26 protein-coding genes are annotated in these 50,290 nt (G+C 69.8%); 10 read left to right on the top strand and 16 right to left on the bottom strand.

All coding sequences use genetic code 11. The features are described from left to right. The first annotated feature begins 108 nt into the window (after positions 1–108). Both AB0I53_RS10640 and AB0I53_RS10635 read left to right on the top strand, forming a co-directional pair. Complete coding sequence (locus AB0I53_RS10640) at positions 109–24,339, top strand: type I polyketide synthase (protein WP_358599716.1); 24,231 nt, start codon at positions 109–111, stop codon at positions 24,337–24,339. A gap of 16 nt (positions 24,340–24,355) precedes the next feature. Continuing rightward, a complete protein-coding gene (locus AB0I53_RS10635) occupies positions 24,356–25,693 on the top strand; it encodes an aminotransferase class III-fold pyridoxal phosphate-dependent enzyme (RefSeq protein WP_358599713.1) in 1,338 nt (445 codons plus the stop codon). Positions 25,694–25,741: 48 nt separating this feature from the next. On the opposite strand, the gene AB0I53_RS10630 is transcribed toward AB0I53_RS10635, so the two are convergent. Continuing rightward, positions 25,742–26,977, bottom strand: coding sequence for a cytochrome P450 (locus AB0I53_RS10630; protein WP_358599710.1), 1,236 nt, complete (start codon positions 26,975–26,977; stop codon positions 25,742–25,744). 349 nt (positions 26,978–27,326) lie between these two features. Here AB0I53_RS10630 and AB0I53_RS10625 point away from each other — a divergent pair, with 349 nt between their 5' ends. Continuing rightward, positions 27,327–28,160 carry a methyltransferase domain-containing protein gene (locus AB0I53_RS10625; RefSeq protein ID WP_358599707.1) on the top strand — a complete coding sequence of 278 codons (834 nt, stop codon included), beginning with the start codon at positions 27,327–27,329 and terminating at the stop codon, positions 28,158–28,160. Here AB0I53_RS10625 and AB0I53_RS10620 read toward each other — a convergent pair. The 3 genes from AB0I53_RS10620 to pabB all read right to left on the bottom strand — a co-directional run bounded on the left by AB0I53_RS10620 (position 28,124) and on the right by pabB (position 31,845). Next, a complete protein-coding gene (locus AB0I53_RS10620; RefSeq protein WP_358599704.1) occupies positions 28,124–28,525 on the bottom strand; it encodes a hypothetical protein in 402 nt (133 codons plus the stop codon). The two genes, AB0I53_RS10625 and AB0I53_RS10620, sit on opposite strands and share 37 nt — an antisense overlap. 37 nt (positions 28,526–28,562) lie before the next feature. Then, on the bottom strand, positions 28,563–29,588 hold the full coding sequence (locus AB0I53_RS10615) for a methyltransferase (protein WP_358599702.1): 1,026 nt from the start codon (positions 29,586–29,588) through the stop codon (positions 28,563–28,565). Between the two features lie 157 nt (positions 29,589–29,745). Next, the gene (gene pabB / locus AB0I53_RS10610) at positions 29,746–31,845 is read right to left on the bottom strand and encodes an aminodeoxychorismate synthase component I (RefSeq protein WP_358599699.1); all 2,100 of its coding nucleotides are present in this window, start codon (positions 31,843–31,845) and stop codon (positions 29,746–29,748) included. 790 nt (positions 31,846–32,635) lie between these two features. Between pabB and AB0I53_RS10605 the strand changes: the two genes are divergently transcribed. Next, the gene (locus AB0I53_RS10605; RefSeq protein ID WP_358599696.1) at positions 32,636–33,358 is read left to right on the top strand and encodes an SDR family NAD(P)-dependent oxidoreductase; all 723 of its coding nucleotides are present in this window, start codon (positions 32,636–32,638) and stop codon (positions 33,356–33,358) included. A 203-nt stretch (positions 33,359–33,561) separates the two neighbouring features. Here AB0I53_RS10605 and AB0I53_RS10600 read toward each other — a convergent pair whose 3' ends face one another. Together AB0I53_RS10600 and AB0I53_RS10595 are read right to left on the bottom strand one after the other, a co-directional pair. Then, positions 33,562–34,017, bottom strand: coding sequence for an anthrone oxygenase family protein (locus AB0I53_RS10600; protein ID WP_358599693.1), 456 nt, complete (start codon positions 34,015–34,017; stop codon positions 33,562–33,564). 182 nt (positions 34,018–34,199) lie between these two features. Further along, positions 34,200–35,150: an aldo/keto reductase gene (locus AB0I53_RS10595; RefSeq protein WP_358599690.1), complete on the bottom strand. Its 951-nt coding sequence runs from the start codon at positions 35,148–35,150 to the stop codon at positions 34,200–34,202. A 145-nt stretch (positions 35,151–35,295) separates the two neighbouring features. Here AB0I53_RS10595 and AB0I53_RS10590 point away from each other — a divergent pair, with 145 nt between their 5' ends. Together AB0I53_RS10590 and AB0I53_RS10585 are read left to right on the top strand one after the other, a co-directional pair. Further along, positions 35,296–35,691: a hypothetical protein gene (locus AB0I53_RS10590; protein ID WP_358599687.1), complete on the top strand. Its 396-nt coding sequence runs from the start codon at positions 35,296–35,298 to the stop codon at positions 35,689–35,691. A 97-nt stretch (positions 35,692–35,788) separates the two neighbouring features. After that, the gene (locus tag AB0I53_RS10585; RefSeq protein WP_358599685.1) at positions 35,789–36,847 is read left to right on the top strand and encodes a 2,3-butanediol dehydrogenase; all 1,059 of its coding nucleotides are present in this window, start codon (positions 35,789–35,791) and stop codon (positions 36,845–36,847) included. Positions 36,848–36,975: 128 nt separating this feature from the next. Here AB0I53_RS10585 and AB0I53_RS10580 read toward each other — a convergent pair whose 3' ends face one another. After that, complete coding sequence (locus tag AB0I53_RS10580; protein WP_358599684.1) at positions 36,976–37,656, bottom strand: DUF899 family protein; 681 nt, start codon at positions 37,654–37,656, stop codon at positions 36,976–36,978. A 403-nt stretch (positions 37,657–38,059) separates the two neighbouring features. Here AB0I53_RS10580 and AB0I53_RS10575 point away from each other — a divergent pair, with 403 nt between their 5' ends. Further along, on the top strand, positions 38,060–38,539 hold the full coding sequence (locus AB0I53_RS10575) for a GtrA family protein (RefSeq protein ID WP_358599682.1): 480 nt from the start codon (positions 38,060–38,062) through the stop codon (positions 38,537–38,539). Between the two features lie 27 nt (positions 38,540–38,566). Then, entirely contained in the window at positions 38,567–38,962 is a 396-nt protein-coding gene (locus tag AB0I53_RS10570; RefSeq protein ID WP_358599679.1) for a hypothetical protein, read from the top strand. Here AB0I53_RS10570 and AB0I53_RS10565 read toward each other — a convergent pair. The 9 genes from AB0I53_RS10565 to AB0I53_RS10525 all read right to left on the bottom strand — a co-directional run bounded on the left by AB0I53_RS10565 (position 38,959) and on the right by AB0I53_RS10525 (position 48,583). Then, on the bottom strand, positions 38,959–40,155 hold the full coding sequence (locus AB0I53_RS10565; RefSeq protein WP_358599676.1) for an MFS transporter: 1,197 nt from the start codon (positions 40,153–40,155) through the stop codon (positions 38,959–38,961). The two genes, AB0I53_RS10570 and AB0I53_RS10565, sit on opposite strands and share 4 nt — an antisense overlap. Positions 40,156–40,329: 174 nt before the next feature. Next, positions 40,330–41,463, bottom strand: coding sequence for an acyl-CoA dehydrogenase family protein (locus AB0I53_RS10560; protein ID WP_358599673.1), 1,134 nt, complete (start codon positions 41,461–41,463; stop codon positions 40,330–40,332). Further along, the gene (locus AB0I53_RS10555; RefSeq protein ID WP_358599670.1) at positions 41,450–42,622 is read right to left on the bottom strand and encodes an MFS transporter; all 1,173 of its coding nucleotides are present in this window, start codon (positions 42,620–42,622) and stop codon (positions 41,450–41,452) included. Before AB0I53_RS10555 ends, AB0I53_RS10560 begins: the two co-directional genes overlap by 14 nt. Position 42,623: 1 nt before the next feature. Further along, positions 42,624–43,841, bottom strand: coding sequence for an ATP-grasp domain-containing protein (locus AB0I53_RS10550; protein ID WP_358599667.1), 1,218 nt, complete (start codon positions 43,839–43,841; stop codon positions 42,624–42,626). Then, positions 43,838–44,860, bottom strand: a complete 1,023-nt coding sequence (locus AB0I53_RS10545) for a pyridoxal-phosphate dependent enzyme (protein ID WP_358599731.1) — start codon at positions 44,858–44,860, stop codon at positions 43,838–43,840. Before AB0I53_RS10545 ends, AB0I53_RS10550 begins: the two co-directional genes overlap by 4 nt. Before the next feature lie 37 nt (positions 44,861–44,897). Beyond that, a complete protein-coding gene (locus AB0I53_RS10540) occupies positions 44,898–45,896 on the bottom strand; it encodes an ABC transporter substrate-binding protein (protein WP_358599664.1) in 999 nt (332 codons plus the stop codon). After that, on the bottom strand, positions 45,893–46,681 hold the full coding sequence (locus tag AB0I53_RS10535) for an ABC transporter ATP-binding protein (RefSeq protein ID WP_358599661.1): 789 nt from the start codon (positions 46,679–46,681) through the stop codon (positions 45,893–45,895). Before AB0I53_RS10535 ends, AB0I53_RS10540 begins: the two co-directional genes overlap by 4 nt. Further along, positions 46,682–47,773 carry an iron ABC transporter permease gene (locus tag AB0I53_RS10530; protein WP_358599658.1) on the bottom strand — a complete coding sequence of 364 codons (1,092 nt, stop codon included), beginning with the start codon at positions 47,771–47,773 and terminating at the stop codon, positions 46,682–46,684. Positions 47,774–47,842: 69 nt separating this feature from the next. Beyond that, entirely contained in the window at positions 47,843–48,583 is a 741-nt protein-coding gene (locus AB0I53_RS10525; protein ID WP_358599655.1) for a methyltransferase domain-containing protein, read from the bottom strand. A gap of 188 nt (positions 48,584–48,771) precedes the next feature. Here AB0I53_RS10525 and AB0I53_RS10520 point away from each other — a divergent pair, with 188 nt between their 5' ends. Together AB0I53_RS10520 and AB0I53_RS10515 are read left to right on the top strand one after the other, a co-directional pair. Next, complete coding sequence (locus AB0I53_RS10520; protein ID WP_358599652.1) at positions 48,772–49,335, top strand: sigma-70 family RNA polymerase sigma factor; 564 nt, start codon at positions 48,772–48,774, stop codon at positions 49,333–49,335. Positions 49,336–49,385: 50 nt separating this feature from the next. Then, positions 49,386–50,117 carry a zf-HC2 domain-containing protein gene (locus AB0I53_RS10515; RefSeq protein WP_358599649.1) on the top strand — a complete coding sequence of 244 codons (732 nt, stop codon included), beginning with the start codon at positions 49,386–49,388 and terminating at the stop codon, positions 50,115–50,117. The last annotated feature ends 173 nt before the right edge of the window (positions 50,118–50,290 follow it).

The raw sequence follows: 50,290 nt of genomic DNA, 5'->3' as shown, positions 1-50,290 counted from the left end.
ACGCTGAATCCCGACAACGACGACACCACCAGCTACGTCACCGCCCTCACCCGCGCGCACACCACCGGACTCAGCCCCAACTGGGCCACGCTCCTGCCACCGGCGCGAATGCTCGACCTGCCGACCTATGCCTTCCAGCGCCAGCGCTTCTGGCTCAACCCGCCGACGACCGAACGACCTGAGCAACTCGGCATGGCCACCACCGGGCACCCCTTCCTCATCGCCCGGATCACCACGCCCCACACCGGCGAAACCGTCCTCACCGGGCGGATTTCGCTCGACGCCCATCCCTGGCTCGCCGATCACACCGTCCAGAACACCGTCCTGCTCCCCGGCACCGCCTTCCTCGACATGGCGCTCCACGCCGCCGCTCAGGTCGGATGCCGGCTCGCCGACCTGAGCATCCACTCGCCGCTCGCGCTGCCCGACCACGGACACGTCGCGCTGCACATGGCCATCACCGCCGACGGCGACACCGGCCAGCGGACGTTCACCCTCTACTGCCGGTCGCAGGACGTCTCGGCGGACGAGGTTCATCCCGAGGAGTTCTGGACGCGCCACGCCACCGGCACCCTCGTGCCGAATGACGTTCCGCATGCCGTCGTGGACGACGTGTTCGCGGTGTGGCCGCCGGAAGGCGCGATTCCCGTTGCGACAGCGGATCTCTACGACCGGCTGACCGACCTCGGCTTCGACTACGGCCCGGCCTTCCGCGGGCTCCACGCCGCCTGGGAACGCGACGGCGAGGTCTTCGCCGAGATCGACCTTCCGGAGCAGCACGCCGCCCCGGAATGGGCAGTGCACCCGGCGCTGTTCGACGGGGTCCTGCACACCACGTTCCTGCTCGACTGGAGCGGCGACGAGGACGACCGGATCCGGCTGCCGTTCTCGTGGGCGGACGTCCGGCTGCGCGGACGGTGCCCGTCGCGGCTGCGCGTGCGGACATCGCGCACCGGCGCCGATACGGTGCGGATCATCGCCTCGGACGATTCCGGGAATCCCGTGGTGGAGGTCGAGTCGCTGACCCTGCGGCCGCTGGCCGGCGCTCCGCGACGTTCCGATTCCGGGCGCCTGTTCGAGCTCGACTGGCTGCCGATCACCGACGACCGGGCGGCCGATCTCGACACCGATGTCGTGCTGCTCGACTACCGGACCGCCGGGGCCGACGCGAACGAGGACATCCCGGCGCTGGTCGGGCGGCTGGCCGACGAGTTGCTGACCTGCGTGCAGAACTGGCTGCGCGAGGACGAAACGTCCGGCGAGCTGCTGGTATTGCTCACCGATCAGGCGGTCGCCGTCGGCGCCGAGGAGACCCCGGATCTGGCGACCGCGCCGTTGTGGGGGCTGCTGCGGTCCGCCCAGTCCGAGCATCCGGGCCGGATCCTGCTGGTGGACGTCGATTCCGAGGCCGACGCCGACACCGTCGAGCGGCTGATCGCCACGGCCGTGAGCCACGACGAGCCGCAGCTCGCCGCGCGAGGCGACGCGGTGTTCGTGCCGCGGTTGACGGCCTCGGCACCGGCGACCGGCGCGGTGCAGCTCTCCGGCGGGACCGTGCTCATCACCGGCGGCACCGGCGTCCTCGGCAGCGCCCTGGCCCGGCACCTCGCCGCGCAACACCCCGACTGCCACCTCCTCCTGGCCAGCCGTCATGGACCGGCCGCGCCCAACGCCGAGAACCTCCGCGACGAGCTCGGCGCTGCTGTCACCATCACCGCCTGCGACACCACCGACCCGCACCAGCTCTCCGAGCTGATCGGGAGCATCCCGGCCGAGCGCCCGTTGACCGGCGTCGTCCACACCGCAGGCGTGCTCGATGACAGCCCCATCCACGCACTCACCCCCGAACAGCTCGCCACCGTCCTCAAATCCAAAGTGGACTCCGCCTGGAACCTCCACCGCGCCACGCAGCACCACGACCTGGCCTTCTTCGTCCTCTACTCCTCGATCGCAGGTATCTTCGGCAACGCAGGGCAAGCCAACTACGCCGCCGCCAACACCTTCCTCGACGCACTCGCCCGGCATCGCCATGCCAACGGTCAACCCGCCCAGGCCCTCGCCTGGGGCCCCTGGAGCACCGACAGCGGCATGACGAGCGGCTTGGACCGGGGCGAGGTCGAGCGCCTCACTCGCGCCGGGGTCATGCCGTTGGCGGAGGCCGATGGTCTCGCGCTGTTCGACAGCGCTCTGCGCTCTGCCCGGCCGAATCCGGTGCCGCTGGATCTGGACCGCGCGGCGCTCAGGCGCTACTCGCGCTCGGCTTCCCTCCCGCCGCTGCTGAGCGAGCTGGTGCCCCGGCGCGATCGCGCCGCGTCCGGGCAATCCGGTGCTCTCGTCCAGCAGCTCGCGGACATGACGGATCGGCAGCGGCACAAGGCCCTGCTGGATCTCGTCCGGGCTCAGGCGGCGGCGGTGCTCGGTCATGCCGGTGCGGCGGCAATTCCCGCCGCCGGCCCGTTCCTGGACCTCGGCTTCGACTCCCTCACCTCGGTCGAACTCCGCAACCGGATCGCCACCGCCGCCGGCCTGCAACTCCCCACCACCCTCGCCTTCGACCACCCCACACCCGAAGCACTCGCCAACTACCTCGACGACCAGCTCCTACCTCGGACACACCAGGTCACCACCGCGCCGGCTCGCACGTCGACCACGGACGAACCCATCGCCATCGTCGGCATGGCGTGCCGCCTGCCCGGTGACGTGCACTCACCGGACGAGCTGTGGAAGCTGGTCGCATCCGGCACCGACGCCATCACCGGCTTCCCCACCAACCGCGGCTGGAACCTCACCACCCTCTTCGACCCCGACCCCGACAACCCCGGTACCAGCTACACCGACCACGGCGGATTCCTCCACGAGGCCGACCAATTCGACCCCGCTCCCTTCAACATCAGCCCCCGCGAGGCCGCGACGATCGACCCGCAACAACGACTGCTGCTCGAAACGTCGTGGGAAGCACTCGAACACGCGGGCATCAATCCGCAGGCCCTCCGCACCACCAGCACCGGCGTGTTCACCGGGATCATGTACCAGGACTACGGGGCCCGGCTGGTCCACCACATCCCGCCGGAGTTCGAGGGCTACGTGGGCAACGGCAGCGCGGGCAGCATCGCCTCCGGCCGCATCGCCTACACCTTCGGGCTGCAGGGCCCCGCCATCACCGTCGACACCGCCTGCTCGTCGTCCCTCGTCACCATCCACCTGGCCTGCCAGTCCCTCCGCTCCGGCGAATCGACGCTCGCCCTGGCCGGCGGGGCCACGGTCATGTCCACGCCAACGGTTTTCGTGGAGTTCAGCCGCCAGCGCGGGCTTGCGCAGGACGGCCGCTGCAAGTCGTTCGCCGCGGCGGCGGACGGCACCAGCTGGGCCGAAGGCGCCGGTGTGGTGGTGCTGGAGCGGCTTTCCGACGCCCGGCGAAACGGTCACCGCGTGCTGGCGGTGGTGCGCGGTAGTGCGGTGAACCAGGACGGCGCCAGCAACGGCTTGACCGCTCCCAACGGGCCATCGCAGGAGCGCGTGATCCGGCAGGCGTTGGCCAACGCCGGGCTCCGCCCGGCCGATGTCGACGTGGTCGAAGCACACGGCACCGGGACGTCGTTGGGCGATCCCGTCGAGGCGCAGGCGTTGCTGGCCACCTACGGCCGGCACCACACCGCCGAGAAGCCCTTGTGGCTGGGATCGTTGAAGTCCAACATCGGCCACAGCCAAGCCGCCGCGGGCGTCGCGGGCGTCATCAAGATGATTCAGGCCCTCCACCACGAAGAACTGCCCGCCACGCTGCACGCCGAGGAACCGTCACCGCACGTCGACTGGAGCAGCGGCAGCGTCGCACTGCTGACCGAGGCACAGCCGTGGCCCGAAGGCGACAGGCCGCGTCGCGCCGCCGTGTCCTCCTTCGGCGTCTCCGGCACCAACGCCCACCTCATCATCGAGCAACCACCCCAGGGCACCAAGTCCACAAAGGACGAGGCATCGCTTCCTGTCCCGTGGATGGTCGCCGCGCAGAGCCCCGAGGCCCTCCAGGAACATGCGGCTCGGCTGCTCACCCACCTTCGGAACGACTCCGACTGGACACCGCTGGAGGTCGGCTCGTCGCTGAGCTCGCGGGCGAACTTCGACTGCCGGGCCGCGGTCCTGGGAAGCGACCGCGAGGAACTGCTGGCCGGGCTGGAAACCATCGCCCGCGCCGGGGAAGGCCCCGGTGTGGTGCGCGGTATCGCGGTGGGCGATCCGAGTGCCGCGATGTTGTTGTCGGGCCAGGGAAGTCAGCGGCCCGGCATGGGCCGGGGGCTGTACGCGGCGTTCCCGGTGTTCGCGCAGGCCTGGGACGAGGCGTGCGCGCACCTGGACCCGCTGCTGGGGCTGGACCGGTCGCTGTCCGAGATCGTGTTCCACGGCCGGGCCGAAGAGGTCGAGCAGACGCTCGTCGCGCAGCCCGCGTTGTTCGTGCTGCAAGTAGCGCTGTTCCGGCTGCTGGCACACCACGGCATCGCCCCGGACCACCTCATCGGCCATTCCGTCGGTGAGCTGACCGCCGCCCACCTGGCCGGAGTGTTCTCCCTGCCGGATGCCGCCGTGCTGCTGGCCGGGCGGGCCCGGCTGATGCACACCCTGCCCGACACCGGTGTGATGGCCGGAATCCAAGCCGGCGAGGACGAGCTCACCGAGGCTCATCCCGAACTCCTCGACCCGCGCAGCGGTGTCTCCGTCGCCGCGATCAACGCACCTCGGTCCACCGTCATCTCCGGCGACCCCGACCCGGTGCGGGCCATCGCCGACCACTGGCGGGGCCAGGGCCGCACTGTCCGGGAACTGCACACCAGTCGGGCGTTCCACTCCGCTCACTGCGATCCGCTGGTCGACGAGTTGGAGCAGATCGCCGACCGGCTGACCTACCACCAGCCGAAGATCCCGATCATCTCCACCGTTACCGGAACCCCCACCGGCGACATCACCACCCCGGCCTACTGGGCCCGGCAGATCCGCCAGCCGGTCCGATTCCACCCCGCGCTCACCTGGCTGCACGAAAACCACACCGTCACCCACCACCTCGAACTCGGGCCCGACACCACGCTCACCACCCTCGCCCGATCCACTCACGACACGCCCGCACACCCCACGCTGAAGGCCGGCACCGACGACACCACCGCCTACCTCTCCGCCCTCACCCACGCCCACACCACTGGACTCAGCCCGCACTGGGCGGAGCTCCTGCCACGAGGTCGTGTTCTCGACCTGCCCACCTACGCCTTCCAGCGCCAGCGCTTCTGGCTGGAAGCGCCGCCTGGTGCCGTGCCGGAGCACCTGGGCATGACCACCGGCGCGCACCCGCTGCTCCCGGCCCGGGTCGAGTCACCGGACACCGACGAGACCGTCTTCACCGGGCGGATCTCGCTCGACACCCATCCCTGGCTCGCCGACCACGCCGTTCAAGACACCGTCCTGCTGCCCGGCACGGCCTTCCTCGACATGGCCGTCCACGCCGCCGCGGAACTGGACCTGGAGCTCGAAGACCTCACCGTCCACAATGCACTACCGCTCCCCCGGCACGACCACGTCACGCTGCGCCTGACCGTCAAACCGGATGGCGACACCGGTCGTTGCGCGCTGAACGTGTTCTCGCGCCGCGACGACGGGCCGTGGGCCAATCACGCGACCGGAACCCTCGGGTCGATCGGCCCGGCAAGCCCGGAACCGGATCTCACGAGCTGGCCGCCGGCGGAGGCGGAGCCGATCGACGTCGGCGACCTCTACGACCGCCTCGCCGACCTCGGCTTCGACTACGGCCCCGCATTCCAGGGCCTCCACGCCGCTTGGCGGCAAGGTGACGACCTCTACTCCGAAGTCGCACTCCCGGAAGATCACGGCACGGGCGCGTGGGGAATCCACCCGGCGCTGCTGGACGCGGCCCTGCACACCGCGTTCCTCGCCGCGGAAGGCGGACGCGCGCTGCCCTTCTCCTGGAGCGGCGTCCGCTTCCACCGCGCAAGCGCCCCGCGGCTGCGCGTGCACCTGCGTCGCACCGGTTCCGAAAGCCTGCGCGTCGACCTCGCCGACGAAACCGGGCAGCCTGTCGCCTCTATCGAATCGCTGACCCTGCGGCAGTTGACGACGCCGGTCGATCCCGACCGGCAGGGCAGCCTGTTCCAGCTCGCCTGGTCCGCCCGCACGTGGAACATCACCGGCGCGGCCCAGCGATGCACGTTCCACCGTCCTGGCGACGCGCTGGCCGTGGACTCTGAGGTCGTCGTCCTGGACTTCCGGTCGGCCGACGACGATCTGCCCGACGCGGCAACGCGATTGACCCGGGAGGCGCTCGCCCAGGTGCAATCCTGGCTCGACCGGGACTCCTCCACCCGCCTCGCGCTGCTCACCGCGGGTGCCGTGGCCGTGCGCCCGGGCGACGTCCCCGATCCGGCCACGGCGGCCGTGTGGGGCCTCTTGCGCCCGGCGCAGAACGAACATCCCGGCCGCATCCTCCTGATCGACGTGGATGCCGCGACGGAGAACGAGGCCGTCGAGCAGGCGATCGCCGACGCGCTGCACCACGACGAGCCGCAGATCGCGGTCCGCGACGGTGCGACGTTCGTTCCGCGTTTGCGGCCCGCGCCGGAGCCCGGCGAGGCGGCCTCGCCGGACCCGAACGGCACGATCCTCATCACCGGCGGCACGGGCGCCCTCGGCAGCGCCGTGGCCCGGCACCTGGCCGCCCGGCACACCGGCCGCCTGCTCCTCGTCAGCAGGCAGGGGCCTGCCGCCCCGGGAGCCGAGGCGCTGGGCCGCGAGCTGGGCGCGTCGGTCGACATCGTGGCCTGCGATGTCACCGATCCCGAGGCCGTGGACCGGCTCCTGGACGGCATTCCCGCCGATGAGCCGCTGACCGGTGTCATCCACACCGCGGGCATGCTCAATGACGCGCCCGTCCACGCCCTGCGCGACGAGCAGTTGACCGCGGTGCTGCGGCCCAAGGTCGACGCCGCGTGGAACCTGCACCGGGCCACGCTCGACCACGACCTCGCTCTCTTCGTGCTGTTCTCCTCGGCTGGCGCCGTGCTCGGCAACCCGGGGCAGGCGAACTACGCCGCCGCCAACACTTTCCTCGACGCGCTCGCCGAGTACCGGCGGGCCCACGGCCTGCCGGCGCAGTCCCTCGCGTGGGGCGCGTGGGCCACGGCGGACGGCATGACGGGTCAGCTCGACCAAGCCGCAGCAGATCGCGCGTCCCGGGCAGGCCTGCGAGCGTTCGACCCCGCTGAGGGCCTTCGCCTGTTCGACGACGCGTGCCGCACGCCGCTGCCCTACCTCGTGCCGCTCGGGCTGGACATGACGAGCCTGCGCGCCCACGCCCGCTCCCACGGCGTTCCACCGCTGCTGCAGGAGCTGGTTCCGCAGCGGCGCCGGAAGCCGGATGCGCGCATCCACCGGCTGGCGAACCTGCCGGAGCAGGAACGGGCACGGGCGGTGCTGGATCTCGTGCGCGGCCAGGCCGCCGCCGTGCTCGGCCACGGCGGGAGCCAGGACATCCCCGGCGACAAGCAGTTCCTGGAGTTGGGCTTCGACTCGCTCACCGCCGTCGAACTGCGCAGCCGGCTCATGGCCGCCACCGGGCTGAGCCTGCCGACCACCGTCGTCTTCGACCATCCGACTCCCGCCCGGCTGGCCGAGCACATCCGGGGATTCCTGACGAACGCCGGCACCCGGCGCAGCGTCGTCGCGTCCCGGAGCTCCGATGCCGAACCGGTGGCGATCGTCGGCATGGCGTGCCGGCTCCCCGGCAACGTGCACTCGCCGGACGAGCTGTGGGAGTTGGTGAGCTCCGGCACCGACGCCATCACCGGATTCCCCGCCGACCGCGGCTGGAACCTGGACGACCTCTTCGACCCGGACCCGGGCGCAACCGGCAAGTCGTACGCCCGGCACGGCGGGTTCCTGGACAACCCGGCGGCTTTCGACGCCGCGTTCTTCGGAATCAGCCCACGAGAAGCGCTGGCCATGGACCCGCAGCAGCGCCTGCTGCTGGAAACCACCTGGGAAGCGCTCGAACACGCCGGCATCGACCCCGAGACGCTGCGAGGCAGCAGCGCCGGCGTGTTCATGGGCATGATGTACCAGGACTACGCCACCCGGCTGGCCGGTAGTTCGCTCGGGGAGCTGGAAGGTTTCCTCGGCAACGGCAGTGCGGGCAGCGTCGCGTCCGGCCGCCTTTCTTACACCTTCGGGCTGGAAGGCCCGGCGGTCACCGTGGACACCGCGTGCTCGTCGTCGCTGGTAGCGATGCACCTGGCGTGCCAGTCGTTGCGGTTCGGGGAATCCACACTCGCCCTAGCAGGCGGCGTGACCGTCATGGCATCACCCGGCATCTTCATCGAATTCAGCCGCCAACGCGGACTCGCACAAGACGGCCGCTGCAAAGCATTCTCCGCCAACGCAGACGGCACCGGCTGGGCCGAAGGCGTCGGCATCATCGTGCTGGAACGCCTCTCCGACGCCGAACGCAACGGACATCACGTCCTAGCCGTCATCCGCGGCAGCGCGGTCAACCAGGACGGCGCCAGCAATGGACTCACCGCACCCAACGGGCCCTCACAGGAGCGCGTGATCCACCAGGCACTCGCGAATGCGGGGCTCACGCCATCCGATGTCGACGTCGTCGAAGCACACGGCACCGGAACCTCGCTCGGCGACCCGATCGAAGCCCAAGCACTCCTGGCCACCTACGGCCGGCACCACACCACCGAACGTCCCCTGTGGCTCGGATCGCTGAAATCCAACATCGGCCACACCCAAGCCGCCGCAGGCGTCGCCGGCGTCATCAAAATGGTCCAGGCCCTCCACCACGACGAACTGCCCGCAACGCTGCACGCCGACGAGCCCTCGCCCCACATCGACTGGACCAGCGGCAGACTCGCGCTGCTCACCGAACCCCAGCCGTGGCCGGAAACCGGCCGCACGCGTCGCGCGGCCGTGTCCGCCTTCGGCGTCTCCGGCACCAACGCGCACCTCATCCTCGAACAGCAAGAGTCCATACAGGACACTTCGGGATCCAGCGCGCCCACGGAGATCACCGTGGCGGATCGTGCGGACGCCGGTGCCGACGTCGTTCCATGGGTGATCTCCGCCAAGACACCGAAAGCCCTTGCAGCGCAAGCAGAACGACTGCACAGCCACTTGGTGCAGGGATCCGGCTGGACACCATTGAAGGTGGCTTGGTCACTGGCCACCACACGAGCCGCGCTCGAACACCGAGCAGTAATCCTCGGGCGCAGCCGAGACGAGCTGCTGGCCGAACTGCACACCCTGGCCCGCGGTAGCGACTCGCCCCGGATCATCCAGCGCAGCGGGCCCACGACACCAGACCCGGACCGCGTGGTGATGGTCTTCCCCGGCCAAGGCGGCCAATGGCCCGGCATGGGACGCCGGCTGCTCGACACCAACGCTGTGTTCGCCGCAGCCCTGAACGAGTGCGATCAGGCGCTTTCGCGGTACCAGGACTGGTCGGTCACCGACCTGCTCCGCAACGGAGGCGCACTGGAACGGGTGGACGTAATCCAGCCCGCCTTGTTCGCCGTCATGGTGTCCCTGGCCCGGGTGTGGCAGTCCTACGGGGTGCAGCCCGCAGCCGTCGTCGGGCATTCGCAAGGCGAGATCGCCGCCGCGCACATCGCCGGTGCACTCGACCTCGACCAGGCCGCCCGCGTCATCGCGCTGCGATCCCAGCTGATCCACACCCACCTCGCCGGGCACGGCAGCATGCTCTCCGCCGCGCTGTCCGTCGACGATCTCAAGCCGTACCTCGACTCGGAGCAGGTGTCGGTCGCGGCGATCAACAGCCCGACCGCCACCGTGCTCTCCGGCGACACCGACGCCATCCGCGCCGTTCACGCCGCGCTGACCGACCAGGGCATCCGATCGCGCCTGCTACCCGTGGACTACGCCTCGCACAGCCATCACGTGCATGCTCTCCAGCAACCGCTGCTGGAGCGGCTGGCCGGACTCACACCGCAAGCGGCCGAGATCCCGTTCTATTCCACCGTTACCGCCCAGGCGCTGGACACCACGACGCTCAACGCCGAGTACTGGTACACCAACCTCGCCACCACGGTGAACTTCCACGACACCACCACCCGACTCCACACCGACGGACACCGGGTCTACCTGGAGCCCAGCCCGCACCCAACGCTCACCCACCACATCGACCACCCCGACACGATCAGCGCGAACACCCTGCAGCGCGACCAGCCCGACACCGACACGCTCCTGGCCAACGCCGCCCGCCTCTGGGCCCACGGCACGCCCATCAGCTGGGCCGAGGTCCTGCCCTCCGAGCAGCACATCGCCCTCCCCACCTACCCGTTCCAGCGCGAGGACTTCTGGCTGACCGCGCCGAGCGCCGCGGGCGATCCGGCGCAGCTGGGGCTGACGGGCACGGGCCATCCGCTCCTCGCGGCGCGGACGGAGGTGCCGGACACCGGGGAGACCGTGTTCACCGGGAGCGTCTCGCTCGACACGCACCCATGGCTGGCCGACCACGCGGTGGGCGGAACGGTCCTGCTTCCCGGCACGGCGTTCCTCGACATGGCGCTGCATGCCGCCACGCAGGTCGGATACGACGGCGTTGACGAGCTCACCCTCCACGCACCGCTCGTGGTGCCGATGGACGGCCGGCTCACCGTGCATCTGACCATCGCCTCCGGCGAGCCCTCCTTGAGCCTGCATTCGCGAGACGAAAGCGACGGTTCCTGGACACGCCACGCCACAGGCGTGCTGCGCGAAGACGACGCGCTCGACGACGGTGACGACGCGTTCGCCGCGTGGCCGCCGCAGGGTGCCACGCAGATCGACATCGGCGATCTCTACGACGCGGTGTCCGAGCACGGCTTCGACTACGGCCCGGCCTTCCAAGGGCTCCACACCGCCTGGCAGCTCGGCGATGGCATCTACGCCGAGATCGGAGTCGCCGACACCGTCCGGGGCGTCGGCGAGTGGGCGATCCATCCGGCCCTGTTCGATGCCGCCCTCCACACCGCCTTCGTCGGCCAGGCCGAGCCCGCCGAGCCCCGAGTGCCCTACTCGTGGTCCGGCGTGCGCCTGCACCAGCGCGGCGCGGCACCCGCTCGCGTCCACATGAGCCGCACCGGCGCCGACACCATCCGGATCAGCACCACGGACGACACCGGCCGCCTGGTGGCGACCGTCGAGTCGTTGACGCTGCGCCCGCTGCCCGCCGTGCGCACCGAAGCACGCGGCGGCCTGTTCCAGGTCGCCTGGACGCCCGTGGCCGAAACGGCCGACGACACCGAACTCCCGGAGCTCGTCCTGCTCGACCACCGGGCATCCGGCGGCGAAGCCCTGCCGGAGCTGGTGGAACGACTGACCCTTCAGGCCCTCGAAGCGGTGCAGGACTTCCTGAGCCGCGCGGAGGCCTCCGCCGCCCGGATGGTGCTGCTCACCCGTGGCGCCGTCGCGGTCGACGAGTCGGAAGCACCTGATCCGGCGACCGCCGCGTTGTGGGGACTGCTGCGTTCGGCGCAGAACGAGCACCCGGACCGCTTCCTACTCGTCGACACCGATCCTCTCGATGACAGCGACGACGCCGCGCACCGGGCGATCGCAGCCGCGCTGCGGCACGGTGAACCACAGATCGCCTTGCGCGGCAACACAATCGTCGCGCCGCGCTTGACGACCGTCGATCCGCAGGACGGCGTCGCCCTGCCCGGCAACGGCACCATCTTGATCACTGGCGGCACCGGAGGTCTCGGTAGCGCCCTCGCCCGTCACCTCGCCACACGGCACACCGGGCACCTGCTCCTGGCCAGCCGGAAGGGCGCAGCCGCACCGGGAGCGGCGCAACTCCACGACGAGCTGCGGGCCCTAGGAGCAAACGTCAGCATCACGGCCTGCGACTTCACCGACGCCGATGCCGTTCAGCAGCTTCTCGACGGCATCCCGGCCGAGCACCCTCTCACCGGAGTCATCCACACCGCCGGCGTCCTCGATGACGCGCCGGTGCACGCCCTGCGCCCCGAGCAGCTGGCGGCCGTCCTTGCCCCGAAGGTCACCGCCGCCTGGCACTTGCACCAGGCCACCCGCGACCACGACCTGGCGATGTTCGTGCTGTTCTCCTCCGCCGCCGGGATCTTCGGCGCGCCGGGCCAGGCCAACTACGCGGCGGCCAACGCCTTCCTCGACGCCCTCGCCCAGCACCGGATCGCCCACGGCGCGCCGGCCCACTCCCTGGCGTGGGGCATGTGGAACACCAGCCAGAGCATGACCGAGCACCTGTCCGCCGTGGACCGGGACCGCATGGCCCGCGCGGGCGTCCTCGCGCTCGACCCCGACGAAGGCATGCGGCTGTTCGATGCGGCCTGCGGCACCGCGCGGCCGGTTCTGGTGCCGCTGCGGCTGGATACCGGAGTGCTGCGCGCCCATGCGCGGTCGTCCACCCTTCCACCGCTGCTGAGCGACTTGGTTCCGCACCGGCGTCGCGGCACCAACTCCCGCTCGCTCGCCGGCCGATTGGCCGGAATGTCCGAAAAGGACGCCATGCGCGTCCTCGTGACCCTGGTGCGCGACAACGTCGCGATCGTGCTCGGGCACGACAGCCCGGACGGGATTCCCGCCGCCCGCGCTTTCGCCGAGCTCGGCTTCGACTCGCTCACCGCGGTGGAGCTGCGCAACCGGCTCGGGGCGGCCACCGGCCTGCGGCTGCCCACCACCCTCGTCTTCGACCATCCCACGCCCGGTGCGCTCGCCGCGTTCCTGCACGGCGAGCTGCTCACCCGCCGTTCCCGCGCGGTGGTCACGCGCGCGGCCGCCGACGAACCGATCGCCGTGGTCGGCATGGCATGCCGCCTGCCGGGCGGCGTGGATTCGCCGGAGCGGTTGTGGGAGCTGGTGGCTTCGGGAACCGACGCGATCTCCGGGTTTCCCACCGGTCGCGGCTGGGATCTGGACGCGATCTTCGACCCGGATCCCGACGCGACGGGGAAGTCGTACGTCCGGCACGGCGGATTCCTGCACGACGCCGACCAGTTCGACCCGGCGTTCTTCGGCATCAGCCCGCGAGAGGCGCTGGCCATGGACCCGCAGCAACGCCTCCTGCTGGAAACCACCTGGGAGGCGCTGGAGCGCGCGGGCATCGACCCGACCGGACTGCGCACCAGCGCCACCGGCGTCTTCACCGGGCTGATGTACCAGGACTACGGGATCCGGCTCGCCGGCCAGGCGCCGCCGGAGGTCGAGGGATACCTCGGCAACGCGGGCAGCGTCGCGTCCGGCCGGATCTCCTACCTGCTGGGACTGGAAGGCCCGGCGGTCACCGTGGACACCGCCTGCTCGTCGTCGCTGGTGGCGATGCACCTCGCATGCCAATCGCTGCGGTCGGGCGAATCGACGCTCGCGCTGGCCGGCGGTGCCACTATCATGGCCACACCCGGGATGTTCATCGAGTTCAGCCGCCAGCGCGGACTCGCGGTAGACGGGCGCTGCAAGGCGTTCTCCGCCGACGCCGACGGCACCGGCTGGGCTGAAGGCGCGGGCGTGGTGGTGCTGGAACGGCTCTCCGACGCCGAGCGAAACGGCCACCACGTCCTGGCCGTGATCCGCGGTAGCGCGGTCAACCAGGACGGCACCAGTAACGGGCTCAGCGCGCCCAACGGCCCGTCGCAGGAACGCGTCATCCAGCAGGCGCTGGCCAACGCGGGACTCACGGCCGCCGATGTCGACGCCGTGGAGGCCCACGGCACGGGAACGTCGCTGGGCGACCCGATCGAAGCTCAAGCGCTGCTGGCGACCTACGGCCAGCACCACACCGCCGAACACCCCTTGTGGTTGGGGTCGTTGAAATCCAACATCGGCCACGCCCAAGCAGCCGCAGGCGTCGCGGGCGTCATCAAGATGGTCCAAGCCCTCCACCACGACGAGCTGCCTGCCACGCTGCACGCCGAGACGCCCTCGACGCATATCGACTGGAGCAGCGGCGCGCTCGCGCTGCTCACCGAACCCCAGCCGTGGCCGGAAGGCGACCGGCCGCGCCGTGCCGCCGTCTCCTCCTTCGGTGTTTCCGGTACCAATGCCCACCTCATCCTCGAACAACCATCGCGGACCGAGAAGTCCACACAGGACAGCGGTGCTAGCGAGATCTTGGTCGTGGACACCGCCGAAGGCGGCGACGTGGTGGCGCCGTTGGTGATTTCCGCCAAGACACCGGAAGCCCTGCGCGACCAGGCGGCGCGCCTGCACACCTACCTCCGCGATCGGGGCGACTGGAATCCGTCGGATGTGGCGTGGTCGCTCGCCACCACCCGGGCCGCGTTCGAGTACCGCGCCGTGGTGCTCGGCGGGAACGCCAACGAGTTCCTCACCCGCCTGCACGCACTCGCCAGCGGCGAAGCATCGCCGGGTCTGGTGCGCAATGCGGCCCCCGTGACAGCGGATGCCGACCGTCTGGTGATGGTCTTCCCCGGCCAAGGCGGCCAGTGGCCGGGCATGGGCCGGGAACTGCTCGACACCAGCCCGGTGTTCGCCACAGCCCTGACCGAGTGCGATCAGGCGCTGTCGCGATACCAGGACTGGTCAGTCACCGAGCTGCTCCGCGAGGGAAGCGCACTGGAACGCGTCGACGTCATCCAGCCCGCCCTATTCGCCGTCATGGTGTCCCTCGCACGGGCATGGCAGGCATTCGGGATCCAGCCCGCCGCAGTCGTCGGCCACTCCCAAGGCGAAATCGCCGCCGCACACATCGCCGGCGCACTCGACCTCGACCAAGCCGCCCGCGTCATCGCACTGCGCTCACAACTGATCCACACCCACCTCGCCGGACACGGCAGCATGCTCTCCGCACCGTTGTCAGTCGACGACCTGAAGCCACACCTCGACTCGGAGCGAGTGTCGGTGGCCGCGATCAACAGCCCCACCGCCACCGTGCTCTCCGGCGACACCGAAGCCCTCCACCGCCTCCACGCCACGCTGACCGACAAGGGCATCCGATCGCGCCTGCTGCCCGTGGACTACGCCTCCCACAGCCACCATGTGGGAACACTCAAGCAACCGCTGCTGGAGCAACTGGCCGGACTCACACCGCAAGCCAGCGAAATCCCGTTCCACTCCACCGTCACCACCCAGGCGCTCGACACCACCACGCTCGACGCCGGCTACTGGTACACCAACCTCGCCACCACGGTCGATCTCCACCGCACGATCAGCGAACTCCACGCCACCGGGCACCGCACGTACCTGGAGCCCAGCCCGCAGCCGACGCTCACGCACCACATCAACACCACCGCAGCCGACGCGATAACCGCGACCACCCTCCACCGCGATCACCCCGGCACCGACACGCTGCTGACCAACGCCGCTCACCTGTGGGCCCATGGCACGCCCATCGACTGGGAAGCCGTCCTGCCCAACCGCGAGCGCATCGCGCTGCCCACGTATCCCTTCCAGCGTGAGCGTTTCTGGCTCGAACCGGCCACCAACCACGCCACCGCAGAGGTCTCTCAGGACGACACCGGATTCTGGGAAACCGTCGAGTGCGGCGACGCAACGGCACTCGCCGCCGCACTCGACATCGACGAAACCACCCCGCTACGCGACGTGCTCCCCGCACTCGCCACCTGGCGAGACCAACAACGCCACGACACCGTCGCCCACGCCTGGCGCTACGACATCACCTGGGAAACACTCCCCGAACCAGCCGCCGCCACCCTCACCGGCACCTGGCTCATCATCACGCCGCCCACCGTGGCGCGAACCCCGGCCGCGCACACCGTGACCCAAGCGATCAACGCCCACGGCGCGCAAGCACACGAAATGGTCCTCGACACCGCGGAACCGATCGGCCGAGACGCCTTCGCGGAACTCATCCGCGGCGAACTCGACGACATCGCACCACCGGCCGGGATCATCTCACTCCTCGCCATCCCCGACGAAGAATCCTCCACAGAGGACACGAGCGCGGAAACCGCCGTGCGCGTGGTCACGTCCACGGTGGCTCTGATCCAGGCCCTAGGTGACCTCGACATCACCGCACCGCTCTGGTGCCTCACCCGAGGCGCCATCACCACCAGCCAACACGACCCGCTCACCCACCCCGCACACGCCACCATCTGGGGACTCGGCCGCGTCACCGCCCTCGAACACCCCCACCGCTGGGGCGGACTCATCGACCTCCCGCACACGCCCGACCACCACACCACCACCCGGCTCGCCGCACTCCTCGCGCACAAAACCGAAGACCAAACCGCCATCCGCCCCACCGGCACCCACACCGCACGACTCACCCGCACACCCAAGCCCACGGCCAACCCCACGCCCTGGAAACCGACCGGCACCGTCCTGGTGACCGGCGGCACGGGCGGAATCGGAAGCCAGGTGGCGCGCTGGCTGGCCCAACAGGGCGCCCCGAACATCGTGCTCGCCAGCCGTCGCGGCGAAAACGCGCCCGGCGCAAGCGAACTTCAGGCGGAACTCGTCGAGCTGGGCAGCCGCGTCACCATCACCGGCTGCGATGTCACCGATCGCGATGCCGTGGCGGAGCTACTCGACTCCGTGCCGGAGGAGTTTCCGCTGTCGGCGGTGTTCCACACCGCGGGCACCCTCGACGACGCCACCATCAACACCATCCGACCCGATCAGATCGCGCACATCCTGCGCCACCGCGTCGACAGCACCACCCACCTCCACGAACTCACCTCACACCAGAACCCGCTGATCGTCCTGTTCTCCTCCATCGCCGCCACCTTCGGCGCACCAGGCCAAGGCAACTACGCACCCGCGCACGCCTACCTCACCGCATACGCCCAACACCACCGACGCAACACGATCAGCATCAACTGGGGCCTGTGGCACGACCAAGGCATGGGCGAGATCCACAACACCGGCATGCGTCACGGCATCCAGCCCATGGACCCCAAGACCTCGCTGCATGCCCTGCACACCACTCTCACCCACCACCACACCGCGCCGATCATCACCGACATCAACTGGGACCGGTTCCACGACGCCTACACCGCCACCCGCCCCAGCCCATTCCTCACCCACCACCAACCCGTCACCGCTTCGGCCGCCGAGAGCACGACAACGCTCCACCAAGAACTCGTCGCGCTGCCCGCGCACCAGCGACACACCCACCTCCTCGACCACATCACCCACCACACCGCCAACATCCTCAACCACCCCAATCCCAGCACCATCCCCACCCACCACACCTTCCACCAGCTCGGATACGACTCCGTCACCGCCATCCAGCTCCGCAACCAACTCGCCACGACCACCCAGATCCCACTCCCCAGCACCCTCATCTACGACCACCCGACACCCACCCAACTCGCCACTCACCTGCTTTCCCAACTGGTTTCCAGTGGTCCACATTCGACAGTGGTGACGGCTGCTCGCACGGAATCGGTGGATGAGCCGATCGCGATCGTCGGCATGGCATGCCACTTCCCCGGCGGCGTGAACACGCCCGAACACCTCTGGGACCTGGTGAGTTCCGGCGCCGACGCGATCACCGGATTTCCCGCCAACCGCGGCTGGAACCTCGACGACCTCTTCGACCCGGATCCCGATGCCGTCGGGAAGTCGTACTCCCGGCACGGCGGGTTCCTCGACAACCCGGCAGGATTCGACGCCGCCTTCTTCAGCATCAGTCCGCGCGAAGCACTCGCCATGGACCCGCAGCAGCGCCTCCTCCTCGAAACAACCTGGGAAGCGATCGAAAACGCCGGAATCAATTCCGAAGCCCTTCGCGGCGTCAACGCGGGCGTGTTCACCGGCACCAACGGCCAGGATTACGTGGCCGTGCTGCGCCAGGACCACGAGCAGTTCGAAGGCTTCGTCGCGACGGGGAACACCGCGAGCGTCATGTCGGGCCGGATCTCCTACGTGCTCGGCTTGGAGGGCCCTGCGGTCACGGTGGACACCGCGTGCTCGTCGTCGCTGGTGGCGATGCACCTGGCGTGCCAGTCGCTCCGGTCGGGCGAGTCCAGCCTGGCCTTGGCCGGGGGCGCGACCGTGATGGCCACGCCCGGCATCTTCCTGGAGTTCAGCCGCCAGCGGGGCGTGGCGCGGGACGGCAAGTGCAAGGCGTTCGGATCCGGTGCGGACGGCACGGTGTTCTCCGAAGGCGTCGGCGTGGTGGTGCTGGAGCGGCTCTCCGACGCCGAGCGCAACGGCCACCGCGTTCTAGCGGTGGTGCGCGGCAGCGCGCTGAATCAGGACGGCGCGAGCAACGGGCTCACCGCTCCCAGCGGCCCCTCGCAGGAACGCGTCATCCAACAAGCACTCGCCAACGCCGGACTCACACCTACCGACATCGACACCGTCGAAGCGCACGGAACCGGAACAGCTCTCGGCGATCCGATCGAAGCGCAGGCGCTGCTCGCGACCTACGGTCGGCACCACACCACCGAGCGTCCCCTGTGGCTGGGCTCGCTGAAGTCCAACATCGGCCACACCCAAGCCGCCGCAGGCGTCGCCGGCGTCATCAAAATGGTGCAGGCACTCCACCACGACGAACTGCCCGCAACGCTGCACGCCGAGACACCCTCGACGCATGTTGACTGGAGCGGCGGCACCGTCGCGCTCCTTTCCCAACCGCAGCCCTGGCCGGATGTCGACCGGCCTCGCCGCGCCGCTGTGTCGTCCTTCGGTGTCTCCGGAACCAACGCCCACGTCATCCTGGAGCAGCCATCGAGCGGCGATGAATCCACAAAGGACACCGATGCTTCGGATGAACCAGTGGAATCCGTCGAGGGGATCAGCGACGCGTTGGTGCCATGGGTGATTTCCGCCAAGACGCCGGAAGCGCTTGAGGCATACGCGAAGCGCCTGCACATCCACCTCAGCGGCCAGCACACCTGGGACGCGGTGGATGTCGGGGCGGCCCTGAGCAAACGCAGCGGCTTCGCGCACCGCGCCGTCCTGCTCGGCCACGACCGCCACAACTTCCTCCAACACCTGCACGATCTCGCCAACGGCAACGAGGCACCGGACGTCATCCGAACCACGCAGGTTCCCACCAACGGCACCGACCGCATCGTCATGGTCTTCCCCGGCCAGGGCGGCCAGTGGCCCGGCATGGGACGCGAACTGCTCGACACCAACCCGGTCTTCGCCGCCGCCATGACCGAATGCGATCAAGCGCTTTCGCGGTACCAGGACTGGTCGGTCACCGACCTGCTCCGCAACGGAGGCGCACTGGAACGGGTGGACGTCATCCAACCCGCGCTGTTCGCCGTCATGGTGTCCCTCACCCGGGTATGGCAGTCCTACGGAGTTCAGCCAGCCGCCGTCGTCGGCCACTCCCAAGGCGAGATCGCCGCCGCACACATCGCCGGCGCGCTCGACCTCGACCAAGCCGCCCGCGTCGTCGCGCTGCGATCGCAGCTGATCCGCACCCACCTCGCCGGGCACGGCAGCATGCTCTCCGCTCCGCTCTCCACCGACGACCTTGAGCCCTACCTCAAGTCAGAACGGGTGTCGGTCGCGGCGATCAACAACCCCACCGCCACCGTGCTCTCCGGCGACACCGACGCCATCCACGAACTCCACCGCTCGCTGACCGATCAGGGCATCCGATCGCGCCTGCTACCGGTGGACTACGCCTCGCACAGCCACCACGTCGAGGCCCTCCGGCAGGCCCTGCTGGAGCGGCTGGCCGGAATCACGCCACAGCCCAGCGAGATCCCGTTCCACTCCACCGTCACCACCCAAGCACTCGACACCACCGCGCTCGACGCGGACTACTGGTACACCAACCTCGCCACCACGGTGAACTTCCACGACACCATCACCCGACTCCACACAACCGGGCACCACACCTACCTGGAGCCCAGCCCGCATCCCACCCTCACCCACCACATCAACCACCCCGACACGATCGCCATCGCGACCCTCCGTCGTGACCACAACAGCCGGCACCAGTTGCTCGCCAACCTCGCTCTCGCTCACACCCACCACGTCACCGTCGACTGGACGCCGCACCTCCCGAACCCCCGGCACATCGACCTGCCCACCTATGCCTTCCAGCACCAGGACTTCTGGCTGTCGCCGCGCTTCTCCGCCGGCGATCCCGACGACCTCGGCCTGACGGCCACCGGACATCCGCTGCTCACCGCGCGAACCGACGTGCCCGGCACCGGTGAAGCCCTCTTCACCGGCAGGGTTTCCGTTCGGACGCATCCGTGGCTGGCCGAGCACGTGGTCCAGGGCCGGGTGATCCTTCCCGGCACGGTGTTCGCCGAGATGGCGCTGCACGCGGCCGAGGACCTCGGCGACCACGAGGTCGAGGAGTTGGTCCTGCAGAGCCCGTTGACGTTGTCCGAGGACGAGCAGGTCACCCTGAACCTCGTCGTCGCCCGCGATGACGAGTCGGGCCGCCACACCATCACGGTCCACTCCCGGTCCGGCGACGAAGACTGGATCTGCCACGCCACGGGAACCCTCGTCGCACAAGGCAATTCCCTCGACGAGGAGCCGACTTTCGCGGAATGGCCGCCGCGGAACGCCACCCCGATCGACGTCCTCGGGCTCTACGACGACCTGGCCGACCACGGCTTCGAGTACGGGCCGACGTTCCAAGGGCTGCACAGCGCATGGCAACGCGGTGACGACGTCTACGCCGAAGTCGGCCTCGACGAGGACCACCAGGGCGAATGGACCGTTCACCCGGCGCTGCTCGACGCCGCTCTGCACACCGCGTTCCTGATCGGCTGGAACACCGGTCTCCGGATGCCCTTCTCCTGGAAGGGAGTTCGCGTGCACCGCGGCGCGACCCGGCTACGGGTTCAGCTGCGCCGGCTCGACGATGACGCGCTGCAGATCGTCACCACGGACGAGCGCGGGCAGTTCGTCGCCGGTATCGACTCGCTGACCCTGCGCCCGGTGACCGGCCCCGCGCACGACCCGCTGTTCCGCCTCTCCTGGCTACCGCACGGCCTCGTCGAGGACGAAGCCGTTGCGGCGCAGTGGGTGCACATCGCACCGGATGCGGACCTGGACGAGCTCTGCCAACAGCCCGTGCCGGACGTGGTGGTCGCCGACTTCCGCGCCATCGAGCGGTGCTCCGGTGTGCCGGGCGCGGTGGCGCGAACGGCACAGCAGGCCTTGGATCTGGTGCAGGCCTGGCTGACCCGCGAGGAACTCGCCTCGACCCGGCTCGTCTTCGCCACCCGGAACGCGGTGGCGGCGCAGCCAGGTGAGGTGCCGGACCTGGTCACCGGCCCGCTGTGGGGCCTGCTGCGCGTAGCGCAGAACGAGCACCCCGACCGCATCCTGCTCATCGACACCGACCCCGGCGCCGATCTCGACGATGCGGTGAGGCGGGCTGTCGGCATAGCGCTGCGTCACGGCGAATGGCAGCTCGCGGCGCGGGGCGACGCGATGCTCGTGCCCCGCCTGACCCGCACCCGGGACGCTCTCACCCCGCCCGAGGGCCATGCGTGGCGGCTGGATGTCGCCGAACGGGGCAGCATCGACAACCTGCACCTCGCGGAGTTCCCCGAAGCCAACGCCCCACTCGCGGCCGGTCAGGTACGGGTCTCGGTGCGGGCGGTCGGGCTGAACTTCCGCGACGTCCTCAACACCCTCGGCATGTACCCCGGCACCCCGCCCCTCGGCGCCGAAGGCTCCGGCGTCATCGCGGAGATCGCCGACGACGTGCCTGGCCTGCGGGTCGGAGACCGGGTGTGGGGCATCCTGCCCGGCGCGATGGGCCCGCTCGCGATCACCGACCACCGGCTGCTCGCCCGCGTGCCGCAGGGCTGGACCTTCGCCCAGGCCGCCACCACCTCCGCGGTCTTCCTGACCGCCTACCACGCGCTGCACGACCTGGCCGAAGTCCAACCTGGACAGAAGGTCCTGGTGCATGCCGCAGCAGGTGGTGTCGGCATGGCCGCCATCCAGCTCCTCCAGCACTACGGCGCCGACATCTACGCCACCGCCCACCCCACCAAGTGGGCCACACTGCGCGAACTCGGCATCCCCGACGACCGCATCGAGTCCTCCCGCACCGCGGAGTTCGCCACCCGATTCCCCGCCATGGACGTCGTGCTGAACTCCCTCACCGGAGACCTCCTCGACGCCTCGCTGGATCTCCTCACGCCCGGCGGGCACTTCATCGAGCTCGGCAAGACCGATCCCCGCGACCCCGCCGAACACCCCGGACTGCACTACCACGCCTTCGACCTCACCGAAGTCGAGCCCGCCGACCTGCAGGCCATGCTCGGCGACCTCACCGCGCTGTTCGATCAAGAACACGTCAGCCCGCTGCCGGTGACCGCGTGGGACATCCGCCAGGCCCCGGAAGCCTTCCGTCACCTCAGCAACGCCCGCCACACCGGCAAACTCGCACTCACCATCCCCACGACACCCGAGCCCCGAGGCACCATCCTCATCACCGGCGGCACCGGCGCCCTCGGAAGCACCCTCGCCCGCCACCTCGCCACACAACACACCGGGCACCTCCTCCTGGCCAGCCGCCAAGGCCCGGCTGCACCCAACGCCGAGAACCTCCGCGACGAGCTCACCGCCCTTGGCGCGACGGTAACCATCACCGCCTGCGACACCTCCGAGCCCCACCAGCTCACCAACCTGATCGACAACATCCCGGCCGAACATCCATTGACCGGCGTCGTCCACACCGTCGGCGCACTCCACGACAGCGCGCTCCACGCGCTCACCGCCGACCAACTGGCCGACGTCCTGAAATCTAAAGTGGACTCCGCCTGGCACCTCCACCAAGCCACCCGCCACCACGACCTGGCGTTGTTCACCCTCTACTCGTCCGCCGCAGGAATCCTCGGCAACCCCGGCCAGGCCAACTACGCCGCCGCCAACACCTTCCTCGACGCACTCGCCCAACACCGCCATGCCCGAGGACTTCCCACCCAGTCCCTCGCCTGGGGCCCCTGGGACACCACCAGCGGCATGACCCAGCACCTCACCCACACCGACCGGGATCGCATGGCCGCCGGCGGCGTGCTCCCCTTCGGCCGCGATGACGGCATGGCCGCCTTCGACGCGGCCTGCGGCCTGCCCGATCCGCACGTCGTGCCGCTCCGCCTCGACGGCAAGGCGCTGCGCTCCCACGGCGATGCGCTTCCGCCGCTGTTCGGCGAGGTGGTCCGGCGTCGTGCCCGGGACGGTCGCCGCAGCAACGGGCCGGAGCGCGAAGCGCTCCTCCACCGGCTGGCGAACCTGCCCGAGGCGGAGCAGCGGCAGGCCCTGCTGGAGCTGGTCTGCTCCCGCGCCGCCGTCGTCCTGGGCCACGCGGATCCCGGGGCGATCACCGCGGACCGGCCGTTCCTGGAGCTCGGCTTCGACTCCCTCACCGCGGTGGAGCTGCGCAACCGGCTCGCCACCGCCACCGGCCGGCACCTGCCGACGACGCTGGTCTTCGACCACGCCACGCCCGCCGAACTGGCCGAGTTTCTCCGGAAATCCCTGGAAACCCGAGGAGATCCGGTACCTCGGCAGCGCACCGGCGAAGAGTCGAGCGCGGCCGACGACGAGCTCGTCCGCGCCTACCGGCAGCTCGGCGATCTGGGCCGGTTCGAAGAGGGCATCGAGCTGCTGAAGATCATGTCGAGGCTTCGTCCGACATTCGACGCGGGCGCCCGGGACGCAGCGGTGGACGCCGTGCCGCTCACGAGGGGCGGCACGGGGCCAGGCCTGATCTGCTTCCCGTCGCTCGTCTCGCCGACCAGCCCCTACCAGTTCGCCCGGTTCGCGTCGGTGTTCCGCGACCAGCGGCCGGCCCAGGTGCTGCCGACCCCCGGCTACCAGCACGACGAGCCGCTGCCCGCGACGCTCGCCGCCGCCATCGAGACCCAGGCCGACAAGGTCCTCGACTGCGCCGACGGCGATCCCGCCGTGCTCGTCGGCTATTCGTCAGGCGGCTGGTTCGCCTACGCCGTCACCGCGCTGCTGGAGCAACGAGGCCTCGCCCCGGCGGCGCTGGTGCTGCTCGACAGCCCCGCGCCGGGAGGCGACTGCTTCGCGCAGATGGCCCAGGTCGCCCACCGCCTGGACGGCACGCTGCCGAACCTGCGCACCGATCACGCGCAGCTCACCGCGATGGGCGCATACCTGCGGCTGTTCGAGGACTGGACGCCCGGGCCCGTGTCCACTCCGCTGCTGTTCGTCCACCCGGAACGGGAAACGCCCGACTTCCCGCGGAACCTGTCCACCGACACCACGCCAGGTGACCGGCACGTGCTCCTCGTGCCGGGCGACCACTTCACCATGATCGACCGCCACGCCGAGCAGACCGCGTCGCTTGTGGACGGATGGATCACCACGAATTTCGAGCACCGCGACGAGTGCCCGAAAGTCCGCTGAGAGAAAAGGATCGCCGATGACTCTGATCTCCGAATCCACCACCGCGCAGCCCGCCGAGAGCCGCCTCGGGCTCGCCGCCCGCGACCACCTCATGCGCGGCTACGGCGAGCCGACGGACGGGCCGGTGTCCGTCATGACCCGCGGTGAGGGGCCCTACGTCTGGGACGAACAGGGGCGCCGTTACCTCGACGCGGTCGCCGGCGCGTTCGTCGTCCAGGTGGGTTACGGGCGGCAGGACCTCGCCGCCACCGCCGCGCGGCAGGCCGCCGAGCTCGCCTACTTCCCGGCGATGGAACATGCGCCCCGCCCCGCCGTGGAGCTGGCCGAGCGGCTCGCCGCCGCGGCGCCCGGCGATCTCAACCGCGTGTTCTTCACCTGCGGCGGCAGCGAAGCCGTCGACAGCGCGTGGAAGCTGGCCCGCCAGTACTACGCGTTGACCGGGCGGACCGGCAAGCACAAGGTGATCAGCCGCGAGTGGTCCTTCCACGGCAGCACCTACGCGGCCGTGGCGATGGGCGGTTTCGCGCTGCTGCACCAGATCTTCGAGCCGCGCGGGCCGGTCAGCCGCAACGTGGCCGACCCGTACGACGCCGAGGAGATCAGGACGGCCATCGAACTGGAGGGGCCGGAGTCGGTCGCCGCGGTCATCCTCGAACCGCTGCCCCACCCGAGCGCCTGCGTGGTGCCGCCGGAGGGCTACTTCGCCCGCGTCCGCGAGATCTGCGACCAGTACGACGTGCTGCTGATCTCCGACGACATCGTGGATTCCTTCGGCAGGCTCGGCCACCTCTTCGGTTGTGACCGCTTCGGCTTCGAGCCGGACATCATCTGCTGCGCCAAGGGGATCACCAGCGGTTACTCGCCGCTCGGCGCGATGATCGCCTCCGACCGGTTGCTGGAGCCGTTCCTGCCGGAGCACGTCATGTTCGCCCACGGCTACACCTTCAGCGGCCACCCGGTGTCGACCTCCGTGGCCATGGCGAACATGGACATCCTGGAGCGCGAGCACGTCTACGAGCACGTGCTGCGCAAGGAGGCGGCGCTGCGCAGCACGCTGGAGGGCCTGCGGAACCTGCCGGTGGTCAACGACGTGCAGGGCGCCGGGTTCCTCTTCTCCCTGGAGCTGATCAAGGACAAAGCGACGCAGGAGCCGTTCTCACCCGAGGAGTGCGAGCAGCTCATCGACCGGCGGCTGCGCCGCGCGCTGTTCGACGCGGGCCTGCACATCCGGTGCGGGGACCACGACAAGCCCTACATCCACCTGGCGCCTCCGCTGATCTGCGACCAGCCGCAGTTCGACGAGATCGCCGCGGTGCTGCAGTCCGTGCTGCCCCGGCTGTCGGCCTGGGTCTGACGGTCCCGTGCGCGGTGGCGGAGCATCCGCCACCGCGCACGGGCCGGGTCAGCTCTTCCTGCGCGGCCCCAGGCGCACCGGGAGTTCCTCCACCGCGCGCATGTAGCCGGGCCGCCACCGCAACTCATCGACCGGCACGGCCAGTTCGAGGTGCGGGTAGCGCTGGAAGAGCGAGCCGAGCCCGATCTCCATCTCGACCTTGGCCAGGGAAGCACCGAGGCAGTAGTGCATGCCCCGGCCGAACGCGACGTGCTGGTTCTCCGCGCGGTCGAAGTCCAGCGCGTCCGGCGAGGCGAACCGCGCGGGGTCGCGGTTCGCGGCCGCCAGCGAGGCGAGCACCCAGGAACCCGCCGGAATCGTCGTGTCGTCGAGCTGGATGTCGGCCGTGGTGAAGCGGAACACCCCCGGCGTGGACGGCCCGTCGTAGCGCAGCAGTTCGTCGACGTGCGCCGCCAGCGCGGTGGGATCTTCCCGCACGGCGGCGAGTTCCGCCGGGTGGTCCAGCAGGGAAAGCACGCCCAGCGCCAGGGAATGCGATGTCGTCTCGTGCCCGGCGACGAACAGCAGCAGCGCCACGCCGGCGAGCTCCCGATCGTCCACTTCCCCGCCCGCGCCCGTCACGAGCGCGCTGAGCAGGTCGTCCGTGGGATTCCTGCGCTTGGCCGCCAGCAATTCCTCGAAGTACGCGTAGAAGGAGTTGACCGCGGAGACCACTTCGTGCGCCTTTTCCGGGTCTCCGACGAATCCGAGCGCCTGGTTGGTCCACTCCCGGAACTGCACGGCGTCCTCGTCCGGAATGCCGAGCAGCGCGCACAGCACGGACACCGGGAACGCATAGCTGTAGTAGCGGACGAGGTCGACTTCGTCCCTGCCGCGCAACGCATCCAGCAGCCCGTTGGCGATGGCCTGCACCTGCGGTCGCAGCGCTTCCACGCGTCGCGCGCTGAACTCGCGCACCACCAACTTGCGCAGCCTGGTGTGATCGGGCGGATCCATGTTGATGAAAAGGCCCTGCCGGATGGACCGGAACGCCTCGGCCACCTCCGGAGCCACCTCGTCGGTGCCGCTGCGCTCCGGCGACAGGTCGCAGCTCACGTGAGGACTGGACAGCACGTTCACGACGTCGGGATAGTGCGTCACCACCCAGCACTCGCGCCCGTCCGGCAGGACGACCGGCTGCGCCGGACCGCCCTCCCGCCAAGCCGCGAGGCACGGGTGGGGATTGGCCAGGAACTCATCGCTCATGGACAGTTCCACCGGGCCGGCCACGTCGCTCGTGCCCATCTTTTCCTCCTGCAATCAGATGCTGAACATTCGGTGAGAATTGCGGACGACGCCCACGATGCTAGGTGTCCCGAAATGGCCCAGCAACGGCCGAGAATAGCCGACACCCGGTATTCCACCGGTTCACTCCAGTGGATTATCGACGCCCGCACGCGACGCGACGAAACCGCGCCGCTGATCCACATTTCCCAGCTGATTCCACGATCAGGTCGAAGTCGTTTCCGCGGTTGCAGCAACCCATTCCGCTGCAATAGCGTGCAGTGCGGTCCCCATTTTTCCGGCCGGCACAGCCGGATCGCGCCGAAACAATTTCCGCAGTCACCGCAGCCCCGAAGGCGAGATCGACGAGATGACCAGAGCACCGCGACCATCACCGGGAGCCGGTGAAATCCACGACGAGCACGGCGACATGTTCACCGCACTGCTGGACGGCAGCCTCCACTTCGGACTCTGGGACGATGCCACCACCCGCACCATGCGGGAGGCCGCCGACAACATGACCGACCTGATGATCGAGAAGCTGGCGGTCGAGCCGGGGCAGTCCGTGCTCGACATCGGTTGCGGCATCGGAGAACCGGCCGTCCGCCTGGCGCGCGCCAGGAACGTCGACGTGGTGGGCGTCAACGTCAGCCGCCAGCAGCTCGCCGCGGCGACCGAACGCGCGGCGGCAGAAGGCCTCCAGGACCGGGTGCGCTTCGAGTTCGCCGACGCCCTGGACCTGCCATTCCCGCCGGAATCCTTCGACGCGGCATGGCTGTTCGAGTCCCTGCTGCACATGCCCGACCGCCTTCGCGCGCTGTCGCAGGCCGCGCGCGTGCTGCGGCCCGGCGGCAGACTCGCCGTCGCGGACTTCATCCGGCGCGGCCCCGACCTGGACGAGCAGACCGCCGTAGAAGAACGGCTCGCCGGGTTCCACATCTCCGAAATGCCGACGCTGGAGGACTACGCCGAGACCGTGGCGGAGGCCGGTCTCGTCATGGTGGAAGCGATCGACGTCTCCGACCGCAGCTGGCGGCAGACGCTGGCGGCGGTCCAGGACAACGTCGCCCGCCTGCCGCACACCTTCGCCGACCCGCCCGGCGAGGAGGACTACTGGGCCAACGCGCGCGCCGCGCTGCCCAGGATCGCCGACGGATCGGCGCTGGGCTACGCGGTCTTCGTCGCGGCCAAGCCGCGTGGCTGACCGGAGCTCACCGCTCGGGCGCCAGCACCTCGCCGGTGCCGGCGTCCCGCACGGTGATCGCCTCGACCGGGCAGGACTCCGGATTCGGCGCGAGTCGCGCCCAGTTCACCCGGGTTCCACGCGACTTCCAGGCGGGCCGGGCCGCGCAGGATCATCCCCTCCTGCCACACCACGTCGTCCTCGTCGACCGCGAGGCGCAGGCCGGGTATTCGCTCCAGCAGTGTGCGGAACCCGACCTGCAGCATCAGCCGGGCGAGCTTCACTCGACTACCGGAGGTCGCCCGTCGGCGAACCGGCCAGCGGGCAACGCCGTCATAGCGGTCGCTGTCGAGGATCTCCAGGAGCCGGGACGGTAGCGCACGCACGCCGGTTCGGGACCAGTCGTGCGTGCAGCGCCCAAGATTACCGACGAATCGTCTCGAACACGGTGGTCGGAGCCCACTCACCCGCCGCGTCGCCGTTGGCCGGCCTGTCCACTCTCTTGAGATCGAGCGCCGCCGATTCAAAAAGAGACTCGTACTGCGGCAATGTGCGGACCTTGCCGTCGACCCTGGCCAATTGCCGCAAGTCGAGTGCATCGAACAGGGACTTCGAGTCATCATGGTACAGCCAGTCGACAACGACCACCGGAGTTCCTGGCGGAGCCGCGTCCCGGCAGCGCGACAGGATTCGCACGCAGCTCTCGTCATCCCAGTCGGACAACACACTTTTCAGCAGATAGATGTCACCGCCTTCGGGTACCTCTTCCAGGAAACTGCCGCCGACGAACTCGACACGGGCGGCCAGACCCTGCTCTGCGATGTTTCGACGTGCCCTTTCGATGACGTTCGGCAAGTCGAACAGGACACCAGCAGCGTCCGGGTACTCCATCAAAATGCGAGACAGGAATGTTCCATTGCTGCCGCCGACATCGATGATTTTGTTCCGCCCCGAAAATGAGTACCGCGGCAGCACGGAGTCTGCCACCATGCCGGACAGCTCGCTCATGAAATCGGCGAACGAGGCCGCTTCCTCCGGATTGTCCTGGTAATAAGACCACAACCCCTGACCGAGCGCCTCTTCGGTGTGCGACCGGCCTCGCAGCACGACGCGGTGCAGCATCTCCAAGGGGCGGCAGAGACCAGGGCCGGTGAGCATCGAAACGATGTTGCGGTATGCGCCACCATCGCGCCGGAGCAGGGCCAGCATCGGGGTTTCCGCGAATCGATCCCCTTCGACTCTCCGCACGAGACCGAACGACTCGGCGTTGCTGAGGAATGCGCCCACCGCATTGGCACTGTTGGCTCCGACGGCCTTGGCCAGGTCGACAACCGTGCGAGGCCCTTCGGCCAGGTGATCGGCAATTCCCAATCTGACCGCAGCACCGAGAATGTGCAAATTCCAGTGCGCGCCGATAATACGGTCCAGATTGTCCTCGGGTTCATTCATAATCAGCCTCCCTACGACGACGATGACAGAGTATCCACACAGGCAGAGCTGACGCGACCGGCGATTCGACGAGTACCGCAATGGGTGCAGTCTGCCACTCATTGATCACCAGAAAATCTGATTCACGGTGCGCGATGCGTGCCGCACGTGGGTCGATTTACTCGCTGAGCACTACGTCTCGATCGGGGAAGCGTTCGCCGAACAGCCGCAGCAGCCCGGTCGCCTTCACGGCGGTCTCCTCCCATTCCTCGTCCGGATCGGACAACGCGGTGATCGCCCCGCCCACTCCGAAGCTCACCCGCCCCTCGTCAACGACGAGCGTGCGGATCACGATGCTGTGGTCCGAGGCTCCGCTGAGGGAGAAGTAGCCGAGTGCGCCGGAGTAGACCCCACGCGGGCCTTCCTCCAGTTCATCGATGATCTGCATCGTGCGAATCTTGGGCGCACCGGTCATCGAGCCTCCGGGGAACGCCGCCCGTACGCAGGACACCGGTGAGGCATCCGCTCGCAGCCGCGCCCGAACAGTGCTGACGAGCTGGTGCACGGTCGCGAAGGACTCGATGTCGAACAGCTTGTGGACGTGCACCGAACCCGGCTCCGCACAGGTGCCGAGGTCGTTGCGGACCAGGTCGACGATCATCAGGTTCTCTGCGCGATCCTTTTCGCTGGCCAGCAACTCCTCCCGAAGTCGACGGTCCTCGTGCGGATCGTCCGAGCGAGGACGAGTTCCCTTGATGGGCTTGGATTCCGCTACGCGATCGGTGGAGATCCGGAGGAACCTCTCCGGCGAGGTGCTCAGGACCGACAACGCGCCGAACCTGAGCAGGGCGGCGAACGGCGCTGGATTGTGTGTGCGCAGGAAGCGATAGCTATCCCAAGGATCGACGTTGGCGTGCCCGCAGGCCATGTTCGTCAGGCACACCTCGTAGGTCTCGCCCACCTGGATCTGACACTGGCTCTTCTCGATGAGGTCGAGGTACCTTCGCTTGTCGTGGCGCAACTCGAAGCCCGTGACGAGTTCCGCCGGCTCCGGTTCCACCACCAGGGCCACGTTGAGCGCGCACATCGCGTTCCACTTCGCTTCGGTTTCCCCCAGCCACCGCCTGGCAGGCATTTCGTCCGCCACTTCGGCCAAGGCCAACAGGTAGGCCCGGCACTCGTGGTGATCGAAAGCGATGGCGCGGTCCGCGAAGATCATCGCGGCGTCAGGCGTCTCGGCCCGATGCACACGGCGTCCTCCGCACTCGGACTTCAGCTCGTACCCGAGATAGCCGACCCAACCCAGGGCGAAATCGAACGGCAAGGGCGGGACCTCCACCACCAGCGAGTCGAGATCAGCTTCAAGCCAGTCCAGGAAGGTCCCCGGGATCTCGTCCGTCCCGGCCACGGAACGGACGACCGTCGTACCCCGCCATGTATCGGCCTCAGCTACTCGGGCGAGGCGCCCCGTCGCGTCACCCATGAACGAGAACCGTCCATTGGGAGAGTCGGAAAGACTGCTGTCCAACCAGAAAGAATGCTCACTGGATCGATAGAGCCGGTCGAACACGCGCTCCGGTGCGCACCAGCCGGCAAGTTCCTCGACGAGTACTCGGAATCGCGCCGTGGATGGTGCGCGATCCGGGCTCGGGATGGGCCGCCGTTGGCGAGGTGGCCGTGGACGTCGCCCGGCCCTGTACTGCCACAGCCTGGTCAGGTCGGCGAAGTTCCGCAATATGCGGTCGCCGTGCTCGGTGCAGATCGACTCCGGATGGAACTGGACTCCCCACTGTGGACGGTTCGCGTGGTGAACCCCCATCAAGACCCCGTCGGAAGTCCAGGCGTCCGCGACGAGATCGTCAGACAGTTCGACCACGACCAACGAGTGGTAGCGAACCGCCGAGAAGGGCGAAGGCACGGCGTCGAAGAGCGACTCGCCCATGTGGAAGACCGGAGAGAGCCGGCCATGACGCACTTCCGGCGCAGGACCGACCGTCCCCCCATGCGCAGAGCACAACCCCTGGTATCCCAAGCACACGCCCAGCAGCGGCAGCTCGCCGTACCGGATGATGTCCGCACCGATGCCGAAATCCGACGCCCGCTCGGGACGCCCTGGCCCCGGCGACAGGACCACGTTGTCGAAGTGCTCCAGGTCCCGCAGGCGAAACGCCGGATCGTCATTGCGAATGACTTCGCACTGCTCCCCGTTGGCGACCGCGAGATAGTCGGCGAGGTTGTAGGTGAACGAATCGTAGTTGTCGATGATCAAGGTTCGCATGCATCGACCTTTCTGCGGTGAACCGCCTGGAACATGCGTGATCCGCCCCGGAACCGGCGCGTCACAGCCGCGGACTGGAACGGTGGATGACTCGAGTTCCCGGCCCCGGGTCAGGCGCGGGCCGGATTCGGGGAGATAGCACCGAGCTCGCCTTGACCGAGACGGACCGCGACGAGAATTCCTGCGTTATTCGTTCCACTGCGGATAACCGAGTAGATCAGGTCGCCACCAGCCCGGGAATTTGACGCATGGCGGCCGCGCGTCCCGATTGTTTCCCTCACGGGCATCCTCGCCTTCTGGTGATGTTTCCGACGTGCCGCCCACCTTACTTCGATGAAGATTCTTCACCATTGATCGTCACCCAGTCCAGTTGACCGAAATGGGCGAAATCCTGATCCAGCAACACAAACCCGTTCACGCCGAAGAAGCCCAGGAGCAATAGTCTTCTCAGAGTTCCCACGGCAACTGGTCAGCCGAGTCCAGAACTGGTGTGCCGAGGGCTTGCCACCAGCCTCATGTCCCAGTTTCGGATGGCCCGCCGAAATGGCGTGATATTTCGCAGTCCGAGATGGCGCGCTTTCATCCAAGCGGCGCCCGGATATTGGCTTCCGAATTGCTTGCGGAAATCCTCGAACGCAATCTCCGCGGACTCCGGGGGGCGCGCCACGGGCAGGGGAAGGGCGGCGACCAGGCCGGCCCGGATTGGTGTGCACTGGTGTTGTGGCGTGGTCTCCTGCCTATACTGCTGCTTGATCATTCTGCTCGAACTTCGAATCTCTGGAGGACGTCCTTGGCAGCCGACACCCTGACCGCGGTCGTCACCGGTGCCGCGAGCGGAATCGGACGGGCGCTGGCCGAGGCACTCCACGCCAAGGGCGCCGATCTCGTCCTGGCCGACGTCGATGCCGACGCCCTATCCGCGACCGCGAGACGGCTCGGCGCGACGGGCGTGACGGGCGATGTCTCCGACCCGGCCGCGATGAGCGCGCTGGCGGCGCAGGCCCCGCAGGCGCGTCTGATCTGCCTCAACGCCGGTGTGGTGGGAGCCTCGCTGGGCGCGCCGTGGGAGGTGCCGGCCGACGAGTGGGACCGCGTGTTCGGCATCAACGTCGGCGGCATCGTCAACGGGCTCCGGGCGTTCGTACCTGGCCTGCTCGCCTCCGGTGAGCAGGCCCATGTGCTGATCACCGCATCCCTGGCCGGGCTCACGGTCTTCCCGGGCGGAGGGGCGTACGGCCCGTCGAAGCACGCCGTTGCCGCCGTCGCTCAGCACGCGGCGATGGCCCTGGCCGACACACCGGTGCGGGTCACCATGATCTGCCCCGCGCTGGTCTCCACCGGCATGTCGCCCGAAGGAGTCGATCCGGCCCTCGTCGCCCGCGATGCGCTGCAGGCCGTCGACGACGGTGTCTTCGCCGTCGTTCCCTCCGAGTGGCAGGCAGCCGTCGTCGGGCAGGTCGAGCAAATCGCGTCCGGGCACCGGCCCACGCCTCCCGCCCCGAAGCCGGCATAGGCCAACGCCTCAGGTGCGGGGAGTTTCGATTGCAGTTCGAGGGTTCCGCCGGCCAGGCTGGGTCGTGAGTGCTTTGGGGTGTTATAGCAGCCCAAAGCACTCACGGCCCCGCACCTGCAGGAACGTCGTTCCAGAAGCGCGCCGGCAGCATTTTCCCCGCCAGGACCAAGGAAATGCGGAAGTCCCGAGCGTCGAGCGCGACGCTATGCGGCAAGTGCTGCGGCAAGTGCTGCGGCGAGGCAGCCGAGCGCGCCGGTCGATGACACCGCTCGGACGACGTTCCAGCGCACCCATCGGGACTCGAAGTTCGTGCGGCCCCCTGCCGCTTCGAGCTCGTTGTTGAGCGGCACGTTGATCCGGAAGGTGATCGCCAGCGTGCCTCCCGCGTACAGCACGATCGCCGCCACGATCCACGGCAGCCTGAGCGAGCCGAGGTGGAGCACCGCCGCGACCACCGGCAGCACGAACGCGCCGAGGAACCCGATGGCGAACCAGCCGTTGAGGATCGAGGAGTTGATCCGCCGCATCGCGGTCACGAAGGTCCGGTCGTCGGACCGGCGCAGGCCGGGCATCACGGCGCAGGCGAAGCCGTAGAACAGGCCGGCGGACAGCCCGGTGAGGATGGTGGCCGCGACCAGCGTGGCGGTGGGCAACGACATGGCTTCGAGTGAACCGGAAACCCTCGTGGCCAGCCATCATCGACCGTCTCGGAAGCATGCTCGTCCGTCTACGCCGACCGGACACGCTCGTGGGTCTGCTCGACGACCAGCGGCGTCAGATCTTCTCCGGTGATCGACGATCCCACGACCCGGCGAGGGGTTGCGGCAACGACCGCCGCCGATCAGGGCAGCGCGGCGCCGCGGGCCGTGATCCAGAGCCGGTACCACTCCTCGTGCGTGAGGCCGGGTTCCTGCCGCACCGCGTCGCGGCAGGCGCGGATTCTTTCCGGCTTCGCGCTGCCGATGACCGGCGCGATCCTCGCCGGGTGGCGCTGCAGCCACCACAGCACGATCGTCTCCGGCGTCGTGCCCTTCTCCTCCGCCAGGGCCGCGACGAGCTCCGCGGTCGCCCGCTCGGCCGGCGTTTCCTGGCCGCCGGTGTACCTGCCCCGCGCGAGCGGGCCCCATGCCTGCAGGGAGATCCCGTTCGCCCGGCAGTGCTCGATCGTGCCCAGCGGGAAACCGTTCGCCGCGCCTTCGGCGGTGTTCACCAGCACCCCGGCTTCGCACCAGTCGCGCCGGTGCAGGCTCATCTCCAGCTGGTTGGCGACCAGCGGAACGCCGAGATGCGCCTGCAGATGCGCGATCTGGGCTGCGCTCATGTTCGACACGCCGAAGCTCCCCACGAGGCCCTGCTCGTGCAGCGACATGAGCGCCTTGGCGACGTCTTCCGGATCGGCCAGCGGGTCGGGCCGGTGCAGCAGGAGCACGTCGATCACGTCGGTGCGCAACCGGGCGAGGCTCTCCTCCACCCGCCGGACGATGCTGTCCCCGCGCAGGTCGTAGATCCCCGGCCGGTCGCCCTCGGCCTGCCGGATGCCGCACTTGGTCTGCAGCACGACGCGTTCGCGCAGCCCGGGTGTGCTGGAAAGCACCTCACCGAAGGCCGCCTCGGCCTTCCCGCGCCGGTAGATGTCGGCGTGGTCGAACGTCGTGATCCCGATCTCCAGCGCCGCCTGGATCGCCGCCTCCGCCGCGGCGATGTCGGCCGCGGTGAGAGGCTCGGCGTCCCAGCTCCCGCCGAGCCCCATGCACCCGTACAGCACGCGATCCGCGCTCGTCTCCGTCGTCACCAGGCCATCCTTTCACGAGGATCGCCGCAACCGGCCGGGGCTGGCATCCCGGCAGGGATGGTCCATAAAGGACAGTTGGGCCGAATGCCGCGGGAGTGAGGAATGCCATCCGCTCGCGTGGCCGAATCGGGCGCACACTCGGGTCATGGACGGGCAATGGACGCCGCGGGACCACGAGGAGCTGATCGCGGGGTGGCGGCTGTGGCTCGAGCTCGGCTCGTCTGCCTGGCCTCGCGCCGACTGGGACGGCACGCCCGGGCAAGCGGTGCGCGGCCTGCGGGAGCTGATGGCTGCGTGCGGCGAGATCCTGGCCGACTACCTCGCCGCGGGCGGGACCGAGTCCGCCGAGGTCGCGCGGCTGCTGACCTCGATGTACCCGGCCGCGAGCTGGACGTGCGAGCTGTGGGCGGACGACATCGCGCCGCTCGACGACGAGCGAGCCGCCCTGCTGCACCGCGACCTCGCCGGGTTCGCCGACCACGCCTTGGCCGTGCAGAACCTGCTCGCCCAGGGTGGCGGCTGGGCATCGCTGGCCCTCTGACGGCCACCAACATCAGGCTTGGCGCCCTTTCGCCTCGGCCTGGCTCAGCGCATGCTCGAGCGGAGCCCGCAACCTCCTGCAGAGCGAGGAATCCGCGATGAGAGCAGCACGCTTCTACGGCCGTGGTGACATCCGCGTCGACGATGTGCCGGAACCGGCGACCCGTCCCGGCACCGTCAAGGTGGCGGTCGAGTGGTGCGGGATCTGCGGCACCGACCTGCACGAATACCTCGAAGGACCGATCTTCGCGCCGCGCACGGGCGCCCCGCATCCGCTCACCGGCGAGACCGTGCCCGTCACGCTCGGCCACGAATTCGCGGGAGTCGTCAGCGAGCTGGGCGACGGCGTGCGCGACCTGCAGATCGGCGACCGCGTCGTCGTCGAGCCGTACCTGGTGTGCGGGCGGTGCGACGCCTGCCGGCAGGGCCGGTACAACGTCTGCCGATCCCTGGGATTCGTCGGGCTTTCCGGCGGGGGCGGCGGATTTTCGCAGTTCGTCGTCGCCGAGCGCCGCTGGATTCATCCGCTCGGCGAGCTCGGCACCGACGTCGGCGCGCTCGTCGAGCCGCTGGCGGTCGCCTACCACGCGGTGCGGCTTTCCGGCGCCCGCCCGGGGCACACCGCGGCCGTCTTCGGGGCCGGGCCCATCGGCCTGGTGACCACGGCGGCGCTCCGGGCGGCGGGCGTCGAGCGGGTGATCGCCGTGGAACCGGCGGACGTGCGCAAGGCCAAGGCGCACGTGGCCGGCGCCGAGCACGTGCTCGATCCGTCCACAGTGGATGTCACCGCTGCCGTGCTGGAGCTGACCGAGGGCCGCGGCGCCGACGTGACATTCGAGTGCGCGGGGATCGACGCCGTGCTGAAGTCGGCGATCCGCTCCACGCGCGTCGGCGGCACCTGCGTGAACGTCGCGATCTGGGGCCACGAGGCCGCCGTCGCGATGAACGATCTGGTGTTCGGCGAGATCAACCTCATCGGCAGCCTCGCCTACGCCGGCGACCATCCCGCGACCATCGAGATGATCGCCAGCGGCAAGGTCGACCCGTTCCAGTTCATCACCGGCCGGATCGGCCTCGACGAGATCGTGCCGAAGGGATTCGACGAGCTCGTCGGCAACAAGGAGGCCAACGTCAAGATCCTCGTCCGGCCGGAGTGACCGCGCCTGACGTCGGCGAGCCGAGGTTCCGGTAGGCACGGGGCCGTGAGTCTTTTGGGTCGCCATAGCAGCCCAAAGGACTCACGGCCCCGCGACCAAGTGCCCCCGGTCCACTGCTGCGGTCCGCGCTAGTAGTCCAGGGCCGCGAACCAGTCGCCCCGGCCCCTGGGCGTGAGGTCGAGGAGGTGCCACACCGGGTTGAGGAGGTCGATGCCGCGCTCGTCGAGGTCCTCTGACATCCGCGGGTGCGCCGAGTAGAAATGCCGGACCGATCCGCTGCCGTCGCGGGTGAACACCGACACCGTCGAGTCCTGGTTGCCCTCCGCGTCCTCGCTGCCGAGGTCGTACTTGAAGGTGCTGGTCCCGGCGCTGAGCAGGCGGAGGTTCCCCCAACCCCGGTCGCGGGCGTGCGCGCGCAGCTCCGGCAGGCCGGCGGCGGCCACGACGGCCAGGTCGACGTTCTGCGCGACGTGGCGGGCGACTCCGTTGAAGCCGTCGATCCACATCGTGCACATGGGGCACGGCTCGGTTTGCCGCTTGCCGTACATCAGGTGGTAGACGACCAGATCGCGACCGGGCCTGGTGAACAGCTCGCTCAGCCGCACGGCCTGCACGGGCGCGTCACCCGCTTCGAGATCGGCGGGGCCCTCCTCGAACACGTAGTCGTCGACGACCGGTCCCTGCGGCAGCCTGCGGCGCAGGTCGGCGACCCGTTCGCGGTGGCGCATCAGATCGATCTCGGCTTCGCGCAGTTCCTCGCGGGCGCTGGCGTATTCGGCCGGTTCCGCGGTGAGGTTGGTTAGGCGCATCGCTGGCTCCTGGACTACCGGCGGTAGTTGTTGCTGCCGCCGCCATTGTCCGCCGTCCTCGGATGCTCGCCAAGTGGGCTCAGCCGACCGGGACCGCCTCGTCGGCCGGCGTTCGACGTGGTGACAGTCGGTAGTCGATGGTGCCGCCGCCCGCCACGAGGGCGCCTTCGATCCACAGGCCCGCCGGTGCACTATCGATCCAATGTAGACATTCGCAGGAGTCGGGCGGGCGCTACGAGACCGGCGGCGGTTCGGGCACGGCGGCGGAACGAATGCCGAACAATCCTTGAACACCTGGCGAAAGGTCGCCGCTCACGGCATGGATTCGGCGGACAACTCTCCTCCCGGGCGATCTCATAGATTGAGTGAGGGCCCACGACGCGATCTCCGCAGCGGGATGAGGATGGACGAGCAGACCACGATGACCAGGGCCCGCGCGGCCGAGCGGGCCGGCGACCTGCTCACCTCGTGGGTCGACCGGCTTCCCGCCCGGCTGCGCCGGGTGCTTTCCCGCGAACTCGTCGGCTTCCTGATCCTGGGCGGGTTCACCTTCCTCATCGATCTCGGGATCCTGGCGGCGCTGCGCGCCTGGACCGCGCTTCCGCTGCCGATCGCCGTGACCGTGGCGTACGTGTTCGCCTTCGGGCTGAACTTCGTGCTCAACCGCACGGTCAACTTCCGGTCGCACGCCCCGGTCGGCGGGCAGGTCCTCCGCTACGCGGTGGTGATCGCCTGCGACTACGGGCTCACGATGGGCGTGACCACCGGAGTTTCCGCGCTGGGCGTCGACTTCCGGCTGGCGCGGATGCTCGCCGGGGCGTGCGTCGCGGCGTTCACCTACACCGCCTCGCGGTGGTGGGTGTTCCGGGAGAAGTCCGGCTGAACCGCACCTTTTGGCATACTGGGCGCGGTGTCCCGCAAAATGTTGATCTTGCCCGTCGTGGCAGGACTTCTCGTCGGCGCGGTGTTCTTCGGCGCACTGGTCTTCGTCGGACCGTCGATAACCTTGCGCGAGAAGGTGTTGCACGAGGAGTCGTCCGAGGCTTCCGGGGTGACCTACGAGTACTCGGGCTCCCAGTGGGCCAGCGAGCTCTACCTGGTTCGGGTTTCCCGGTTGACCGGCACCCAGTACGAGCTGCGGATCGGCCCGGGCGCGGCCGACCACTACTACCCGGTGCAACTGCGGTTCGGCTCCGGTGAGCCGCGGATCCGGTCCGTCGAGTGGCGGCCCGACGAGGTCGCGGTGACCTTGGATTCGGGCGATTCCGTCCACGTGCCGGCGGACAACTTCCGCAGCGTCCGCTAGCTCCCTCGGCCTTCAGCGGGGGTCCGGCGTCCCAGTGCGCGCATCGCGAGCGCTCCGAGGATCGGGCCCGGCGCGAGCACGAGGAAGGCGAAGCGCCAGCCGACGAGCGCGGAGAGCACGGGCACGAGGTTGATCGTGACCACGGTCAGCAGGAAACCGATCGCGGTCTGCGCGGTCAGCGCCGTGCCGACGTAGCGGGAGTCGGCGACCTCGCTGAGCGCCGTCGAGAACACGCCGGAATCGGCGATCACCGCCGCGCCCCAGATCGCGAGCAGCACGAGGAGCAGCGGCCACGACGCGCCGAACACCAGCGGGGACAGCAGGCAGCACGCGCCGCTGACGACGAGCGCCGCCCCGGCCGCGGGAGCCCGCCCGAACCGGTCGGCTCCCCAGCCGCCCAGCAGGCAGCCGACCACGCCAGCGACGCCGATGGCCGCGAACGAGACGAGCCCGACGGTCGTCTCACCGCTCCCGGTGCTAGCGGCCACGAACGACGGCAGCCACGTCCACAGCGCGTACAGCTCCCACATGTGGCCGAAGTAGCCGAGGTTGGCCAGCCTCGGCCCGCGCTCCCGGAACATCTCCAGCGCGTATCGCGGCCGGTGACTCGCACCGCCGCCGGACAGGTGCGGTCCCGGCCGCACCAGCGTCGCCGCCAGCAGCGCCGCACCGACCCCGATGGCAGCCGCGGTGATGAGCACGCCCTGCCAGGGCAGGGCACCGAGCCCCTTGATCAGGTGTGGCAGCGCGGAGCCGACGGTGAGCGCGCCGATGAGCACGCCGAGCGCGAGCCCGCGCCCGGCGGCGCCGAACCACGAAGCCATCAGCTTCATGCCCACCGGGTACACCCCGGCGAGGAAGAAGCCCGCGCACAGCCGGCAGAGCACCGCCGGGCCGAAGCTGTTGGCGAGCAGCGGGACGGCGGCGGTCGCAGCCGCCGCGCCGAGCGCCGAGCAGGCGGCCACCCGCTGCGGCGGGAACCGGTCGGGCAGGTTGAAGGCGGCCGACACGACGGCCCCGGCGACGAACCCGACCTGCACCGACGCGGTCAGCCAGACGGCTTGCATGTCGCTGATGTGCCACGCCTCGCGCAGCGCGGGCACGACGGCGGAGGCGGAGAACCACATCGCCATGGCGAGCACCTGCACGGCGGCGATCAGCCCGAGCTGGACGTACCGGTTACCACTTGCCATTCAACAGCCGCTTTCCGAAAGGACTCCCGCGCTCACCCGCCACTCGGGGCACAACTGCCACCCGGGCCCGGTTTCCGCGGCCCGCACCTCGTTCGCGGGCTGTCGAATACTTCCACAGGCGGCGGCTCGCGGCCACGACGAGGCCGCCCCACCGGCACAGACCTCACTTCCGCCTCAGCTGTAGGCCGTGGGCTCGGGTGGCTCGCCGGTGAGGTAGTGGGCGCCGAGTTCTCGTGCCTTGTAGGTCACCGGGTCGTGCAGCGTCAGGGTTCGGGCATTTCGCCAGAACCGGTCGAAGCCGAACGAACCCGCCGTGGCTCTCGCGCCGATGAACTCGAAGATCCTGGCCGTCGTCTCGTTGACCGTCTTGGTCGCGACGATCTTCGCTGCGGAGATCGTCGCGGCCGCCTCGCCGCGCTGCTCCGCGGTCAGCGCCGCGCCTCGATCCGCCGCGTCCTGCAGCGCGGCCGTGCCGTGGTCGGCGAGCAGCCCGGCCGCCCGGACGCTCGCGACCAGCTCGCCGTAGCCCGCCAGGACGTACGGATCTTCGGTTGCGGCGGCCACGCCGCTGAGCAGCCAGGGCCGGGCGCGTTGGCGGGTGTAGTCGGCGGCTTCCGCGAGCGCACCTTCGGCGATGGCCACGCACGTCTGGGCGAGGATCGCCTGGAACGCCAGCGATGTCAGGGAAATCCGGACGTCGCCGCTCGGCGGCGAGCCCAGGATGTCGTTCGCGCCGATGCGCACGTCGTCGAAAACCACGCTGCCGCTGGCCGACAGGCGTTGCCCGATGTTGTCCCAGTCATCGGGGTGGCCGATGCCGGGCGCGCGGGCGTCCACCAGGAACGTGCGGATCTCGCCGCTGTCGTCCCGGGCGCTCGCGACCAGCCGGTCCGCGACGGCGGCACCGGTGGCGAAGGTCCGCCGGCCGTTGACCAGGAATCCTCCGTCCACAGTGGTCATCTTCAGCCCGGCGTCCGCCGGGTTGGGCGGGCTGCTCACGCCTGCCCAGAACAACCGGTGCTCGGCGGTTTGCCGCCGCATCCACGCCGCCGTCTCGGGATCGCCGAACAGCCCGGCTCGCCACAGGTGCAGGTAGTGGTACCCGAGCAGGTGCCCGATCGAGGGATCGGCCGCCGACACGATCCTGGTCACCGCGTGCGTGGTCACGTGGTCGTCCGGTGGGACGGCGAGCAGTCCCGACCCGCGGAGCAGTTCGACCTCTTCGACCGGCCGCCGGTTCGCGCGGTCCCGGTCGGCGGCGTCGGCTCGCAATCGATCGGCGACCGCCTTCGCACTAGCCAGATCCATGATCCTCCTCGGAATTGCCTTGCCCGCGCCGGAACGCGATGGCCAGCAGCGGCGGCAGGAGCGCGCATTGCGCCGCCACCGCCAGCCAGAACAGGTGGGCGTTGCCGGCCCTGTCGAAGAAGTCGTAGCCGAGGCCGCCGATGATTCCGCTGGCGAAGGCGCCGATTCCGGCCGCGAGGCGTTGCTGTCCGAAGACGACGGCCGGTGCCCGCCCAGAACGGGCGAGGGATTCGAGGTCGTTCTTCAGGAAGAGCACCACCTCGCCAAGGCAGATGACCAGCGCTCCGGCCAGGATCGCGGCGGCGCCGCCGAGCGCCAGCGCCGCCATGCCGGTCGCCATGGCGGCGAAGCCGATCAGCATCGCGCGGGAGTACGGCAGCCGCCCGATCCAGCCGGCCAGCAACGGCTGCGCCACCACCAATCCCAGCGAGTGGAGCATCAGCGCGACGCCGTAGAACACTGTGGACACTCGGGGAACCGCGTAGACCGCCAGGTAGTTGTAGAAGAACATGTGCAGGTACAAGGTCACAACGGTGATCGTGAAGGGCAGCAGGGGAATTCCGGCCAGCACCCGGTCCGGCTTCCCCGCGGGGCGATCGGAACCCTGCTCCACAGGCAGCAGCGCGTGCCCGATCGTCACGACGACGAACAGCGCTGTGACCGTCGCGAACAACGCCGCCGAGTCGTTGAGCACGAACGGCGCGGCGGCGACCGGACCGAGCGCGATTCCGCCGTTGATCGCCGAGTTTCCGGCCGACACCAGCAACGGACGGCGATCCTCCTCGACGCCCAGCAGCAGGTACGCCTTGTTCGCCGGGAGGTAGAGCGCCGCGCCGCAGGAGGTCAGCACCAGCGCGGCGACGGCCGCGACCGGCCAACTCAGCCCGACGACGAACCCGGCGAACCCGGCGGTGCGGATCACCAGCGCCAGCACCATGGTCCGCTGCAAACCGATGCGTTCGGCGACGGCCGCGCCCACGACCGCCCCGGAGAACTGCACGAGCGAGGCGACCGCGAGGACGACGCCGACGATTCCCAGGTTCATGCCGAGGCGCTGGTGCAGCACCACCGACATGTACGGCAGCACCGCGAACCCGCCCAGCGCGATGAAGAACGAGCTGACCAGCAGGAACCATTGTCGGCTGGTGAACGAGGCCACCTCAGCGCCCGGAGACGACCGGGTGCAGGCCGCCGGCGGCGCTGAGCGCGCGGTGCAGCGCGAGCTCAGCCGTCGCCGCCTCGGCCAGCACGATTCCGGTGCAGGCGCGCTGGTCGCCGAGGCTCTCGATGCGGTTCCCGGCCGTCATCGTCGGATACCACTCCGGGCTTCCGGGGAAGCCGGGCAGCCGCTCGATGCCGGCCATGCCGGTGAACGTGCCGATCCGATCGGGGTAGACCAGCACGAACGCCACCGCCGGGCCGGATTCCGCTGTGGCGTCAAGGAGTTCCGGTTCCTTGCCGAGCGCCATGTCGACCATTGCCTCGTAGACGTTGGTGTTCAACGACCGGCACAGCGCCTCCCCCACCATCGCGCCGCCGATGCGGCCGTTGATCTCGACCAGTTCCGGCCCCTCGGCGGTGAGCACGAACTCGACGTGCGCGAAACCGCAGCGGTGGCCGGCCACGGCGAGCACCCGTGACACCCATTGCTCCAGGTCGGCGCGATCCGCGTCCGGGAACGCGACGGGGAACGCGGCGGCTTCCTCCCGCACGTGCGGGTGCCGCGACAGCTGCCTGCTGTGGACGCCCAGCAACCGGGTCCGGCCCGCCCACGTGAGCGTTTCCGCGCTGTACAACGGCCCGGCGAGGAACGGTTCGGCGAGCAGCCGGCCGAACAACCGCCGGTCCGCCGCTTCGGCGACGGCGGTGCGCAGCTGGTCTTCGTCGTGCACGAGCCACACGTTGCGCGAGGAGGTGCCCGCCGAGTCCTTCAGGACGGCGGGCAGGCCGACCTCCCGCCGGACGAGCTCGGCCGCCGACGAGCCGGCCGGCACCGCGATGGCCGTGCCGCGGCTGAGGCCGTGATGGTGCATCAGCACCCGGACCGCAAGCTTGTCGCGGATCGTGCGCGCCGCCTCGGGATCCGGGCCAGCCAGGCCGAACCGAGCCGCCAGCTCGGCACCGGGCAGCAGCCAGGTGTCCGTCGAGTTGATCAGGCCGTCGAGCCCTGGCAGCCGTTCGAGTTCGGCGGTGCAGGCGGCCGTGTCGCGGGTGTCGACGTCGACGACGTCGAGCGCGCCCGGGTCGAGCCGCGACAGTTCGTGCCGGTAGATGTCGCGGTTGCCGGTGAGCAGGCACAGCCGCTGCCCGGCGCGGTCGGCGGCGTCCACCAGGCGCCCCAGGCCGAAGGTCAAGGCTTCCAGCGCTGCGATCGTCATTCCGCCCGCTCCTGTCCGCTCCGCGGCACCCACCGCCGGCGCGCCCACTCCATCGTCGACCACGGCGGCGCGAGATCGTCCAGCGAGGTGATCTCCTTCGGCCGCAGCCCGGCGGGGTCGAGCGCCTCGCGATGCCGGGCGAAAACCCGCTCGACGTAGCGGTGTCCGGTGTCCGCGCCGATGACCAGGTGCGTGCCCTCCGGATGCCGCGCCGACTCCCAGCCAGCGACCAGGTGGGCCGCGCCGGTCGACAGGCCTGCGAACACGGCGTGCTCGCGCAGCAGGCCGACGGCGCCGGCCATCGCGTGCCGGAAGTCGACCCAGTGCACCGAGTCGTAGAGGTGGTGGCGCACGTTGTCGAACCAGATCGAGCTGCCGATCCCCGCGATGATCGCATCGGGATCGCTGAAGCCGTCGCTGCCGAACGTGACGCTGCCGAAGGGCTGCACGCCCAACAGCCGCACCGCCCGGTCCCGCCCGCGCAGCGACTCGACGAGGCCGCCTGACGAGGCGCCGGTGCCGACCGCGGCGACCACGGTCAGCGGCCCGCCCGGCAGCGCGTCGGTGACGAGGTCGGCGAACTCCCGGTAGCCCAGGTAGTGCACGCCGTCGTGGTACTGGCGCATCCAGTGCATCTCGGGGCTTTCGGCGAGGAGCCGGCGCACTCGTCGCACGCGCCGCCGCTGGTCCAGCCGGAGGTCCTGCGAGGGCGGCATCTGGTCCACGTTCGCGCCGAGCACTTCCAGCTGCGCGCGCATCGAAGCGTCCACTGTGGTCGATGCGACGATGTGGCATCGCAGGCCGTAGCGGTGGCAGGCCATCGCGAGCGCCAGCGCGTAGATTCCGCTCGAACTGTCCACGAGGGTCTGCCCGGGCCGAATCGTGCCGCGTTCCAAGAGGGTTCGCACCGCGCCGAGGGCGGCGTAGACCTTCATGGTCTCGAACCGCGCGAGCACGACGTTCTCGCCCAACCGGATCAGGGCAGGCGTCTTCAGCGCGTCGGTGATGTGCTCGTGCACCGTCGCCGCGGTGGCGGGGGCTGTCGCGGTCACGGTTTCACCGCCCGATCGAACGCAGGTAGGCGGCGAAGTCCTCCGCCCCCTTGGCATTGCGCGGCCCGCTGACGGCGTCCCCGTAGGACAGCACGAAGTAGCGCTTCTGCTGCACCGCGGGCACCGACCGCATCGCCGGCAACGATTCGAGGAAGGCCTGCTTGTCCGCGGCGGACTGCCCCGCGTAGTCGATGATGACGATCACCTCGGGTTTCGCGGCGACGATGGACTCCCAGCCGACCGTCGTCCAGCCCTTCGCCACGTCGTCGAGCACGTTCCGGCCGCCCGCGGCGGCAACGATGTCGGTCGGCGCCGCGTACCGGCCCGCCGTGTAGGGCTGGTCCGCGCCCGAGTCGTAGACGAACACCGGCACGGGCGGGACACCGGCCGGGCGGCCCTGCTCGACCTTCGCGATGCGTCCCCGCAGCTCGGCGACGAGTTCGTCGGCCCGCTGCTCGACGCCGAAGATCCGGCCCAGGTTGTGCAGATCCGCGTACAGCGCCTCCAGCGGCGGCACCGGGCGCTTGTCGCCGTAGCCCCAGCACGTTTCGGTGTGCAGGTAGCTGCGGATGCCCACCTGGTCGAGCAGTTGCGGGGTGATCCCGCGCTCCTCGCTGAACCCCGAACCCCAACCGGCCAGCACCCAGTCGGCCTGGGCGTCCACCACGATCTCCCGGGTGATCCGCGAGGTCCCGAGCCTGGGCACCCGCGCATAGTCGTCGCGCCACGGCGAACCGGCGATCGACGGCTCGGCCTGCGCGTTCATCACGTAGCCCCGCATCCGGTCCGCGAGCCCCAGGGCGAACATCTTCTCCGTGCCGCTGACGTCGTAGGACACCGCCCGCTGCGGGCGCGGATAGGAGACCGGCACGCCGCAGTTGGTGATCGTGACCGGCGGCGGGCCGTCCTGGGCGGCCGGTTCCACCGACGCGCCGCAACCGGTGGCCAGCAGCGCCGCGACCAGCGGCACGGCCAGCGACCGGCGCTTCGCGGATCGGATCATGGTCGGGTCCCTTCGTAGTCGGCGCTGAGGTCGTAGAGCAGTTGCGGCGCGCCGCTGCGCGGATGGGTCACGACGGTGACCTCCACGCCGAACACCCGGCGGATCAGCTCGGCGGTGAGGACATCGGCCGGGCTTCCGGTGGCGACCAGCGAGCCGCCGGAGAGCACCGCGAGGCGATCGCAGCTGCTCGCGGCGAGGTTGAGGTCGTGCAGCGCGACGAGCACGGTGAGCCCCGATGCGCGCAGGAACGACAGCAGTTCCACCTGGTGGCGCACGTCCAGGTGGTTGGTCGGCTCGTCGAGCACCAGCACGCGCGGCTCCTGCACCAGCGCCCGCGCGATCAGCACCCGCTGCCGCTCGCCGCCGGAGAGGGCGAGCACGCCGCGGTCGGCGAGATGCGCGATGTCGGCCCGCTCCATCGCCTGCCGGCACAGCTGGTGCTCCCGCGCGCTGAGGGCCTGGTTGCCGCGCAGGTGCGGGGTGCGGCCGAGCGCGACCACTTCCGCCACCGTGAAGTCCAGCTCGCTGCGGCTTTCCTGTGTCAGCGCGGCGATCGACCGGGCGCTCTCGCGCGGTGTCATCCCGGCCACGTCCGCGCCGTCGAGCAGCACCGCCCCGGCGGTGGGGCGCAGCGCCCGGTAGACGCAGCGCAGCGCGGTGGACTTCCCGCTGCCATTGGGGCCGAGCAGCCCGACGATCTCTCCACTGTGGACGTCGAGGTCGAGGCCGCCGACGAGCGTCCGGCCGGCGATCTCCACCGACACCCCGTCCAAGCGCAACTGCATCTACCGGCCTCCGAACAGATATCCGCGGCGCCGCAGCAGCGTGATGAACACCGGCACGCCCACCAGCGCGGTGATCACGCCCAACGGGAGTTCCTCCGGGGCGAACAGGGTGCGCGAGACGAGATCGGCCCACACCAGGAAGCACGCCCCGGCCAGCGGCGCCACCGCCAGCACCCGCCGATGGCTGGAGCCGACGACGATCCGGACCAGGTGCGGCATCACCAGCCCGACGAACGCCACCGCGCCGCTGACCGCGACGAGCAGGCCCGTGACCGCGGAAGTCAGCAGGAACAGCCAGCGACGCAGCACCACCGCGTCCGCCCCGAGGCTCGCTGCCGTCTCGTCGCCCATCGACAGCACGTCCAGCGAACGGCTGTGGCGGCTCAGCACCGCGATGCACAGCAGCACCGCGGCCGCCGCCAGCGGCAGCGATCCCCAGTTCGCCGCGCCCAGGCTGCCCAGCAGCCAGAACAACACCATCCGCGCGGCGTCGCCGTTGGGCGCGAGGAACACCAGCACGCTCATCACGGCCTGAAACCCGTACGCCAGCGCGATTCCGGTGAGCACCAGCCGCAACGGGGTCATCCCTCCGCGACTGCTCGCGGCGGCATAGACCAGCACCGATGCGGCCAGCGCGCCGATGAATGCCGCCGCCGACAGCGCGTACACGCCCAGGCTCGCGAACACCCCGAACACCACCACCGCCGTCGCGCCCACCGACGCTCCCGACGAGATGCCCAGCACGAACGGATCGGCCAGGGCGTTGCGCACCATCGCCTGGATCGCCACCCCGACCACGCTCAGCCCGGCGCCGACGACCACCGCGAGCAGCACCCGCGGCGTGCGGACCTGCCAGACGATGCTGTAGCCGGTCACCTCGTCGGAGCGGATCGTGCCGCCGGTCAACGCCGCGTGGAGGTAGCGCACGACGTCCTCCGGCGACACCACCGTCGGCCCCAGCGCGATGCCCGCCAGCACCGACACGACCAGCACCGCCGACAGCACGAGCACGACCGCGAGCAGCCGCACTCGGCCGCTCCGCGTCGGCGGGCGGGGTGCTACGGCCGTCGGTTCGTCCCGGCCCTGCTGCATTCGGCATCCTCCTGGCGCATCCGTCCTCCCGGTAGTCGGACCGGCACCGCTCGAAGTTCCCGGGAAAGATCAATCGCGCCGTATTCCCCGGACTATCAACCGCTGCGCGTGGTTGTCGTAGGGTTCCGCGCCGAAACCGCCGAAGCACTCGACGGCCGCGAAGCCCGCCGCCTCGAACAGCGCGACCAGCTCCGCCGCGCTGTAGACGAAGCAGGTGATCGACGCGTGCTTCGCCACGTCGCCGCGCACCAGCGTCCAGTCGGTCCGGAACCGGGTCCAGCCGTCGAAAACGGTGTCGCGCATGACGACCATGCCGTCGTCGAGCTCCACCACCTTCGGCGGCCCGACCCAGCCGGCGTAGATCTCCTTGCCGAGCACGTCGACCAGCAACTGCCCGCCCGGCGCCAGCGAAGCGTGCGCGTTGCGCAGCACCTGGAGGTTCCGCTCCGGATCGTCGAAGTAGCCGAACGACGTGAACAGGTTCAGCACCACGTCGAACTCGCCCGGCCGCACGTGATCCAGCACGTCCGAGCGCACCAGCCGGGCCTGCACGCCGGCATCCGCGCACGCCTTCTCCGCTTGCGCCAGCAGCAGCGGGCTCAGGTCCACGCCCGTCACCGGATATCCGCGGCGCGCGAGCGGCACGGTGAACAACCCGATCCCGCAGCACTGGTCGAGAACCCGCGCCCCAGCGGGAAAGTCGAACAGCGGCGAGCCCGCCACCACCTCGGCCGCCAGCGCGGCCCGCTCGGGCGAGAACATCACCGGTGAGAAGACCGACCACAACTCGTCGTCCGCGTACCAGGCCATTCCGGCGGTCCTCCTAGAATCGATGCGCGCCGTCGACACACCTGTCGGACCGGGAACGCCCGCGGTTCCCGCCGTCGGACGTGAAATTTCCCGCCGGCTGGGAAAATCCTGCAAGAGGGCTGTGCGCCCCGGCACACCGCGCAGGCAGCTGTATTCACAGCGTCACCGGCCTACTAGCCTGCCGGGCTATGAGTCGCTCGGAAGCCGAGGACGCCCGGCTGACAAAGCTGGCGCTGGCGGCGAGATCAGGTGACCGCGGTGCGTTGGAGGGCTTCATCCGGGGCACCCAGCGCGACGTGTGGCGCTTCATCGCCCACCTCGCCGGCGTCCACCTCGCCGACGACCTCGCGCAGGAGACCTACCTGCGGACGCTCAAGAGCATCCGCCGGTTCTCCGGGCGTTCCTCGGCACGCACCTGGCTGCTGTCCATCGCCCGCCGCGTGGTCGTCGACCAGGTGCGCTACGAGCGTTCCCGGCCCCGCACCGACTCCGGGGCGGACTGGGTCGCCGCTGCCGACCGGGGCGCGGGCGGGCTGGCGGGTTTCGAGGGCATCGTCGAGCTGAACATCCTGCTGGACGAGCTCGACGACGAACGTCGCGAGGCGCTGCTGCTCACCCAGGTGCTCGGTCTGTCCTACCAGGAAACCGCCGAGGTCTGCGGCTGCGCGATCGGCACCGTGCGCTCCCGGGTGGCTCGCGCGCGCGAGCAGCTGCTCGAAAAAACCGCCCAGCAGTCCGAAGGAACCGGTTGAACCAGCAACCCGCCTGGAACTCCGGGCGTACTTCGAGCGACAGTATGGACGTGGACTGCTACACGTACCGCGAGGCGCTGTCGGCGAGGCTGGACGGCGAGCCGGCGCCAGTGCCCGATGACCAGCTGGAGGGCCACCTCGCGGATTGCGCTGCCTGCCGGTCCTGGCAGCAGCGCGCGGCGGAGCTCAACCGGGCGCTGCGAGTCCGCCCCGTCGAACCGACACCGGACATCGCGCAGTCCGTGCTCGACGCCGCCCGGACGATGCGCGACGTCCCGCGCCGGTGGCCGCGGCTGCTGCTCGCGGGAGTCGCGCTGTGCCAGGTGGCGCTGGGAATCGCGCAGGTGCTGGGCGTGAACCACTTCGCGGACCACGGCATGGGCGACGCCATGACCGGGCACCTGCTCAACGAGAGCACCGCGTGGAACCTGGCGCTCGGCCTGGGCATGCTGTGGACGGCCTGGCGGGTCCGCGCGAGCACCGGCCTACTGCCGGTGATGGCCGCGTTCCTGGTGGTGCTGAGCGGTTTCAGCGTCTTCGACGTCATCAACAACGCGGTGCCCGCCACCCGCCTGCTCTCCCACGGCCTGCTCGTCGTGGGCCTGGTGCTGCTGCTAGTGGTGCGCCGCGATCTGTCGCGCTGGCGCCCGCGCCCGGGAGATGCGCAGAACGCGCACCCTCGCTCGACCACGACCACCGACCCGCCCGAGGACCGCAAACCCGACCCGCAATCGGAGAACCACCGGTACCTCGGCCCCACCGGCTACCGACGTGCGGGCTGACCACCAAGCGCTACGCGTCCTCGGGAGCCCGCCGCCAGTTGACCACGGGGCCGTGAGTCTTTTGGGCTGCTATAGCCGCCGTGCGCGCGCGACGGCCAGCGCCACCCACGGTGTCAGCTGCAGCAGAGCGAGCACGCCGAGCGACAGGATAAGCAGGATTACCTGCGTCTCAT

The organism is Saccharopolyspora sp. NPDC050389 (assembly GCF_040655595.1).
GTDB lineage: Bacteria > Actinomycetota > Actinomycetes > Mycobacteriales > Pseudonocardiaceae > Saccharopolyspora.
Note: the sequence above shows the minus strand (reverse complement) of the source record. Positions and strands in the feature narration are given on the sequence as shown.

What these genes read in the sequence shown, in the direction of transcription:
- AB0I53_RS10640 (WP_358599716.1), top strand. Translation starts at nt 109, where the DNA reads ATGCTCGACCTGCCGACCTATGCCTTCCAGCGCCAGCGCTTCTGGCTC.
- AB0I53_RS10635 (WP_358599713.1), top strand. Translation starts at nt 24,356, where the DNA reads ATGACTCTGATCTCCGAATCCACCACCGCGCAGCCCGCCGAGAGCCGC.
- AB0I53_RS10630 (WP_358599710.1), bottom strand. Translation starts at nt 26,977, where the DNA reads ATGGGCACGAGCGACGTGGCCGGCCCGGTGGAACTGTCCATGAGCGAT.
- AB0I53_RS10625 (WP_358599707.1), top strand. Translation starts at nt 27,327, where the DNA reads ATGACCAGAGCACCGCGACCATCACCGGGAGCCGGTGAAATCCACGAC.
- AB0I53_RS10615 (WP_358599702.1), bottom strand. Translation starts at nt 29,588, where the DNA reads ATGAATGAACCCGAGGACAATCTGGACCGTATTATCGGCGCGCACTGG.
- pabB (WP_358599699.1), bottom strand. Translation starts at nt 31,845, where the DNA reads ATGCGAACCTTGATCATCGACAACTACGATTCGTTCACCTACAACCTC.
- AB0I53_RS10600 (WP_358599693.1), bottom strand. Translation starts at nt 34,017, where the DNA reads ATGTCGTTGCCCACCGCCACGCTGGTCGCGGCCACCATCCTCACCGGG.
- AB0I53_RS10590 (WP_358599687.1), top strand. Translation starts at nt 35,296, where the DNA reads ATGGACGGGCAATGGACGCCGCGGGACCACGAGGAGCTGATCGCGGGG.
- AB0I53_RS10585 (WP_358599685.1), top strand. Translation starts at nt 35,789, where the DNA reads ATGAGAGCAGCACGCTTCTACGGCCGTGGTGACATCCGCGTCGACGAT.
- AB0I53_RS10580 (WP_358599684.1), bottom strand. Translation starts at nt 37,656, where the DNA reads ATGCGCCTAACCAACCTCACCGCGGAACCGGCCGAATACGCCAGCGCC.
- AB0I53_RS10575 (WP_358599682.1), top strand. Translation starts at nt 38,060, where the DNA reads ATGGACGAGCAGACCACGATGACCAGGGCCCGCGCGGCCGAGCGGGCC.
- AB0I53_RS10565 (WP_358599676.1), bottom strand. Translation starts at nt 40,155, where the DNA reads ATGGCAAGTGGTAACCGGTACGTCCAGCTCGGGCTGATCGCCGCCGTG.
- AB0I53_RS10560 (WP_358599673.1), bottom strand. Translation starts at nt 41,463, where the DNA reads ATGGATCTGGCTAGTGCGAAGGCGGTCGCCGATCGATTGCGAGCCGAC.
- AB0I53_RS10550 (WP_358599667.1), bottom strand. Translation starts at nt 43,841, where the DNA reads ATGACGATCGCAGCGCTGGAAGCCTTGACCTTCGGCCTGGGGCGCCTG.
- AB0I53_RS10540 (WP_358599664.1), bottom strand. Translation starts at nt 45,896, where the DNA reads ATGATCCGATCCGCGAAGCGCCGGTCGCTGGCCGTGCCGCTGGTCGCG.
- AB0I53_RS10535 (WP_358599661.1), bottom strand. Translation starts at nt 46,681, where the DNA reads ATGCAGTTGCGCTTGGACGGGGTGTCGGTGGAGATCGCCGGCCGGACG.
- AB0I53_RS10530 (WP_358599658.1), bottom strand. Translation starts at nt 47,773, where the DNA reads ATGCAGCAGGGCCGGGACGAACCGACGGCCGTAGCACCCCGCCCGCCG.
- AB0I53_RS10525 (WP_358599655.1), bottom strand. Translation starts at nt 48,583, where the DNA reads ATGGCCTGGTACGCGGACGACGAGTTGTGGTCGGTCTTCTCACCGGTG.
- AB0I53_RS10520 (WP_358599652.1), top strand. Translation starts at nt 48,772, where the DNA reads ATGAGTCGCTCGGAAGCCGAGGACGCCCGGCTGACAAAGCTGGCGCTG.